Here is a 57,259-nt window from a genome sequence, read left to right on the forward strand (position 1 = left end):
CCGTCCTGCCGGCCGATCGTGCTCATGTCGCCCGGTACGGCCTCGTCCATCCGGTAGTTGAACTTGGTTGCGATCACGTACTCGTCGCGGTGTCCCCGGATCGCCTCGCCGACCAGCGACTCGTTGGTCAGCGGGCCGTACACCTGGGCCGTGTCGAGGAAGGTGACCCCGAGCTCCAGGGCCCGCCGGATGGTCGCGACGCCCTCCTCCTGGTCGGCGGAGCCGTAGAAGGCGGACATGCCCATGCATCCGAGGCCGATGGCCGATACCTGGAGGTCCCGCAGACTGCGCTTCTGCATGTGATGTGCCAGCCTTTCCTGCACACTCGATCGTCGTGGGTACGGCACGGGGCCGAACGTCTGCGACGCTACGAGTTGGAGCGCTCTCGAAGTCAAGGCGAGCTGCTCCGGATGGCGGAGAAGGAGTTCCCCGACTGAGCTGTACAGGAGCCTGTATGGGAGGACGGATCCGAAGGGGTCGAGGTTGCCTCCCGCACCCCGGATTCCGCCGCCGCGCACCTGTGGGCCTTCCCACACCCGTGTGCTTTCGCAATGGATCTTGACGCCCGCCTCCCGGCTCGCTGAACTGTCACCGATCGGGCCTCACCCCCACAGAGGCCCACACGGGGGGAGGGACCGGACGCGTGACCGCAGGCGGGAAGGGCGGCTGAGGCGGGACCGTCGCACTCCGTGCGCAGGGGTGCGGTGGCGGGGCAAGATCCGTACATCTGTACGATGACGTTTCAAACGGGCGGATGACCAAAAAACGCTCTGCGACCGGAATGCCGGGAGCAGGGTTCAAAGGGGGCGATGGACGTGTCGGCGGAGCCGAAGGCGATGGGCTGCCGTGTCTCATGACGACTGAAGGGCGCATCCCATGGTGCCGGCCGCTGCTCGCAAGGCTCGTCCGGTTCACCGGGCGCACCCTCAGGGGCGAGTGGCACTCCATCGTCGTCGACCCGGTGCAACGCCTCATGCACCGCGGACTGTCCGGCCTCCTGCTGGGGTTCGTCGCCGCGTTCGGCGTCGTCTTCTTCCATGACATCGCCCAGCACCCACTGGGCACGAAGTGGGTGACGTGGCTCGGCGGCGTCAGGGCCGATCTGCCGCTGTGGCTCTCCCTGCTGCGTACGCCCGTGTCGCTGTACGTCCCCGCGCTGGACCTGCCCGTGTGGGCGGGCATCACCCAGCTGTTCCTCGCCTTCGCGCTCGCCGAGGTCGTCCTGGGCCGCGCCCGCACCCTGGCGGTTGCCTACGCCACCACCGTGGCCGGCACGCTCACCGCACGCGTGATGATCGCGCTGGGCCCCGGCTGGTGGGGCTTCGGGCTGCCACACGAGTACGGGCAGGTGCTGGACACCGGCCCCTCCGCGGCCGTGGTCGGCCTGTTCACCTATCTCGCGGTGGTCAAACGCGCGCCCGTGGTGTTCTCGCTGACCGGCGGCTCGATGGTGTGGGAGTCCATCGCCGTCCCCAACCTGGCCGGCCGCGAGCATCTGATCGCCGTGGGCTCGGCGATCCTCCTCGGCCTCCTGCACGGCCGCCGCCCAGCCCTCCAGGCGCGCCTGCGGTCCCTGCTGCGCATCCGGGAGCGAGGGTTCGCGTCCACCGTGCCGCCGGTGAGCCCGGCGCCCGCGCCGGAAGAGCCGTCGGTGATCCCCGCTCCCGCGTCCCAGGAGGCGCCCGTGATCCCCGTGCCCGCCGCCGAAGAGCCGTCGGTGATCCCCGCGCCTGCGCCGTCCCCGTCCCTGCCCGCTCAGACGGCCGCCGAGCGTTCCCAGGACGCGGCGATGACGTCCCTGGAACGCTGATTCCACCGCGCGCGCCCGTGTGGCGCCCCCCACCTCGTCAATGTGATGGTTTTCGCACGTCGACACGCGCGGGCACCCCCTAAGGTTGCCGCGAGGTACGGCAGGGCGTGGCTGACACCATGGTGTTCGTCGCCGGCAGGCAGCTGAAGGGAATCCAGGATGTTCCGCAAGGTGCTGGTCGCCAACCGTGGAGAGATCGCGATCCGCGCGTTCCGGGCGGGCTACGAACTCGGCGCGCGCACCGTCGCCGTGTTCCCGCACGAGGACCGCAACTCACTGCACCGGCTGAAGGCCGACGAGGCGTACGAGATCGGGGAGCCGGGGCACCCGGTGCGGGCCTACCTCTCCGTCGAGGAGATCGTGGGCGCCGCCCGCCGGGCCGGTGCCGACGCCGTGTACCCGGGCTACGGCTTCCTGTCCGAGAACCCCGAACTGGCCCGCGCCTGCGAGGAGGCGGGCATCACCTTCGTCGGCCCGAGCGCCGCCACCCTGGAACTGACCGGCAACAAGGCCCGCGCGGTCGCCGCCGCCCGCGCCGCCGGTGTACCCGTGCTCGGCTCCTCCCAGCCCTCCACCGACGTGGACGAACTCGTGGGCGCCGCCGAGGAGATCGGCTTCCCCGTCTTCGTCAAGGCCGTCGCGGGCGGCGGCGGGCGCGGTATGCGCCGCGTGGAGGAACCCGCCCAGCTGCGCGAGTCCATCGAGGCCGCCTCCCGTGAGGCCGCCTCCGCGTTCGGCGACCCGACCGTCTTCCTGGAGAAGGCCGTCGTCGACCCACGCCACATCGAGGTGCAGATCCTCGCCGACGGCGAGGGCAACGTCATCCACCTCTACGAGCGTGACTGCTCGCTCCAGCGCCGCCACCAGAAGGTCATCGAACTGGCCCCCGCGCCCAACCTCGACCCCGGGGTGCGGGAGCGGATCTGCGACGACGCCGTACGCTTCGCCCGCGAGATCGGCTACCGCAACGCGGGCACCGTCGAGTTCCTCCTCGACCGCGACGGCAACCACGTCTTCATCGAGATGAACCCCCGCATCCAGGTCGAGCACACCGTGACCGAGGAAGTCACGGACGTCGACCTGGTCCAGGCCCAGCTGCGGATCGCCTCCGGGGAGACCCTCACCGACCTCGGCCTCGCCCAGGACACCATCACCCTGCGCGGCGCCGCCCTCCAGTGCCGTATCACCACCGAGGACCCCGCCAACGGCTTCCGCCCGGACACCGGCCGGATCAGCGCCTACCGTTCCCCGGGCGGCTCCGGCATCCGCCTGGACGGCGGCACCACCCACGCCGGTACGGAGATCAGCGCGCACTTCGACTCGATGCTGGTCAAACTCACCTGCCGCGGCCGGGACTTCAGGGCCGCCGTCGGCCGCGCCCGGCGTGCCGTGGCCGAGTTCCGCATCCGCGGCGTGGCCACCAACATCCCGTTCCTGCAGGCCGTCCTGGACGACCCCGACTTCCAGGCGGGCCGGGTCACCACCTCCTTCATCGAGCAGCGCCCGCACCTGCTGACCGCCCGCTCCTCCGCCGACCGCGGCACCAAGCTGCTCACCTTCCTCGCCGACGTGACGGTCAACAAGCCGCACGGCGAACGCCCCGACCTGCTCGACCCCGTCACCAAGCTGCCGCCGCTGCCGGCCGGCGAGCCCGCCGCCGGCTCCCGCCAGCTGCTGGTCGGCCTCGGCCCCGAGGGCTTCGCCCGGCAGCTGCGCGAGTCGCCGACCATCGGCGTCACCGACACCACCTTCCGCGACGCCCACCAGTCCCTGCTCGCCACCCGCGTGCGCACCAAGGACCTCCTCGCCGTCGCCCCAGTCGTCGCCCGCACCCTGCCGCAGCTGCTGTCCCTGGAGTGCTGGGGCGGCGCGACGTACGACGTGGCGCTGCGCTTCCTCGCCGAGGACCCCTGGGAGCGGCTGGCCGCCCTGCGCGAGGCCGTGCCCAACATCTGTCTCCAGATGCTGCTGCGCGGCCGTAACACCGTGGGCTACACCCCGTACCCGACCGAGGTGACCGACGCCTTCGTCCAGGAGGCCGCCGCCACCGGCATCGACATCTTCCGCATCTTCGACGCCCTCAACGACGTCGGCCAGATGCGCCCCGCCATCGAGGCCGTACGCGAGACCGGCACCGCGGTCGCCGAGGTCGCCCTCTGCTACACCGCCGACCTCAACGACCCGAACGAGCGCCTGTACACCCTCGACTACTACCTGCGCCTCGCCGAGCAGATCGTAGAGGCCGGCGCCCATGTCCTCGCGGTCAAGGACATGGCCGGACTGCTGCGCGCCCCGGCCGCCGCCAAGCTCGTCTCCGCGCTGCGCCGCGAGTTCGACCTGCCCGTGCACCTGCACACGCACGACACGGCCGGCGGCCAGCTCGCCACCTACCTCGCCGCGATCCAGGCGGGCGCGGACGCGGTGGACGGCGCGGTCGCCTCCATGGCCGGTACGACCTCGCAGCCGTCGCTGTCGGCGCTCGTCGCCGCCACCGACCACTCCGACCGCCCCACCGGGCTCGATCTGCAGGCGGTCGGCGACCTGGAGCCGTACTGGGAGGGTGTCCGCAGGATCTACGCCCCGTTCGAGGCGGGCCTCGCCTCCCCGACCGGCCGGGTCTACCACCACGAGATCCCCGGCGGCCAGCTGTCCAACCTGCGCACCCAGGCTGTCGCGCTCGGCCTCGGCGACCGCTTCGAGGACATCGAGGCGATGTACGCGGCCGCCGACCGCATCCTCGGCCGCCTGGTCAAGGTCACCCCGTCCTCGAAGGTGGTCGGTGACCTGGCCCTGCACCTGGTCGGTGCCGGAGTCTCCCCGGAGCACTTCGAGGCGACCCCCGACAGGTTCGACATCCCGGACTCGGTCATCGGCTTCCTGCGCGGCGAACTCGGCACCCCGCCCGGCGGCTGGCCCGAGCCGTTCCGCACCAAGGCGCTCCAGGGCCGGGCCGCGGCCAAGCCCGCGCCCGAACTGTCCGCCGAGGACCGTGAGGGACTGGCGAAGGACCGCCGGGCCACCCTCAACCGGCTGCTGTTCCCCGCCCCGACACGGGAGTTCGACACCCACCGGCAGGCCTTCGGCGACACCAGCGTCCTGGACAGCAAGGCCTTCTTCTACGGCCTGCGCCCGGCCAAGGAGTACGCCGTCGACCTGGAGCCCGGCGTCCGGCTGCTCATCGAACTGCAGGCGGTCGGCGAGGCGGACGAACGCGGTATGCGCACCGTGATGTCCACGCTCAACGGCCAACTGCGCCCCATCCAGGTCCGCGACCGCGCCGCGGCCTCGGACGTACCGGTGACGGAGAAGGCCGACCGCACCAACTCCGGCCATGTGGCGGCGCCGTTCGCCGGCGTGGTGACCCTCGCCGTGACGGAGGGCGACGAGGTGGCGGCCGGTGCCACCGTAGCCACCATCGAGGCGATGAAGATGGAGGCCGCCATCACCGCCCCCAAGGCAGGCCGAATCTCCCGCCTGGCCATCAACCGCATCCAGCAGGTGGAGGGCGGCGACCTACTGGTCGAACTGGCCTGATTGGCTGCGCGACCAGCCACAACGCTCCCGCGGACGGCCGACGGCACATCACGGCAGACGCCGACCCGCACGGCCCTGCGAGCGGAGCGCCAACCCAGCGACGAGCAGATTCGGATCCCGTTGCCTGAAGTACGCCGCCCCCGGCACGGTCGTCCCGTGACCGGTGAAGGCGAAGTCGTCGACGCCGTCGAGACCGCGTGCCCGCGTCCACCGCGTGCCCGCGCCTCGACGGGTCCGGCGGAGCCGTTCTCGCGGACCGGGATGCGCAGCAGCGTGCCGCGGTCATACGGCGTCGTCGTGGATCTTGACGCCGTTGACTCCGAAGCCGGGGCGGGCGCGGGGAGCGGAGCGAGGGCCGTGCCGGTCGCCCAGGCCGTGGCCGGGCCGCCCTGCTGCGGGACGAGCCATACCGTGCCGCGTACCGAGTCGGTGGCGTACAGCATCCCGCGCTGCTCGTCGAGAACCAGGCCGTCGGGGAATCCGTTCGGCGGCAACTCGGTCATCTGCGGATGCCGGTCCGTCTGGTGCCGGTGGCGAAACCGGCGTACAGCGTGCCGTCGTGCGCGCGGGCGAGTCCGGTGACGAGGGCGCTGTGGACCACGGGAGTGGCCGGTTGGGGCACGTTCGGCAGGGTCGCGCGGATCCGGGTGGTGCCGTCCGGTTCGAGCGCGATGTTCTCGGGGTCTGGCCGGCGGCAAGAACGAAGTGGGTGACGATGCGCGTACCGGTGATCAGGGGCTCGTCGCCGACGGCCGGGGCCGCCGCGGTCAGGCCGAGCGCGAGCACGGCCGTGGCGGCGCCGGCCAGGCGAGGGAGTCAGGGCATCTGACCTCTCTTCGGACGCCGCACGGGGCGCCGCGGACAAGGTCACACGGACATGACGGCGAAGATCGCCGGTCGCACGGGACACGCCGGAGGCGGGAGCCGGGGCGTCAGTCCCAGAGCGGGTAGATCATGACCTGCTTGAAGCCGTCCGGCCGGGCACCGGTGTAGGTCAGGCTCATCAGCGTGTAGTGCTGCACCTGCGGCTGCTTCTTCCAGGGCCTCGGGTCGTCGAGCCGTACGGTCACCGGGTAGGAGTGGAAGTGGCCGGCCGCGCAGTACGGCTTGCAGTCATTGACCATGTTCACACCTGTGGCCGTCGCTCCGTGCGGGCCCCACTGCGACCAGTGGAGCCCGTTGAGGCGGCTGTTGCCGTCGCCGCAGGCCAGGATGAAGTCGGTGGGGCGGACGTTCTTGTGCCAGGTGCAGTCGACGAGGACGGGACGCGGGCGCTGGGCCTTGGCTGCCAGGGACGCCGTGGTGGTGGGCGGACTCGCCGAAGCCGGTGCCGTTGTCATGGCCGCCGTCACAAGGGCCCCTGCCGCGAGGATGACTGCTGTTCCTGTCACTGATCCGCGCATGGTCGCTCCCACCCGTCGTGCTGTGTCCGACCTCACACGACGCTACGGCGCTACGGCCGATTCCACCAGTCGCGCAGGTCGGGCCGCGTGTCAGCCATGTTTGACGGTCAGGCCGTAGAACGCGACACGGGCGCCGTTGGTGGTGCTGTCCGAGGAGGACTGGTTGTAGGAACCGGCCTTGAAGTACTGCTTGTACTGGTTGAACGGCGAAGGAATGGCGTAGTGGGTGGTGGTGCCGTTGACCGTCAGGTCGATGGTGTTCCCACCCGAGACGGCGATGGTGTAGTTCCAGGTAGTGCCGATCGGCACATGTCCCACGGTGTGCGGAGTCTGCCCGCCGGACGGCGAGTTCTCCGTACCGAGGACGATGTCACCGTTGGAGTGGTAGTAGAGCTCCAGCAGCGGCTTGGTGGAGGAGCCGCCACTGCCGAGGTGGATCTGGCCGACGCACACGTTCTTCGTCACGGACACCACGCGCAGGGTCGCGGTCATCTTGTGCGAACCGGACAGCGTCCAGTCGGCGGGGCTGCCGTCGCGGTTCATCTCGCGCAGCTCGGAGCGGGCGTAGTTGGAGTTCGGCGTGGTGACGCCCTTCTCGGGCGCCCAGAAGGTCATCGCCCCGTCATGGGTGTCGGTGTAGAAGTACGCGTCCTGGTAGCCGTTCGCGCCCTGGAGCCGGGACGACGGGATGGTGGTCGGGCTGCCGGGGGAGCCTACGGGCTCCTGCAGCTCCCAGACCGACAGGTCGAAGTTGCCGCCGGGTGCGACATGGGGGTCGGCGGCTACGGCGCTGGGGCTGCCGAGCAGGAAGAGGGTGAGGGCGAGGCCCGCGGTGGTCGGCGCCGCGAGGAGCCGGGATCGGGTCATGGGGGGTCCCTTCGTCGGACCGGATGTCGAACCGAAGGATGCGTTCAGCATTCTGAACGCTGAACGCATCCTTGGTCGCCGGTGACCCGAGAAGCTAGAGGTCTGAACCAGACCCGTCAAGAGGTTCAGCAGGCGCCCTCGTCCTGCCACGGCCCCCATTGCGAGGCGCCGGGCACCTCGTTCTGGGTCCACCACTTGGCCTTCCAGTTGTGGTTCCCGTACGAGACCTCGTTGCCGGCCGTGTACACCGCCGAAGCGCTCCAGGCGGTCTTGCAGGAGGTGGGAGTGGGTGTCGGCGTGGGGGTCGGGGTGGTGCTCGGCGGGGTGGCTCCCGCGAACTTCACCGAGTACTTGGCGAAGTCCCAGTCGCTCTGTGCCACGCTGGAGCAGGTGCCCGACGTGCGACCGCCGTTGTCCGGCGGGCTGCACTGCCGGTCGCGGTTCAGGGACCAGAACGTGAACCGGTCCATGTTGTGGCTCGTCGCGTAGTCCAGCACGGTCTGGAAGTCGGCCTGGGTGAAGATCTCGCCCGTGTCGCTGCGGCCGTTCATGCCCGAGAAGCCCTCGTGGGCGTAGGCGGTGGCCTGGTCCCAGCCGAAGGTGGACTGCAGGATCGAGTTGAAGTTGGTCAGCGCACTGGTCTGGCTCGCGGCCCCGTTGAAGCCGCCGTCGAACGGCATGATGGAGAAGTTGTTCGGGGTGAAGCCCTGGGACTTGGCCTCCAGCAGCATCTGCTTGCCGAACCAGCCGGTGCCGTCCGCGGTTCCGGCCGTCGTCACCGAGACGTACAGCCCCGGGTTGTTCTGCTGGAGGATCTTGGCGGCGCCGATCTCGTTGTGGATCGCGGCCGTGTTCTCGTACTCCGGCTCCTCCAGGTCGAAGTCGATCGCGTGCAGGCCGTACTTGGTGATGACCTGCTGGTACGCCGCCGCCGTGGACGCCGGGTCGGCGCAGGCCTGGCCGAGCTTCGTCCCGCCGTAGCCACCGATGGATATGGACACGTCTCCGCCCTTGGCGCGGATCGTGTTGATCGTCGACTGCACGGCCGTGTCCGAGGACACGGGCGCGGTGCCGCCCCAAGTGGGCGAGCAGCCGCCGCCGTTGGGGGCGAGGATGAAGGCCAGCTGGAAGGCCTTGAGGCCGGTGGCGTCCATGATGGCGCCCGGGTCCGGCGGGTCGTTGTCCAGCGGCATCAGATAGGGGGCGGCGGCGTACCACCGGTTGCTGAGCGCGGTGGTCGCGCCCGAGGCGTTGCTCGCGACGAGCGCGGTGGTGCCCGCGGCGGCCAGTGTGACGGCCGCCGCCGCGCCCAGACATGCCCGAAGACGTCTCACTGCGTGCCTCCAGAGGGTGGGGGTGGGGAGGTCCCCAGAGCAGGGGAGCCCCACCCTCCGGGAGCTGTTGCGGTCACGTCAATAAGTTGGACTAGACCAGCGCACTCTTTGGACTAGACCATACGATTCCTTTACTGCTCGTCGACCAGGCGCACAGTGAAGGTCCGCTCCAGTGACAGACTCGGTGTGGTGACGGTCGTGACATGTGTGCCGGAGTCGTACGACCAGGCGGAGGCGGGCAGTTGGCGGCCGTCGAGCAGGACCCGCCGGGGCGCCGAGTCGCCGTGCACGGTGAACCGGTAGGCGCGGGCGTCCACCTTGCCGGCGTAGTCACCCTTGCTCGCGCCCACCGAGACGGTCGTCCCGTGGCCGTCGGTGTGCACGGACACCTGCTGGCCGGCGGCCGCGCCCCTGGCGAAGTCGCGGGTCACCCCGTCGTCCTCGTACAGGGTGTAGCGGCTCGTGCCGTGGGCCGCCGGATACAGGTCCCAGTCCAGCTCGTGCCGGTCCCGGGTCTGCCAGCTCGTCGTCCCCTTCGGCCACATCGGTACGATCGCGCCCTCGCGCACGAACAGCGGAAGCGTGTCGAGCGGGGCGTGATAGCCGTTGACCGTGGTCGGGCCCTGGTAGGTGCGCCCGGTCCAGTAGTCGGTCCAGGTGCCCTTCGGCAGATAGATGCCGTCCCTGGTGTCGGAGTCCTGGTAGACGGGGGCGACAAGGAAGTCGCGCCCGGACAGGAACTCGTACTTCGCCTGGTCCGACAGGGTGCCCGGGTCGTCCGGGTACTCCAGCCACAGCGGACGCACCGCGCCCACCCCGGTCTTCGCGGCCTCGGCCGACAGTGTGTACATGTACGGCAGCAACTGCTCCTTCAGCTGCAGGTACTTGCGGTTGATCGAGGTGTACGGCTCTCCGTCCAGCCAGGGCTGCTGGTCGGCGGGCTTCTTGGTGGTGAGGTCGGTCGCCCAGCCGTCCATGGTCATGATGGCCGGCAGGAACGCCTTCCACTGCAGGTCACGGGCGTACATCTTCGCGTCGTGACGGAAGATGCTGCCCACGTCACCGGTGTTGTAGGCGATACCGGACATGGTCGCCCCGGCGTACGTCGGGATCTGCCAGCGGATGTAGTCCCAGGACAGCTTCTGATCGCCGCTCCACAGCACACCGCAGCGCTGGGCGCCGGCCCAGGACACCGGCAGCCAGACGAAACCGCGTGCGTCGCTGTTGTCCTCGATGCCCTTCTTCGCCGCGTCGCACGCGTCGAGCGCGAACTTGTAGCCGTTGCCGACCCAGGCCACGTCCAGCTTGGCCACCCGCTGACCCGCCTTGACCTGGTCGGCGAGCTTGTCGATGCCGTCCTGGGTCCACAGGCCGAGCTGGGCGTGGTGGTCCTGCAGGCCCTTGGCCGTCTGCTCCAGGTTCTCGTACCCGCAGCCGTAGCCGTCGTTGACCAGCATCCAGCCGAGCGGCATCTGGTGCTCGGTGTACCCCTCGGCGATCTTCAGCGCGTCCAGGGTGTGCCGCTCGCTGCGGTTGGCGTTGTGCAGATAGCAGTCGGAGTCGCCGGGTTCGAGGCCGTACACCGGCGGCATGAACGGCTTGCCAACCAACTGCGTGTACTTGCTGATCACGTGCTTGGCGTCACCGAGGAAGTAGTAGGCGTCCAGGCGCCGTTCCTGCTGTCCAGTGGTGACCGGCGAGCCGAAGGTGTACACGCCCGGGGCGAAGGTGTTGCGGAAGGCGCCGTAGCCCGCGCTGGAGAGATAGAAGGGCTGGGAGTTGTTGTAGCCGCCCTCGTCCCAGTTGAAGCTGTTGGACACGTACATGGTCTGCCCGCGGTGCGAGAAACTGCCGTTCTGCTCTCCGCCGCCGAAGAACTGCTCGTCCGCGCCTCGCGTGAGGCTCTGCCGCATCCCGCCGGTCGACCAGCGCAGCGGCTTGTCCTCCTGCCAGATCCGGGTTCGGTTGTCGGGTCTGTACAGCCCGAAGCGCAGCGGCTTCTTGTACACGCGCAGCACGGCCTGCGGGGAGCGGATGCCGTAGTAGTCACCCGTGTCGAAGGACGAGGTGCGCCGCTCCACTGCGGGCTGTGTGCGCACGATCGCGGTGCCCGCCGGATCGCTCAGCGAACCTGACGGGTCGGCCTGCAGGCGTAGTTGACCGTCTGTCAGGAAATCTGCCCTCGCGGTGAGCTGCCCCGCCTTGACGGTGTAGCTGCCTTCGCCGCCGGAGAACGACGTGAGATCGCCGGCGTCCGTGGTGGCGGGCAGATACGCCGTGCCCGTGAAGGAGCTGCCGTGCACGTCGTACGGCACGACCAGTACGTGGTACGTCCCCGACGCCCGCGGGATCACCGTGGCCTCCGGGTCGGCGGTACCCGCGCTGGACGCCACCTGCTTGCCGTGGTCGTCGTACACATACAGGTCGAAGTCGTCGGAGGGCTTCTCCCACCTGATCGACAGCGGGACGCCGCCCTCGGGGTTGTCGTCCCAGTAGCCGTCCGGCACCGAGACCGTCAGGTCGAAGCGGTCGCAGACCTTGTTGCCGGGGTCGGCGGCCGCGTCGGGACAGCTCTCGGTGCCCCCGCCGGTGCCTTTGGCGTAGGCCGGGCTCTGCCAGCTGACACTGCCGTGAGCGGGGTCGAGCACGGCGCCGGAGGCGGTGGCGGCGTGGGCGGGTGCCGGGGCGGCGAGCACGGTGGCCGCCAGGGCGGTCGCCAGCCCCAGCGGTGCCCAGGCCGGCCACGGCACACGGTGGCGCAGTCTTCGTGGTCTTTGCACGGCGGAACAACTCCCCTCGCAGCACTGCGGACTGACTGTTCTTGCGGGCTGTTGCTCGGACACGCTTGAAAAGAGCTTCAATCGAGCAACTTCACGCACGAAGACTCGGGGTTAATGCAGGTTCATGTCAAGAGTGCGGGCCGGGGGCGGGCATGCGGCCGGGGAGCCGTGGCGGGCGTGAAGAAGGCCGGTCCCCATGAGGGCGGGGACCGGCCTTCGGGCGTGGGTCGTTCAGCCGGCGTTCTTCCGGAGCACGATCTGGGTCTGCGTGGTCTGGCCGACCAGCCGGTCCCGGTCGTCCCGCAGATCCGTCTGCACCACGATGAGTGTGCCGCCGAGGTGCAGCGGCCGGGCGGTGGCATGCACGTGCCCGGCGGTGACCGCCCGCAGGAAGTTGGTCTTCGACTCCACCGTCGACGTACCGGCCGCCCCCTCGGGCAGGTTGAGGTACGCGCAGACCGCCCCGACGCTGTCGGCGAGCGCCATCAGCGCCCCGCCGTGCAGGGCACCCCCGGCCGTACACGCCTCTGGGGACCAGGCCAGCGAGCCGACGGTGCGCTCGGCGGTGGCCTCCTTCAGTTCGACACCCAGGCCGGCCGCGAACGGCATGGCGGCCAGCAGATCGGCGGGCCGAGGGAGGCCGTGCGGGGCGGGGGAGGACGAGGAGGGCATGGGCTGCCGCCTTTCGGGCTTTCGTGCTCGCGTGCGGGACGGATCGCGCCGGTCGGTCGTCAATCCTCGGGCGTCGGCCGGAGCTTGGCCAGGGTCAGCACACCGCCGCCGATGCTCCAGCCGCCGTCGGTGACCTCCTCGACCAGGACCATCGTGGTGGCGCGGGCCCGCTCGCCGTAGATCTCGATGTACAACTCGGTGGTACGGGTGACGATGAGCTCCTTCTGCTGCTCGTCCAGGCTTCCTGCGGGGATCTTGAAGTTCGCGAACGGCATGGCTTTGCTCCTTTGTCGAGTGTGTGTCAGAGGGTCAGACCAGGCCGCCGTTGGCGCGCACGACCTGGCCGTTGATCCAGTGGCCGGCCGGGGAGGCGAGGAACGCCACCACCTCGGCGATGTCCGCGGGCGTGCCGAGGCGCTGCAACGGGGGCTGCGCCGCCAGCCGCGCGACGGTCTCCTCGTCCTTGCCGTCCAGGAACAGATCGGTGGCCGTCGGCCCTGGGGCCACGGTGTTCACGGTGACGTCCCGGCCGCGCAGTTCCCGGGCCAGCACCAGGGTGAGGGCCTCGACCGCGCCCTTGCTCGCGGAGTAGGCGCCGTACCGCGGGAACGCCAGGCTCACCACGGAGCTGGAGAAGGCGACGAACGAGCCGCCCCGGCGCAGCGTGCGTGCCGCTTCCCGCGCGACCACGAACGTGCCGCGGACGTTGGTGCGATGCAGCGCGTCCAGCTCATCGAGGTCCAGTTCGGCGATCGGCGCGAGATACATCCGGCCCGCCGCGTGGATCACGATGTCCACGCCGCCGAACCGCGTGGCTGCCGTCCCGAACAATTCGGCGACCTGCTGTTCGTCGGCGACGTCGGCGCGCACGGCGACCGCCCGGCCGCCGGCCGCGGTGACCTCCTTGACGGCGGCCTCGGCCAGGTCGCGGTTGCCCGCGTACCCGAGCACGACGGCGTGGTCGTCGGCGGCGAGCCGGCTCACGGTCGCCCGGCCGAGGCCGCGCGAACCTCCGGTGACGACGGCGACGCGGGGCGCCGAGGGGGCGGTTGCTCCGGTGGTCATGAGATCTCCAGTCGCTGGGGCCGGGCCCTGGGCAGGTGATCCCACCCTGGGCCTCCGTACCGGCGGCAGCCACGGCTGCGCTCACCCTGGGGTCGGCAACCCCTGGCTACGGCCGCCCCGGGGCGGGACGATGGACGGCGTGAACCATGCCGAGCTGGCCGCCTTCCTGAAGTCCCGGCGCGACCGGGTCCGCCCCACCGACGTCGGCCTGCCGACGGGCCCCCGCCGCCGGGTGCCGGGCCTGCGCCGCGAGGAGGTGGCCCAGCTGGCCGGGCTGTCCGCCGACTACTACACCGAGCTGGAGCGGGGCCGCGGCGCCCAGCCCTCCGCGCAGGTGCTGGCCGCCCTCGCCCGCGCCCTGCGGCTCGGCGGCGACGAACGCGACCATCTCTTCCATCTCGCCGAACGCCCGCTACCGCCCGCCGCGAGCGGACCGACGGCGCTCGTCCAGCCCGCTCTGCTCGGCCTGCTGGACCGGCTCACCACGACCCCCGCCCAGGTCATCACCGACCTGCACGAGCCCCTCGCGCAGAACCCGCTCGCCGTGGCGCTGCTCGGTGCGATGCCGAGCGGACGCGGGCCGCACCGGAGCTTCGTCCACCGCTGGTTCACCGACCCCGCCGCCCGGGGCCTGTACCCGGCCGAGGACCATCCGCACCACTCACGCGTGTTCACCGCCGACCTACAGGCGGTCGCGGCCCGGCGCGCCAAGGACGCCGACGTCACGCGGCTCGTGGCCGCGCTGCGCCGGCGCAGCGCGGAGTTCGCCGAGCTGTGGGAGCAGCGCGAGGTGGCCCTGCGCCGCACCGACCACAAGCGGATCGTCCACCCCGCGCTCGGCGTCATCGAGCTGGACTGCCACAGCCTCTTCAGCGAGGACGGCCGTCAGCGGCTGCTGTGGTTCAGCGCTCCGCCGGGTACCGAGGGAGCCGCCCGGCTCGAACTGCTGTCGGTGATCGGCACACAGGATCTGAGCACCACGGCCGGTGAGCCGGGGCACCGGCCCCGCTGAGGAATCCCTTTACAAAGGGTTGGCCCCGATGTCCGCAGACCCGTGGCGGATCATCCGTCGCCTGAGGCACCCTTGACGGAGTGCGTACTGTTTCGCGAGCTTTGAGCAGTCGCGCACGGAGGGGATTTCCGCGCACATCGGAACCAGTGGCAGGACGCGCCCGGCGCGTCATGGGGGGAGCGGTCGCCCATGCGATCCATGAGCCATGATCCACACGCCTCACCGGCCCGTGCCGTCTCCGGCACACCGCTTACAGGGCCTGCGGAAGGGCGGTCGAACTGAGGTGGAGATCAGCATCCACAGACCCGGCGAGCTGACACCCGAACTGCGCGGGGCCTGGCACCGCGCGATGGACGAGTCGCCCGAGTACGCCAACCCCTTCCTCGCCCCGGAGTTCGCGATCGGCGTCGGCCGGTACCGGGCCGGGGCGCGGGTGGCGGTCCTGCGCGAGGGCGGGACGCCCGCCGGCTTCTTTCCGTACGAGCGGGGGCCGTTCGGCACTGGACGCGCCATCGGGCTCGGACTGTCCGACTGCCAGGCCCTGGTGCACCGGCCCGGAGTCACCTGGGACGCCGGGGAACTGCTGCGGGCCTGCGGGCTCAGCATCTTCGAGTTCGACCATCTCGTCCACGAACAGCGGCCGTTCGCGCCACATGTCACCGGCACCTTCGCCTCACCGGTGATCGATGTGAAGCCCGGCGACGGCGGCTATCCGGAGTGGCTGCGCGGCACCTATCCGGGGCTGGCCAAGACGACCCTGAAGAAGGAACGGCGGCTCGGCCGGGACATCGGAGAGGTGCGGTTCGTGTTCGACGAGCGCGACCCGGACGTCCTGTGCACGCTCATGCGGTGGAAGTCCGCGCAATACCGCAGGACGGGCCGTATGGACCGGTTCGCCCGGCCGTGGATCGTCGGTCTGGTCGACCATCTCTTCCGGGTCCGCGAGGAGCACTTCACCGGGGTGCTGTCCGTGCTCTACGCGGGCGACCGGCCGGTCGCGGCCCACTTCGGCCCCCGGTCGAGCACGGTGCTGGCGGCCTGGTTCACCGCCTACGACCCCGAACTGCACTACTACTCACCGGGGTTGATGATGCATCTGCGTACCGCCGAGGCGGCCGCCCGGGCCGGGGTGACCCTGGTGGACCTGGGCCGCGGTGACAAGGAGTACAAGGACTGGCTCAAGACCCGCGAACTGCAGGTCGCCGAGGGCTTCGCCGCCCGTGCCCATCCAGTGGCGCTGGCTCAGCGGCTGTGGCGACGGCCGGTCCGCGGGCTGCGCAACACCGTGCTGGCCCACCCCGGGCTGCGTGAGCAGGCCGACCAACTGCTGAAAACGGTGGGCAGGTTCCGCACCCAGGGTGCGGCGGCCTCGCCGGCCGCCCGGAAGAACCGTCTCCCGGACCGTAGCTACTGACAGGTTCTCGTCAAAATTTGGCCAAACGGCGGATGTTTTCGGGCCAGAGTGGTCGGGTCTCCTGCGTCGGCAGCGTCGATGCATCCCGGGAGGCCCCTGGTGTCCGTACCAACCCGCAGAAGACGGTGGTTCACGCTCTGTGCGCTCACCGCGTCCGCCGCACTCGTCGCGATACCCCCGTCCGCCGCCTCCGGGCGCTCGGTGAGTCCCTTCGGTGTCCGCGTCCTCGGTCAACTGGCCAAGGAACGCGAGCAGTCGGTGGGTGCCAGTTCCCCGCACCTGGCGGCGGGCGGTGACCACGGCGACGAAGCGGACGAGATCGCCGAGGGCGCGGACCAGTACGCCGAGGCCCGCACCTCACCCGGTGTGGTCGCACCGGGCGCGTACGGCGCCGCCTGGCACGACCTCACCAGCCTCAGGAGCACGGGCGGCAGTTGGCGCAACATCACCGACCTGCCGTACGACTCCGACGATCCGCGCTACCGCGACATCGACTCCAACTCCAGTGGCGGCGGCGGAGACGTCACGGGCCGGATGGCGGCGATCGCGGCCGACGACGACGGCTACGTGTACGCGGGCAGCGCCGGCGGCGGAGTCTGGCGCTCGCGCACCGGGGGCGGCCACTGGCAGCCCATCAGTGACGGGCTGCCCGCCCAGTCCACCGGCGCCCTCGCCCTCGACGGCGCGGGCCGGCTGTGGCTGGGCACCGGTGAGGCCACCACCAACGCCGACGCCTATCCCGGCAGCGGCGTCTACGTCCTCACCCACCCGCACCACGGCACCTTCACCGCGCGCAGCCGGGTCGGCGGCGACGAGCTGGAGAGCACCACCATCCACGAGCTGCGCTTCGGCGGCGACACGGTGTGGGCGGCCACCGGCAAGGGCGTGTGGAGCCACTCCACCAAGCAGCTGGGCGGTCCCTGGAAGCTGGAGTTCGCGCCCAACCCCGACTATCTGCCGGGCGGTTCGAAGGCGAACGACCCGAGCGCCCCGTACAAGAACATCGCCAACGACATCGCCGTCGACCCCAAGGACCCCACCAAGGTGGTCCTCGCCGTCGGCTGGCGCAGCGGCGACGACTACAACGGCTTCTACACCAGGGCGGGCGGCGCCTGGACCCGGATCACCAGCGGCCTCGGTGACCTCCCGGCGGACGCGGCCAACGTCGGCAACGTCACCTTCGCCCGCTCCGCCGACGGCTCCCGCTACTACGCCATCGACCAGTCCCCGCAGCAGCTGAACACCAACCCGGACAGCGGCCTGGAGGGCATCTACGTCTCCAAGTCCGGCTCACCGACCGGCCCATGGACGCAGATCGCCGGCTACAAGGGCCTCGCCGCCGACAACTCCGCACTGACCACGGCCGGTTACATGCCCGGCGTCCAGGCCTGGTACAACCAGTTCCTCGCCGTCGACCCGAGCGACGCGCAGCACGTGTACGCCGGCCTGGAAGAGGTCTACGAGACCAACGACGGCGGCGGCACCTGGTCCACCGTCGGCCCGTACTGGAACTTCCCCTTCTCCTGCTGGAGCATCGACCCGTCCCGGCAGAGCGGCTCCTGCAGCCAGACCACCCACTCCGACCAGCACGGCGTCGCCATCGGCCGCTACGACGGCAAGAGCTTCGTGTACGTCGGCAACGACGGCGGTGTCTACAAGCGGCCGGTGAGCGGTGCCCAGGACGCCTCCGGACACGCCACCGACTGGACGTCCCTCAACGACGGCACCATCGACACCCTGCAGTACTACTCCGTCGGCATCGGCAAGGACCTCGACCACGGCGGCCTCGCCGTCACCGGCGGCCTCCAGGACAACGGCCAGTCCATCCTGCGCGGCAACGACACGGTCATGGGCTCCAACTTCGGCGGCGACGGCGGCGACACGCTCACCGATCCGGCCAACGGCTGCGACATCGCCCAGGAGTACGTCTACCTCGCCGTCCAGGTCACCCAGAACTGCGCCGTGAACGACGGCAGTTGGACCACGGACGCGACCAAGGCCACCTCGTACGCCGTCGCCCCGCCCGACAACGCCACCAGCGAGGCCCGCTTCATCGCCCCGCTCGCGGCGGACATGAAGAACGGTGACACCTGGATCGCCGGCGGTCGCCACATCTGGGTCCAGACCCATGGCTACGCCATCCGCAGCGGCTCCGAGTGGACCAGCGTGCACGACTTCGGCGCCGGCCGCACCGCGACCGCCGTCGCCGCGTCCGGCGGCAGGATCTACGCCGCCTGGTGCGGCCCCTGCAACAACCAGGGCTTCGCCCGCGGTATCGCCGTCGGCAACGCGGACGGCACCGGCTGGCACGACATCAGCCTGCCCGTCGACGGGACCGTGCCCAACCGCTACCTGAGCGGCTTCGCCGTCGACCCGAAGAACGCCGACCATGTCTTCCTCACCGTCAACGGCTTCTCCCGGCACTGGACCGAGGGCCCCGGCGCGGGCGTCGGCCATGTCTTCGAGTCCACCGACGGCGGCACCACCTGGAAGGACATCTCGGCCAACCTGCCCGACGTGCCCACCGACTCCGCCCTGGTCATGGCGGACGGCGGCCTCGCCGTCGCCACCGACCTCGGCGTCGTCCACCGCGCGCCGGGCCGCACCACCTGGCAGCGCGTCGGCAGCCTGCCGGCCGTGGCGGTACTCCAGCTGAAGACGAGCCCGGACGGCGGCACGCTGTACGCCGCGACGCACGGCCGGGGCATCTACACCGTGAAGGTGTGCGACCTCCGCTGACCGCTGGAACGCACCGGAGGGGTGGCCCCTGAGCAGCAGGGGTCACCCCTCCCGCGCGAACCGGGCGGCGCGGGGCCGGGTCCGGCATGCGGCTACCGCCGGAATGGGGCCCCCGAGGTTCGAGCGAAGCCGAGAACTCGGGGAAGCGAGCAGCCACGTCGAGTCCGCAGACGACCGACGGCACCTCCTGGCACTCGCTCACCCCGGCCCTCCCGGCGGAGCGCCCCGCACCGCCCGTCCCACCTCCGTGCGCAGCGCCACGAAACCCGGCAGGCTCCGTGTGGTGATCTGGTCGCGTTCACCCGGCAGGTCGACCGGCAGGTCCCGGACAATACGAGAGCCGGGACCGGGGGAGAGGACGACGACGCGGTCGCCGACGTACACGCTCTCGTCGATGTCGTGGGTGACGAACACGATCGTCGTGCCGTCGGCGCGATGGACCTCCAGGAGCAGGTCCTCCAGGTCCTCCCGGGTGCCGGCGTCCAGCGAGCCGAACGGCTCGTCCATGAGCATCAGGGAGGGCCGGCAGACCAGGGCACGGGCGATGGCGACCCGCTGCTGCATGCCGCCGGACAACTCGCGCGGACGGCGCCGGGCGACCCCGTGCAGCCCGACCCGTTCCAGGATCGTCTCGGCCTCGGAACGGCGGGCGGAGCGCCCGAGGCCCCGCCGGCGCAGCGGCAGGGCCACGTTGTCGCGGACGGTGAGCCAGGGCAGCAGAGAGCGGCCGTACTCCTGGAAGACGACCGCGAGCCGCTCCGGTACCCCGGTCACCGGTGTCCCGTCGACCGTCACCGTGCCCTCCTGCGCGGACAGGAGCCCGGCGATGGTGCGCAACAGCGTGGACTTGCCGCAGCCGGAGGGCCCGACCACGCTGAGGAGTTGCCCGTCGGGCACGGTGAGGCTGATGCCGTCCAGGACATGCTGGTCGCCGAAGTGCCGGCTGACGGAGTCGAGGCGCAGCATCCCTCACCCGGCCCAGGGTTCGTACAGGGTGCCCGCGCCGCCGGTGACCCGCAGGTGCAGCAGGAAGGGGCCCGCGTCGTCGCCGCGGCCGAGGGCGTGCTCCAGCGCGGCCGGCAACTCCTCGGGGTGTTCGGCTCGGGCCGCCGGGCAGCCGAAGGACTCCGCGAGCGCCGCGAAGTCGATCCCGGTGATGTCCGTACCGGGTATGGACGGGATGCCGATCCGGCGTCCCAGCGCGCGGACGGCCGCGTAACCGCCGTTGTCCAGCAGGACGTAGGTGACCGGAGCCGCGTGCTGAGCCGCGCTCCACAGCGCCTGCACCGAGTACAGCGCCGAACCGTCGCCGACCACGCACACCACCCGGCGCCGGTCGGCGAGCGCCCTGCCGACCGCCAGCGGCAGGCCCCAGCCGAGCGCCCCGCTGCCCGTGGTCAGGAAGCCTCCGCCCAGCTCGATGGGCACGCGCGCGTGCAGCGTGTCACGGTGACTCGGCGCTTCCTCGACGAGGACCCGGTCGTGCGGCAGCCGGGCGCGCAGCAGATCGAAGAACAGCTCCGGCGTGATGGGCCCCTCCACGCGGGCCGGGACGGGAGCCGGCCGGGGCGGCGGCGGATCGCGGTCGGGTTCCTTGAGCAGCTCGGTGAGCCGGGCCAGCGCTGGCCGCAGGGTGGTGACGAGGCTGGTCCCGGTGGGCAGCCAGGCGGCCTGGCCGGGGTCGCAGTCCAGGTGGAACAGCTCGGTGCCGGGCGCGAGCGGAGGTCCGTCGTCCGCCACGTGATAGGTGAACACCGGTGCGCCGAGGGCGACCACCACGTCGTACGGGGCGAGCCGCGCGGCCAGTTGACGGGCGACCGGCGGCAGGAATCCCTGGAACAGCGGGTGGGACTCCGGGAAGCCGGAGCGGCCGGAGAGCGGGCTGATCCACACCCCGGCCCGGATGCGCTCGGCCAGCGCCCGCACCTGTTCCAGCGCGTCCTCGTCGTCCACGCCCGGGCCCACCACCAGTGCCGGGCGCGCACAAGAGGCCAGCCGGCCGGCGAGCGCGGCGAGGGCGTCGGGGTCGGCCGTGAACGCCGAGTGCACCGCGCGCGGTGCGACGGGCACGGCGGGCCGGTCCCAGTCGTCCTCGGGCACGGACACGAACACGGGGCCGCGCGGATGCGTCATCGCGATCCGGTACGCCTCGGCGAGCACGGCCGGTACGTCCTCGGCCCGCTCCGGCTGCCGGGCGGACTTCACGTAAGGGCGCGGGAACACGGCCGGTTCGTCGGCGCCCAGGAACGGCCGCAGCTGGATCAGCGAGCGCGCCTGCTGTCCCGCCACGATCACCAGCGGCACCCGGTCGCGAAAGGCGTTGAACACCGCGCCGAGCGCGTGCCCCACCCCGCCCGCCGAGTGCAGGCAGACGAAGGCGGCCCGCCGGGTGCCGAGGGCGTGTCCGGCCGCCATGCCGACGGCGACCGACTCCTGCAGGCCCAGCACATAGGTGAAGTCGTCCGGCCAGTCACGGAACATCCGCAGCTCCGTGGAGCCCGGATTGCCGAAGACCGTGGTCATACCGGTCTCGCGCAGCAGCCGTACGACCGCGCCCCGGACCGTGGTCGTCGTCATGCCGTCCTCCCTCGGGACGTCCCTGGGCCGACGAGCCGTCTCTCGACCGCCAGCAGACCGGTGTTGAGGAGATACCCGAGCGCGCCGAGCAGCAGCAGTGCCGACCACACGGTGAGCAGGTCGGAGCGGGTCTGGGCGTCGGTGAGCGTGAAGCCGATACCGTTGTCGCTGCCCGGCAGGAGCTCCGAGAACACCATCAGGATCAGGGACAGCGACAGACTGAGCCGGAGCCCCGCGAAGATCCGGGGCAGCGCCGAGGGCAGGATCAAGAACCACAGCCGTTCGGGCGCCGTCAGCCGCAGCACGGCCGCCACCTCAAGTCGCAGCGGGTCGGTCGCCCGGGCGCCCTCGGCCGAGTTGACCAGCACCGGCCATACGGCGCTGAACGCGATCGACGCCACCTGCATGGGCGTGCCGAAGTCGAAGACGACGACGAACACCGGCACCAGCGCGGGCGGCGGCACGGCCCGCGCGAACTGCAGCACCGGGTCGCACAGCGCGTACGCCGCCCGGGAGCGGCCCATGGCGATCCCCAGAGTGATCCCGGCGACGGCGGCGAACGCGAACCCGGCCGCCATCCGGCCCAGGCTCGGCAGGATGGTCTCGACGGCGGCCGAGGTGAGGAACAGATGGCCGACGGGCCCCGAGAACCACAGGTCGCGGGCGTGCCGGGCGATGCGCAGTGGCGGCGGGAAGTAGACGCTGCCCTGCGCACGGGCGGCCAGCTCCCAAAAGCCGGCGGCGACGAGCAGCACCGACCAGCGCAGCAGGAAGGGGACGGCGGTGGCGCGGGGTGCTCCGGGCCGCCCGTCGCCCTGTGTCTCGGTCATGGCCGGCCCCGATCCGGCTTCCCGGTCTCCGTGCGTGGCTCCTGCGCCCAGGCGAACAACCGCCGCTCCACGCCGACCAGTACGCCGTTGATCACCAGCCCGAGAGTGCCCGCCCACACCACCCCGGCCAGCACGTCCCGCGTACCGTCGGTCGCCGTCTCGGACTGGGCGATGAAGATGCCGAGGCCCTGGCCGAAGCCGGAGAGCAGCTCTGTCGCGACGGCGAGGATCAGGGCGACCGCGGCCGATATCCGCACCCCGGCGGCGATGAACGGGGCGGTGGCCGGCAACTCCACCCGCAGCAGCACCGCGAGCCGCCCGAATCCGAAGGCGCGCAGGGTCTCCTTGGCCAGCGGGTCGGTCTCGCCGAGGCCGTAGACGGTGTTGAACAGCACCGGCCAGAGCGAGGCGTAGGCGACCAGCGTCACCTCCGTCTCCGTGCCGGAGCCGAGCAGCAACGACACCAGCGGGATCAGCGCGACGGACGGCAGCGGCCGCAGAAACTCGATCACCGCGCGTACGGCGGCCTCCACGACCGGTACCGCGCCCAGCAGCAGCCCCAGCGGTACGGCGATCGCGCAGGCGAGCCCGAGGCCCAGTGCCCACGCCCGCAGCGTCACCCCGATCCCGTCGAGAAAGGCGGGGTCACCTGCCAACCGGGCGGCGCGGGCGAGGACTTCGGAGGCGGGCGGCAGATAGCCGCGCCGCACGATCCCGGCCCGGGAGACCGCCTCGCAGACCCCGAAGGCCACCGCGGCGCCCAGCAGGCCGAGCGCCGAATTCTGCCGCCGTGTCATGTCCACCGGGTCATGTCAGCCCCGTCACCGCACCAGCAGGGGCGTCGGATCGAAGTCCTTCTTCAGGAGCCCCTGGGCGCGCATGAGCCGGATGAGCCGGCGCAGGGCGGCCGGGTCGGCGGTCGTGGGATAGGTCGGCAGGTGGATCGAGGTGGCCTGGTCCGCGGTCACCTTGGCGTACTTCGGCAGCTCCGTGCGTACCGCTCCCGGATCCCCCGCGGCGAGCTTGGAGGCCGCCTCGACGGCGCGCCGGAAGCCCTCGGCGGCCTTCGGGTGCTTCTTCACGAAGTCGGCCGTGGTGACGTAACCGCTGGCCGGCAGGCCCAGTGCCGGTCCCGACCCGCCGTCCAGCAGCACCCGCGCGCCCAACTCGCCCTGGATCGCGGTGTCGAAGGGCTCGACCGCGTGGGCGGCGTCCACCTGGCCCTTCTCCAGGGCGGGGCCCATCTGCGGGAACAGGATCTGCCGGTAGACGGGCCGCCCGGCGCCCTGGGCGTCCAGGATCGCGTTCAGGGTCAGGGACTGGATGTTGTTGAGGACGGCGACGGCGACCTTCTTGCCCGCGAGGTCCGACGGCGACTTGAGGGCGGAGTCCCCGGGCACGAGGACGTCCATCATGTGCGGCGCGATCCGGACGCCCTCGGCGAGGATGCGCAGGTCCAGGGTGCCCTTCTCGTACGCCTGGAGGTAGGTGACGTAGTTCGCGCTCGCGATCACGCTCACCTGGCCCTTGAGCAGCGCGGGCAGCGCCTGGATGCTCTGCTGCACGGGCTGGATGCGCACATCCAGGCCCTCCTTGGCGAACAGCCCGCGGTCCCGGGCCAGATAGAGGGCGGCCGAGTCGGTGAGCGGCAGCGCCGCGACGGTCAGCTGCTCGCGCCCGTCGCCGGAGGACGACGTGCCTCCGCTGTCGCAGCCCACGAGGACCAGCGCCGCCGCGGCCACGAGCGCGGCGAGCCGTTTCGTTCCCGAACGTGATCGACGTAATGCCATACCGGCATGACTACCCTGTCATTGTCATGATCGCTACAGAACGGTTCGGGATTTCGAGGCCTTTGGAGAAATACGCACGGGAAGCTTCGGGAAGCTCGGACGTCGTACGACCGAGGAGGCACACAGGCCGAGTTAGGGTCGCCGGTATGGGACGGCGAGACGCGGGGGATGCGGGGGACGTGGGGATCGTGCACCCCGGGGCGATGGGCGCGCGGGTGGCGGCGCAGGCGGTGGCCGCGGGGGCGAGGGTGTGGTGGGTGCCGCAAGGACGCTGGCCGGCACCCGGGAGCGGGCCACCGAGGCCGGACTGCGCGCCGCCGCGGACCTGACGGAACTGGCGGAGCGCTGCGCGATCGTCCTCAGCGTGTGCCCGCCGGCTGCCGCGCCCGATGTCGCGGCGAGCGTGGCGGCCGCCGGATTCCGGGGCGTGTACGTCGACGCCAACGCCGTCAGTCCCCAACGGATGGGTGAGATCGGCGTGTTGTTCACGGGCGTGCCGGTGACGCTCGTGGACGGGGGCATCACCGGCCCGCCGCCCCGGACGAGAGGGACCACCCGCCTGTACTTGTCGGGCGAGCCGGAGGCGGTCGCGTCCGTGTCCGCCCTCTTCGACGGCACCCTGCTCACCCCGCACCCTCACGCCGTGACTGCGTCCGGTCGGTGCGGGGCGGGCGATCACCGTCGATCTCCGGCGGGCCCCGTGCCGTGACCGGAGCGCGATGGTGAGCGGCGTTCGGCTCGCCGCGGATCTGGGCAGGACCCCGTCACCCCAGCGACAGATCAGGCCAGTGGGCCGGCGATACGGAGAGGCGCCGTGGAGTTCGGTGGGGCGGCGTCGGTGGGATCCGTGACGTCCGTCCACCAGGCCGCGCCGTCCTCGATGTAGCGCAGTAGCACGCCCTCGCGGATCGCCCATGGACAGACGACGGCCCCGCGCAGCCCCATGAGCTTCAGCGCCGTGTGGCCGACGACCGCTCCGGCCAGGCTCTGCGCGGCGCGCGGCGCGGAGATGCCGGGCAGTTGGGCGCGCTCGGCGGCGGGCAGCGCGGCGAGGGTGCGGACCGCCTCATGCAGCTCCCGGCAGCGCAACTCCCGCTGCACGAACGGGCCGTAGCGCCCGGGCGCCGCCCCGCACAACCGGGCCAGCTGCTGGAACGTACGGGAGCTGAGCGCGGCGGTGCGCGGCCGCTCCCAGCGGATCCGCGAAGCCACGTCCCGCAGCTCATGGCGGATCCGTCGGCGCAGTTCCTTCAGTTCCTCGGGCCCCGGGGGGTCCTGGACGCCGAGGTACTCCCGGGTGAGCCGGCTCGCGCCGAGCGGCAGCGAGGCGGCGAAGTCGGGCAGCCGGCCCCGGCCGAAGGCCACGTCCAGCGAGCCGCCGCCGATGTCGAGCACCGCGAGCGGACCGGCCTGCCAGCCGAGCCAGCGCCGGGCCGCGAGGAAGGTCAGCTCCGCCTCGGTCTCCCCCGGCAGGGTGCACATATGGACACCAGTCCCGGCCGCCACCCGGCGCAGCACCTCCTGCCGGTTCGGCGCTCCGCGCACCACCGCGGTCGCGAAGGCCAGCGGCCCCGGTGCCTGCCACCGCCGGGCCGTCGCCCCGGCCGCGCCCACCGCCTTCACCAACTCCTCCACCGCCTCGTCGGCGATGGTGCCGTCCGCACCGACGTGTTCGGACAGGCGCAGCTTCCACTTGACGGTGTGCACCGGCAACGGAACACCGTCCTCCACATCCGCGATCACCAACCGAACCGTGTTCGAACCCGCATCCACCACACTCACCCGCATGGCCGGGACGTACCCACTCCACCGACAAAAACCCGTCAGACAGGCGTCACTTCCGCGCACGGCGCGGGCCGGCGGGCCGCTCAGTCCTTCGGGTCACTCGCTGTCCGGATCCCGGCCCCGAGCCACCCGTCAGCCCGCCACCTGCCCTTAGATGGTCACCACCACTGTCGGCGCGAGGAGTGGCACTTGAGCGGGACCGATGTGACGAGGGTACTGGTCATCGGCGGCGGGATCGCGGGGACCGCGGTGGCGCTCGGGCTGCGGAAAGCCGGATTCGACGTCGCCGTGTACGAGGCACACCCGGACACGGCCGAGGACATGGGGGCGTTCCTGACCCTGGCGAGCAACGGCATGCGCGCCCTGGCCCAGCTCGGCGCGACGGACGCCGTCACGGCGGTCGGTTTTCCGCTGACTTCGCTGCGGCTGCTCGACCACGAGGGCACCGAGCTGACGCACGCACCGCTCGGCGAGGTGGCCGAGCCCGCGCTGCGCTACCGATGTCTGCGCCGCGGCGAGCTGAACGCGGCCCTGCAGGGCGAGGCGGACCGGCGCGGCATCCGCCTGCGCCACGGCGCCCGGCTGGTCGCCGTCACGGACGGCCCGCGCGGCGTCACCGCCCGGTTCGCCGACGGCAGCGTGACCCACGCGGAGCTCGTCGTCGGCGCCGACGGGCTGAACTCCACCGTGCGCCGCCTCCTCACCCCCGGGGTGCGGCCCTCGTACGCGGGTCAGCGGGTCTTCTACGGCTACTCCGGCACCGCCACCGGCGCGGACGGCACCGGTGTGATCACCATGATCCGGGGCAGCGAGACAGCGTTCGGGTACGCGGTGTCGCCGGCCGGGCGGACGTACTGGTTCGCCCGGGTGACCACGGAACCCCTGCCCGCGCACCGTTCCGCGCACCGCGCCCCGTGGCGCGAGGAACTGCTGCCGCTGCTGCGCAAGGACTCCACACCCGCCGCGGACATCGTGGCCGCCTCCGAGGGCCCCGTCATGGTCACCAACGCCTGGGAGATGCCGCTCGGCACGGTGTGGCAGCGGGGCCGGGTCGTACTCATCGGCGACGCGGCCCACGCGGCCTCCCCGGCGACCGGCCAGGGCGCTTCGATGGCCCTGGAGGACGCCGTCGTCCTCGCCAAGGCGCTGCGCGACCTGCCCGACCCACCGGCCGCGTTCACCGCCTTCGAACGGCACCGCCGTCGCCGGGTGGAACACAACATCACCGTCAGCGGCGGCATCTCCCGCGGCAGCCGCAACCCGTCCCGCCCGGGCCGCGTCATGGCCCGTCCGATGGAGCCGGACGCGGCCCTGATCCGCCAACTGGCCTGGGACAGCCCGCTGTCCGCCGCCCCGCCCGAGGAGCCCTGACCGGCGCCCACGAGCGCACGCACGCGTCAGCGCCGCACGAGCGGTCGTACGCGCGCGAAAGTGCAAGAGGCGGAGCACCGGAGTCCATTGCCGGGGAAACCGCCGGAGCCGGATCGTTCCGTGCAACCGGCCCTTCGGCAACAAGGAGCACAGTTGCGACTCTTGAGCAGAGCAGGCGGCGCCGTGGCGGTGTTTTCCACGACGGCCGCCCTGGTCCTGAGCGGCGCCCTCGCGTCCCCGGCGCCGGCCGCGCCGTCCGCCGACGCCCCCTACACCGTGACCGTCGGGACCCCGGTGCCCTTCACCCACCCCACGGACACCCCCGCCGGCCCCTACCTCGACCGGGACGGCACCTTTCACTACCAGCAGTCCGCCGCCCTGTACGGCGCCAAGGACCCGCGCACCTGGGACTTCTACACAGGCAAGGACTTCGACTCCGCGAGCTTCGACAAGACCCTGAGCAAGTCGGTGAACCCCGCCAACTCCGCCGACCGCAACGACGACACCACCTGGCGCTGCAACAACAGCCCCACCGGCCGGGCGGCGACATACGCCCCGAGCGGCTCCGGCTACGCCCAGAAGAACTACTGCGACCTGTCCGGCGTGTGGGTCGACCCCGACACCGGCTACTGGTACGGCCTGGTGCACAACGAGTTCACCCCGCAGCCCTTCGGTGACGGGCTGCACTACGACGCCATCGACTACGCCGTCTCCACCGACCGGGGCCGCACCTGGACCGTCAAGGACCACGCGATCACATCCCCGTACAGCACCGGGCGCGGGGACACGAGGGCCTTCCCGAACCAGACGTACTCCTACGGCGACGGCGACCAGCGCCTCTTCGTCGACACCGCCTCCGGCTACTTCTACGTCTATTACGGCTCCCGGATCATCGACAAGAGCGGCGGCTGGAGGGCGTTCTACGAGCACGTCGCCCGCGCCCCGATCTCGGCCAAGATGGCCCCCGGCTCCTGGCGCAAGTGGTACGACGGCGCCTGGTCCCAGCCCGGCGCCGGCGGCAAGGAGAGCGACATCGTCCCCGCCGACGCCGCTCACCCCACCGGCTACACCCCCGCCTCCGCCGAGTACGACCCGGCCAACACCGGCACCGCCGCCCAGCAGATCGCGGCCGGCAAGATGCCCCCGACCTCGCCGCTGTTCGTCATGAACATCGCCTACGACGCCTATCTCGGGCTGTACATCGGCGAACCGCAGGCCGTCGACCAGAGCGGGCACTCACCGCAGTACCTCTATGCCACCGACGACCTGACGACCCAGAAGTGGCACCTGATCGGGGACACCGGCAGCTACACCAACGCCTCCTGGTACCGCTGGTTCCTGGACAGCGCCAACCGCACCAGCTCCATGATCGTCGGCAGGTCCTTCCGCTCCTACTGCGCCTTCGGCTGCTCGCACGACGCCTCCGGCGAGTACGTCGACCTCACCATCGACACCACCGCACATGCGGCCGCGCCGATGGACACGAGCCGTGCCTACCGCATCGCGAGCGGCGCGGGCCGGGTCCTCGCCCAGGTTGCCGGCGGCAGCGCCACCACCTCGCTGGCGCGGCCCACCGGATCGGGCCGCGACACCTGGGTCTTCACCCCGACCGGCGACGGCGCCTACACCCTCGCCAACGCAGCGAGCGGCCGGCTGCTCGGCGTCGGCTCCGGCTCGGCGGCGGGCCGCGCCTGGGGCGCCAGGCCAACGGTCACCAGGGCACCGGCCGGCGGGCCGACCGTCGGACAGCAGTGGTTCGTGATCCCGAACGCCTCCGGGGGCGGCTACCGTCTGGTCAACCGTTACAGCGGACTCGTGCTCGGCCTCTCCGGCACCTCCGGCCGGCTCGCCGAGACCACACCGGTGCGCAACTGGACGGACCGCAGCGGAAGTTCCGTGGGTGCGGGGCGCTCCGCTGCGGAACAGAGCCTGTCCCTCACCGTGACCGGATACGCACACCGCTAGTCCCCTCGGTGCGAGCCGGGGCCCAACCCCTCCAGCAGCCACGGAACTTGCGATTATCCTGCGTCCATGTCGATCATCAACGGGGAATCCGACGCCCGCCTGGCGCTGACCGCGGCCCAGGCGGGCGCCGCCGTGGTCCGTGATCTCTACGGCAGCCGGCTCGCACGCTACGACAAGTCCGCCGGCGACTTCGCGACCGAGGCGGACCTCGCCGCCGAGCGGGCCATCCTGGACGTGCTGCGCGCCGCCCGCCCCGACGACGCCGTGACCGGCGAGGAGAGCGGGCGCTCCGGCGCAGCCGACGCCCACCGCCGCTGGCTCGTCGACCCGCTGTGCGGCACCCTCAACTACGCCGTACGGAACATGCTCGTCGGCGTGAACGTCGCCCTTCGTCAGGGGCCCGATGTCATGGCCGCCGCGACCGCCGACCCGTTCAGCGGCGAGGTGTTCTGGACCGACGGCGACACGGCATGGGTCCGGAGAGACGGCGGCGACGAACGACTGATGCCCTGGTCCGGGTCGGCGCTGGTGGACGCCAACCTCGATCCCCTGTTCCCCAACGCCCCCGGATTCCAGGCGGTCCGGCTCCTCGCCGACCCGGGCTTCGCCGCACGGTTCCGCCCCCGGGTGATCTCCAGCACCCTCGCCGTGGCCTGGGTCGCCGCCGGCCGCCGGGCCGCCTACGTCACCGACGGCGACCTGCGCGACAGCGTGCACTTCGCGGCCGGCATCGCCCTGTGCCGGGCAGCAGGCTGCACGGTGACCGGCCTGCGCGGCGAACCCGTACTCACCGGCGCGGACGGGCTCGTCGCCGCGGCCGACGCGGAGACGCACGCCGCCCTGCTGCACCTCATCAAGAAGCAGGCAGCAGAAGGCAGTTGACGGCGATCTCGACGCACAGCGCGCCCGTCTGATGTGATTCCGGCATGACGACGGCCCACGACCTCGCCGCCCGCTTCGGCCCGGCCCTGGACACCCGCCCCGAGACCCTCCAGGAGGCCGCACAGGACTTCGGGCACCTCGTGCGGGCCGAGCCGCTCGGCGTGCTCCGCCCCAAGACCGCCGCCGAGATCAAGGACCTGCTGCAGTTCGCCGGTCCCCGGGGCATCCCGGTGAGCGCGCGCGGCGGCGGACACTCGATGTACGGCCAGGGCCAGGCCGGCGGCGGGATCGTACTGGACCTGCGGGCGCTGAACCGGGTCGGTCCCGTGACGGACGGCCGAGTGACCGTACAGGCGGGCGCGTTGTGGCGGGACGTGCTGGCAGCCACCCTGCCGCAGGGCCGCACCCCGCCGGTCCTCACCGACTACCTCGGCGCGGGCGTCGGGGGCGTCCTCTCCGCGGGCGGACTCGGCGGCGCCAGCCACCGGCACGGCCTGGTCGCGGACCAGGTCCTGGAGCTGGAGGTGGTGACCGGGGCCGGGGAGCACCGGGTCTGCTCACCCGACCGGGACCCCGAGCTGTTCCACGTCGTGCTCGCCGGCCTCGGCCAGTGCGCCGTCATCGTGACCGCCACCCTGCGGCTGGTCCCCGCCCCCGACCGGGTCCGCCGCTACTGCCTGTACTACGCCGACCTCCCCCGCTACCTCGCCGACCAGCGGCGGCTCGCCGAGGAGCAGCGCTTCACCTATCTGGAGGGCCAGGCCCGGCCGGCGGGCGAGCACGGCTGGCAGTACATGATCGAGGCCGTGGCCCCGCACACCGGCTCGTGCCCGCCCGACGACACCGCCCTGCTCGACGGACTCGCACACGACCCCGCCGCCACGGAGATCGAGGACCTCGGGTACGGCGAGTTCGCCCAGCGCGTGGACACCGACGAGGAGGTTCTGCGGGCGACGGGGGAGTGGCTGTATCCGCACCCGTGGCTCAACCTGCTGCTCCCGCACGACAGCGCCGAGCCCGTGGTCCGTGCCGTCCTCACCGAGGCGGCCTTCGCCGATCTGCGCGAAACCGGCCTCGTCCTGCTGTACCCGCTGCTCTCCGAGCGGCTACGCGCCCCCCTCTTCCGCCGTCCATCCGGCCAAGTCCTCCATCTCTTCGCCCTGTTGCGCACGGCACCGCCGGGCAGCCCGGAGACGGCGGCCGCGATGGTGGCCGCCAACCGCGCCGCGTACGAACTCGCCCGCGCCTACGGCGCCGTCGCCTACCCCGTCAACGCACTGCCCCTGTCGGATGCCGACTGGCCGGGCCACTACGGCAGCCGCTGGCCGGCCCTCGCCGACGCCAAACGGCGCCACGACCCCCATCTCGTCCTGGCCCGGGGACACGGCATGCGGTTCTGAGGATTGTGGCTTCCGAAGGCTTGCCGCCCGCTTGCCTCATCACTTAAATCAAAACATGAACTAATCCGGGGTCGGCCTCTTGATCCCGCTTCCGTACGGAGAACGCGGCCGTACCGTCTTCTTCCAGAACGACAAGGCGTACGACGCCCCGAACGCCTGGGTCCTGGGCAGCTACTGCAACTACAAGGCCGATCCCAAGATCGTCCAGGCCCACGGCTTACAGGTCCCGCAGACCAGCGGCATCAAGATGGGCGCACCCCGCTGGCCGGGGTCGGGGGCAGCGCCCAGGGTGGCGGGAGCGGCTGCCAACCGGGGCGGCGGAACAGGGCCGTCCACAGGAAATCCTCTCCGAACAGCGCCGACTCCACCGGCTGCGGCCGCATGGCGCGCAGTTCGATCTCCTCCAGGCCGGAGAAGATCCGGCGCAGGGACTCGGGTGTGTAGGCGAGGCCGCCGTGCAGTCCGGGCTCGCGGTAGAAGGCCGCGTCGGGGAGTTCGGATCCCATCCGGCCGGCGGCGAAGCAGGTGAGCGCGAAGTGCCCGCCGGGCGCCAGCACCCGATCCAGCAGTGCGAGATGGCTGACGCGGCGGTGCGGTGGCAGGTGGTGGAAGCAGCCGGAGTCGTAGACCAGGTCGTACGGGCCGCACAGCTCGTCCGTGGTCGCTCCCGCCCTCGTGGTCAGGACGAAGGCGTCACCGCAGTGGAACCGGACGTCGGCTTCCGTGGGGCCCGTCCCTGTCCCTGTCTCTCGGGCACGCTCCCGCGCCCAGGCGATCGCGGTGGGTGAGAGATCGACGGCGTCCACCTGGAAACCGCTTGCGGCGAGGTGCAGCGCGTTGCGGCCGGGGCCGCAGCCCAGGTCGAGGGCCCGGCCCGGCGCGATCAGGCCGCGGTCCAGGTAGGACACCAGGTTCTCGTCCGGCTTCGCTGCGAAGAACGGCACCGGTCTGTTCCGGTCCGCGTAGAATCCGTCCCACCACCCGGCCGCCCCCTCCGTCCAGCGGTCGGCCCCCGGCGCGAACAGCCCGTCCAGGAGTCGTAGCACGTCCTCCACCGTGCGGATGTCCCGGTCCATCCGGCCCCCTTTCCCGATGCGCAGAACCTAGGGGCGGGGACGGCGGAGCACCAGGTCGCCGGGCTCGGCTCGAAGGCTTCGCCGGGCGCCTGAGCGGGCGACGGAGGGGAAGCGGGTGCCGCCCCCTCGGCGGGCGTCCGCAGGCCTTCCGGAGCTTATGGCGTCCCGGCGCGAGGCCCTCCGCGAGGGAGCCGAGGGCACTTTTCGCGCTGCCGGCCAGGGTGCTCCGAAAGGTTCGGGAACCGGCTCAGTCCTGTGCCGAGGCCGGTGCCTCGTGAGAGGCCCGGTCCGGATCCTGCCGGGGAGCCGGGCGGCGCAGCGGGCGCAGCAGCAGCCGTCTCGCCGGGCGCTCCACCGCCTCGTACAGGAGCCAGGACAGCCCGAGCGACACGGTGAACGCGGTCGTGGTGATGGCCAGCCCCGCCAGCAGCCCGAAGTGCGGCTTCGTCCCGAGCAGCTCGGTGCCGGCGCGCAGCACCAGCAGATGGATCATGTAGAACGCGAACGACAGTTCACCGAGCCGCACCAGCCGCCGGCGCCGCCACAGCGACGGCAGCCCCTTCACGTCCGCGACCGCCGCGGCCGGGATCAGCAGCCCGAACCCGGCAATGGTGCACACCGTGGCGGAGTAGCCGGGGGTGACCTGCGGGACGAGGAAGTAGCCGATGACGGCCAGGGCCAGCGACGCCTCCAGGCCGGGCCCCCGCCACCGGCCGAGCAGCACCAGCCGCGCGGTGGCCGCGCCGAGGACGAACTCGGGGAGCCGGGCGACGGGCAACGCGTACAGCGTGTAGGTCCACCAGTGGTGGGCGTCCGTCCAGGCCAGCACCAGTACAGCCGCCACCGACAGACCGGCCAGCACGGCCGAACCGCGCACCCCGAGCCGGCGCAGCAGCAGGATCAGCAGCGGGAAGGAGGCATAGAAGAACGCCTCGCAGGCAAGGGACCAGCTCACCGGGTTCAGCGTCTGCCACCAGGGGTGCCACCAGGAATGCAGCAGCAGCACGTTGGAAAGGGCCTGCCGGTGCGACGGCACCGGCTGGTGCGCCAGCGTGTACGCCATGACCAGGGCCACGGCCAGGGTGACCAGATGTACCGGGTAGATCCGTGCGATGCGGCGTCTCCAGAAGGCGAGCGCGCGGTCGCGAGGTCGAGCCGACCAGGTCAGGACGAAGCCGGACAACACGAAGAAGAACGACACTCCGGTGGCACCGGCATTGAAGCCCCAGTAGACGAGGCGGCCACCGGTCCCTCCGAAGTAGCCGAAATTGTTCACATGCAGTCCGAACACCAGCAGCGCCGCCATCCATCGCAACCCCGTCAAAGAGGGCAGCGAGGGCATGACAGCGGCTGGGGAATCCCGAGCGGCCGTATCGCCGGTACGGGCGGGCGGCGTCGTCCGGAGCGTCCGGGTCGTCGCCGTGGTCATCGAATCACCTGCCGCAGAGGGTTGGCGTGGGGCCTAACGGGGAACTTTGCCCGTTTACCCCAGGCCCATCACAGTCACATGGCAAACATCACACTGCTGCCGAACGACAAACCCTGCCATATGCCACGGACGGTCGGGCCGGGTGCACCCGTACGAGTGACACTCCGCTCGCCGCCCTGAACAACCCGCCCCGGCCCGGGGACGGCCTAGGCGGCCAGTTCCTTCGTGATCCGCTCCAGCATGAACGCCGAGGACTCCCGGGCTCGCTCCTCCCAGGCGAACACACAGGCTGTGGCCACGCCGTCGAACTTCAGCTCCCGCAGACTATCGAAGAACGCCTTCCAGTCCACTTCTCCCTGCCCGATGTCCAGGTGCTGGTGGATACGTGCCGGGGTGCCGGGCGGGTTGAGGATGTATCGCAGCCCGGAAGAACCCTTGTGGTTGAACGTGTCCGCGATGTGCGCATGCTGCAGTTTGTCGCCCGCGTAACGCATCATCGCCACGATGTCCGCTCGGGTCCGCCCCGACAGATGGAAGGAGCGCGGGACGCAGTACAGGTAGTTCACCAGGGCTTGTTGATGGCACGGACCAGGTCGACCGCCGGGGTGTTCTCCTCGCAGAAGTCGTCCGGGTGCGCCTCCAGGTTCAGCGCGATACCCTCCCGCTCGAACAGCGGCAGCAGTTCCTCCGGCGAGCGCCGGAACGCGGCCTCGCTCTGCGCCGCACACTCGGGCCGGCCGTTGAACTCCGAGTTCATCAGCGGGCATTCCAGATCGGATGTGATCTCGATCATCCGCTTCCAGTAGCGGACGGCCGCCTGCCGCTCGGCCTCGTCGGGCGAGGACCACTTGTAGAGTGGCAGCACGGAGGAGAGCTGGATCCCGTGGTCGCGCAGGGACTTCTTCAGCTCCTCGATCCGCTCGTCGTCGGCGCGCGGGTGCAGGAAGAACGGCATGAAGTCGTCGCGCGGGGACAACTCGATGTCTTCGTAGCCGAGTTCCGCCGCCGTTCGCACCATCGCGTCGATCGGCAGGGCGCGGAACATGTACGGGTCGAGGGCGATCTTCACGCGGCACCTCCGTGGAACGCGGGGCGGGTTCGAGGCCGGTGGCGACGACGCGGCCCGACTCCAGGGCCTCGACGGTGGCGGCGGTGATGACGGTGGCGGCGTAGCCGTCCCAGGCCGAGGGGCCGGTCGGCTCGTCGCCCGCCGCGAGGTTCGCGATCCGCTCACGGAACTCGGTGTCGAAGGCCTCCGCGAAGCGGCCCACCCAGTCCGTCAGCACCTCGGTGCTGTGCGCTCCGGCGGTGCGGACGCCGACCGCGGCCGGGTCGGGCAGCCGGACCAGCCCCTCCTCGCCGACCGCCTCGCACTGGATGTCGTAGCCGTACTGGCAGTTGACGAAGACCTCCAGGTCGATGCGGACGCCCTTGGCGGTCTCGAAGAGCATGATCTGCGGGTCCTTCAGATGCGGGAAGCGCTTGCTGGTGGCGCGCGGGGTGACCACCTGGGTGGAGACGATCTCGTCGTCCACCAGCCGGCGCAGCACGTCCACCTCGTGCACCGCCGTGTCCAGGGCGGCCATGCCGGAGGTGTACGACTCCGGTACGGCCGGGTTGCGATGGGCGCAGTGCACGATCAGCGGCTCGCCGATCCGGCCGGAGTCGATGACCTGCTTCAGCTGCCGGTAGCCGGCGTCGTAGCGGCGCATGAAGCCGACCTGGACCAGGCGGCGGCCGTGCGCCTGCTCCGCCTCGACGATGTTCAGACAGTCCTCGGCGGTGGTGGCGAGGGGCTTCTCGCAGAACACCGGCATCCCGGCGGCTATCGCGGTCAGCACGTGCTCGGCGTGGGTCGGGGCCCAGGACGTCACGAGGACGGCGTCCACGTCGTCCGTCGCGACCACGGCGGCGCCGTCGGGCAGCACCCGTGCGCCGGTGACGGTGTGGGTGAGGCGCCGGATGTGCTCCTTGCCGATCCAGCCGGCGCCGATGACTCCTGCACGTACGGTCATGGTCAGTCCTTACAAGGGGTTCAGGAGAAGCGCGCCCGGAGTTCGGCTTCCAGGGTTTCGAGGGTGCGGCCCTTGGCCTCGGGGACGTGGAGCTTGACGAAGGCGAGCGAGAACAGTTTCGCCACGACGAAGAGGAAGAAGGTGTTGGAGACCCCGATCCCGGACACCAGGGACGGGAAGACCAGCCCGGTCACGAAGTTGGTCAGCCACAGCACCACCGCCGTGACGCCCATTCCGAAGCCGCGCATCCGCATCGGGAAGATCTCCGACAGCATCAGCCAGGTCACCGGCGAGATCGCGCCCTGCTGGAAGGCGAGGAGTGGTGCCGACCTGACCGGACATCAGCATCGGGCGGCGGTTCACGCGGCCCAGCAGCCAGATGCCGACGAAGGTCGCCAGTACCGAGATGACACCGTTGGCGGTGTTCGCGGTCAGCGCGCTGTCGGCGGCGAAACCGGCGTCGGTGAGGCTCTGGGTGCCGTAGCAAGGGTGTGCGGCAGGCGATGGAGCACCTCGTGGCACTCGGCCACCGCCGGATCGTGCACATCGACGGCGGACGCGGGCCCGGTTCCGCCGAGCGCCGCCGCGCCTACCGTGCCGCCATGCGCCGGCACGGACTACAGGCCGAGCAGCGCGTCATCCCCGGCGACCACACCGAGCGGGGCGGTATCGAGGCGGGCCGCCTCCTGCTCGCCGAGCGGGACGCAGGTGCGCCCCTGCCGACGGCTGTCCTCGCGGGCAACGACCGCAGTGCCATGGGCCTCTTGATGGCGCTGACCCGGGCCGGCGTGGAGGTGCCCCGCGACCTCTCCGTCGTCGGTTACGCCGACAGTCATGTCTCCCATCTGATGCCGATCGGCCTGACGACCGTACGTCAGGATGCCCGGCTGATAGCCGAACACGCCGTCCGCTTCGCCGTGCAGCACCTGGAGAATCCCGAACTGGAGCCCAGGGAGACCGAGTTGGACCCGAAGCCGGTCGTGCGGGGCACGACCGGTCCGCCGCCGGTCTGAGGTTCTCGGGGTTCCGGGACTCGCCGTCCGGTGCCGCGGCCCGGCGGTGGTCGGTGTGGTGGGTCGCGGTCAGTGCCGGTCGGCCAGGAATCCGCGGTACCAGGCGATCGTGTCGTCCAGGGTGGTGTCCAGGGGGACGGGCTTGATGCCGAAGGCGTCCTGGATCGCGGTGGAGTCCATCACCTGCGGTTCGCGGTGCTGGTAGAAGAGCTCGGCGTAGGAGTTCATGAACACCTCGCCGAAGGGGCCGAACGGGCGCGGCTCCGACTTGACGGTGAGGTTCAGCGGCCGACCCGCCTTCTCCTCGATCATCCGGAAGACCTCCCGGGTGGTGCGGGCCGGCGCAGTGGGCAGATGCCATACGCGGCCGTCGCCGTCCGGGTTCTCGCCGAGCGTGGCCAGCCCGGCGGCCACGTTGCGGATGTCGGTGTAGCTGTGCGGCAGGTCGATGTCGCCCAGGCCGAACACCTCGCCGCCGGTCAGCGCACCGGGGAAGACGGCGCCACCGAGGGTGGAGTTGAGCACGCCGGGACCGACGAAGTCGGCCGAGCGGCCCAGCACGACACGGGCCCGGCCGGTGCGGTGCGCGGCCAGGTACTTCTCGTCGAGGGCGGCCCGCATCCTCCCCTTGGCGCTGGTCGCGTTCCACGGGGTGTCCTCGGTCATGACCCGGCCGTGGGTCTCGCCGTAGGGGTACAGGGTGTCGAGGACGACAAGGCGGGCACCCTCGGCCTCGACGGCGCCGAGCACGGCGTCCTGGATGCCGGGCATCACGTCGACCTGCAGGTGATAGGCGACGTTCACACAGTGGTGGACCACGGCCGCGCCCCTGATCGCGGCGCGCGCGCCCTCGACGGTGCTGACGTCGCCCTTGAGGCGGGACACGCCGTCGGGCGTGGTGCCGGTCCCGGAGCGGTCGACCAGACGGACTTCGTGGCCGCGACGGGCCAGCTCTCCGGCCAGGGTCGAGCCGGCCGGGCCGGCGCCGAGGACGACGTGCAGATCGCGTGTGGTGGTGGTCATGTCGGGCTCCGCTTCCGTGTGCGCTGTTTCCGGACCACGCCTCGGCCGCCCGGAACGCGGTGCGCGGCCGAGCGGCAGGCAGTTATAGACTCTAACTCTCGCGATATGTACTCGCAATAGTGGGCATGACTCCCCTTCCGGACGCGGTGCTCATACCGTCGGGCCGCATCGCGCCACACTGAACGCACCGAACCGACCCCAGAGGTGAGAGATGGCAGCCACGCCGGCCGGGCCGCGCGCCCGCTACCGCGCACAGGTCCGCGAGGAGATCAAGTCCGTCGCCCTGCGGCAGCTGGCCGACAGCGGCGTCCAGGGCGTCGCCCTCAACGCCATCGCCCGCGAGATGGGGATGTCCGGTCCGGCCCTGTACCGCTACTTCGCCAGCCGCGACGAACTGCTCCACGAACTGGTCCGCTCCGCGTACGACGACGCCGGGCAGGCGATCAACGCGGTGACCCCGAGTCCCGAACCGCGCACCACCCTGCACGCCCTCGGCCGCGCCTACCACGCCTGGGCGCGCTCCCAGCAGCACCGCTACCTGCTGATCCAGGGCCCGCCGGCCCCCGGCTACACACCCCCGGCCGACATCGTCGCGCGCTCGCGGTACGCGATGGGGCCGTTCGTCGCCGTCTTCGCCCAGGGCGAGGCCACCGAGCCCGTCCAGCCGGTCGTCGACGAGATGGCGGCCTGGCTGCGCACCGATGCCGGCGCCGTCGACTGGCTCCGTGCCCGGACCGACCTGGACCCCGCGGACCCACGCGCACACTGCGCCCTGGGCGGCACCATCCTCGCCTGGTCCCACCTCCACGGCACCGTCAGCCTCGAAGTCACCGGCCAGTACACGGGCATGGGCCACCGGACCACCACGCTCCTCACCACCCAACTCGCCCTGCTCGCCGACGCGTTCCGGCTCCCGTGACTGCCCTGCGGCCCCCTCGGCGAGACGACTTGACCGGGTGCTGGAGATGTGTCCTGCCCAGCCTGGGAGTGGTGGGACCAGGCACCGCGATCCGCGGGCTCTTAGGATCGGGAACATGAGCAGGCCGAACGCGCTCGGGGAGTACCTTCGGGCCCGCCGTGAGCTGACCGACCCGGCGGACGCGGGGCTGCCGGTCGTGGGCGTGCGCCGCACACCCGGGCTGCGCCGTGAGGAGGTCGCCACCCTGGCCGGGATCAGCGCCGACTACTACCTCCGCCTGGAGCAGGGCCGCGACCGTAACCCGTCCCCGCAGGTGCTGGAGGCCCTGGCCCGGGTGTTCCGGCTGGACGCCGCCGCCACGCAGCACTTGCTGAGCCTGTCCACCGCCCGCCCGGCCGCGGCCCGGCGGCCGCGCCCCGAGGTGGTGCCGAGCGGGATCCGGCAACTGCTCGACGTGATCAACCTGCCGGCGTTCGTGGAGAGCCGTATGTTCGACGTGCTCGCCGCGAACCGGCTGGCCACCGCCGTGTCACCCAACATCCGGCCAGGGGTGAACCGGCTGCGTGCGATCTTCCTGGACGCCGCCGAGCAGGACCTCTACCCGGACTGGGAACAGGTGGCAGGCGGCCTGGTCGCCGGGTTCCGCGCATCCGTGGGCGGCGACGTCGACGACCCACGGATCGTCCAGCTGGTCGGCGAACTGTCGCTGGCCAGCGAACCGTTCCGGCGGCTGTGGGCCCGGCACGACGTCTCCGCGCTGGCCGGAGGCCGGATGCGGCTGCGCCACCCACGGGCCGGCATGCTGGAGCTGCGCCGCGAGAAGCTGCCGCTCAGCGATTCCGGCGGCCAGATCCTGGCGATCTATCACGCCGAGCCGGGCTCCGAGACGGCCCGCGCTCTAGAGTCACTCGGTTCACCGGAGGCCACCGAGGTACGCCGTACCTCCGCGCCGACACCGGGAACTGCGTGAGCCCGACGGGGAGATGCCCGCTGCCCGCGTTCGGACGGGGTCCGGTGGCCGGCCCGCCACGGGACGAGCCCAGGCCTCCGCGCGGCCTCCGCCGCTGACACCCGCCACCGAGCCGGCGGACAGTCCCGTTGATCAGCGGCCGGCGCCGGGCGGGGTGCCGTGGGATGAGGGCGGCGCCCGCGACTTTCGGCGCTGGATCCCTGCCTTTCGGCATGGGAATCCCGCCTTTCGGCCCCGCGCTCTGGACCGTCGGTGTACGGCGCCCGTGCGGTCGGGCCCGGCAGGGTGATCGTATGCAGAGGACCAAGGGGATCAAGCGTGCGCAGTTCCTGGCCGGTATGGCGTCTGCGGGGGTGGCCGCCGCGGTGTTGCCGGCGGCTCAGGCCCGTGCCGCGCGGGGCGGTCCGCGCCGGCACGGGGTCGTGTACACCGTGGGTGCGGGGGAGACGCCGGGTACGGCCTTCAGCGCGGCCCGGATGCGCAAGGACATCCGGGCCATCCGTGACGAGCTGTGCGCCGACACCGTCGATGTGACGGGTGACGGCGTGGAACGGCTCACGGCCACCGCCGCCGAAGTGGCCGAACAGGGGCTGCGGGTCTGGCTGCAGCCGACGCTCGGTGACGCGTCCGAACGGGGCATCCTGGAACACCTCGCCGAGACCGGCCGGTTCGCGGAGCGGCTGCGCGTCCACGGCGCTGCTGTGGACCTCAGCGTGGGCTGTGAGTTCTGGCTGTTCGTGCCCGGCATCGTCCCGGGCGCCGACGTCTTCGAACGCATCCGGAACCTGCTCGACGGCAAGGTCGACCCCGTCGCGATGCAGCGCCGCCTGGACCGCTTCACGGCGAAGGCGGCGGCGGTCGGCCGGTCCGTCTTCCACGGCCGGCTGAGCTACGCCGCCGCGCAGGACGACAAGGTCGACTGGCGCCGCTTCGACATCGTGGGCATCGACTACTACTCGTACTTCCCCCACAAGGCCGACCACGTAAGGGAGTTGAGCCGCCATCTGCGGTGGGGCAAGCCGCTGGCCATCACCGAGTTCGGCACCTGCGCGTACGTCGGAGCGCCCCAGACCGCCGGGATGGGCTGGGACATCGTCGACCACGACAGGACGCCCCCGGAGATCAAGGGCCATCCGGTGCGCAGCGAGCGCACCCAGGCGACGTATCTCATGCAACTCCTCGACGCCTTCTCCTCGATGGACCTGTACGCGGCGATGGCCTTCGAGTTCGTGACCCCCGACGCCCCGCACCGCCCGGGCGACCCGCGCCACGACCTCGACCTGGCGAGCTACGCCCTCACCAGGACCATCAAGGACCGCCCGGACGACCCCGCCTCCGGCTGGCACTGGGAACCGAAGGAGGCCTTCCACGCCCTGGCCCACCGCTACCGCTCCGCCCGAACCGGCCATCGCCACGCCCACTGACCCGGCGACGGCCTTCCCTGCCACGGACCGCCGGGCCACGGTGCCCCCGGCTCACCCCTTCGGAGGACCGTTCGGCTTGCCGCGCCGCCGGCGCCGGTCCGGCGCCGGATGATGCGGGCATGTCCCCGACCCACCCTCCGACCCGCCTCCTGGCCCGTCCCTTGCTCCGCCCGCCGACCGACGAGCCGCCCCGACCCGCGACCGCCGCCGGGACCGACCGCCGTACCGCCGGCGCGGCCGACCGCCGTACCGCCGGCGCGGCCGACCGCCGTACCGCCTGTTCCTGCGCCCGTGGTCGCCACGCCCGGCGCGGCCGTCCGAAAGCGGACCTGTACACCCGACGGAGCCATGCGAAGGCAAAGGTGAACGCAAACCCCGGGGCGGACAGGGCGGCGTACGCCGAGGTGGACGGCGGGTGACGGGGCGCGGCCAAAATTGCATCCCTAGTTTTCTTGAATCCCTCGTGTTTATGAGGGTAGGTTCGGCCTCATGACCGCCTCCCCGACCCCGACCACCGCGGAGGAGCTTCGCGGTGCCGGCCTGCGTGTGACGGCGGCCCGCGTCGCGCTGCTGGAGACCGTCCGGGACGGCGACCACCTCGGCGTCGAGGCGATCGCCTCCGGGGTCCGTGCCCGTGTGGGCCACATCTCCCTGCAAGCCGTCTACGAGGCCCTTCACGCCCTCACCGCGGCGGGTCTGGTCCGCCGTATCGAGCCGGCCGGACACCCGGCCCGGTTCGAGGGGCGTGTGGGCGACAACCACCATCACATCGTGTGCCGGTCGTGCGGTGCCGTCGTCGACGTCGACTGCGCCGTCGGCGACGCACCCTGTCTGACCGCCTCCGACGACCGCGGCTTCGCCATCGAGGAAGCCGAGGTCGTCTACTGGGGCACGTGCCCCGACTGTTCCACCGGCCGCAGTTCCTGAGCACCGAGTTCCGCACAGTTCGGAAGGAATGCCATGACTGAGAACAACGACGCGAACGTCGCAGACGCGAAGGCGGAGGGGGGCTGCCCCGTCGCCCATGGCCGCGCCGCGCACCCGACCCAGGGCGGTGGCAACCGCCAGTGGTGGCCGGAGCGGCTCAACCTGAAGATCCTTGCCAAGAACCCGGCCGTGGCCAATCCGCTCGGCGAGGACTTCGACTACCGCGAGGCCTTCAACGCCCTGGACCTCGCCGCGGTGAAGCGTGACATCGCCGAGGTGCTCACCACCACGCAGGACTGGTGGCCCGCCGACTTCGGCAACTACGGCCCGCTCATGATCCGTATGGCCTGGCACAGCGCCGGTACGTACCGCATCAGCGACGGCCGTGGCGGTGCCGGCGGTGGCCAGCAGCGCTTCGCACCGATCAACAGCTGGCCGGACAACGCGAGCCTGGACAAGGCCCGCCGTCTGCTGTGGCCGGTGAAGAAAAAGTACGGCAAGTCCATTTCCTGGGCCGACCTGATGGTCCTCACGGGCAACGTGGCGCTGGAGACGATGGGCTTCAAGACCTTCGGCTTCGCAGGCGGCCGCGTCGACGAGTGGGAGCCCGACGAGGACGTCTACTGGGGTCCCGAGACCGTCTGGCTGGACGACCAGCGCTACACCGGTGACCGTGAGCTGGAGAACCCGCTCGCCGCGGTCCAGATGGGTCTGATCTACGTCAACCCCGAGGGCCCGAACGGCAACCCGGACCCGATCGCCGCCGCCCGCGACATCCGTGAGACCTTCCGCCGTATGGCGATGAACGACGAGGAGACCGTCGCCCTCATCGCCGGTGGCCACACCTTCGGCAAGACCCACGGCGCCGGCCCGGCGGACAACGTCGGCGCCGACCCCGAGGCCGCGCCGCTGGAGCAGATGGGCCTCGGCTGGAAGTCCAGCTACGGCACGGGTGTCGGCAAGGACGCCATCACCTCGGGCCTTGAGGTCATCTGGACCGAGACGCCGACGCGGTGGAGCAACAACTTCTTCAAGAACCTCTTCGAGTACGAGTACGAGCTGACCCAGAGCCCGGCCGGCGCGAACCAGTGGGTGGCCAAGGACGCCGAGGCGATCATCCCGGACGCGTTCGACTCGTCGAAGACACACCGCCCGACGATGCTCACCACCGACCTGTCGCTGCGCTTCGACCCGATCTACGAGCCGATCTCGCGCCGCTTCTACGAGAACCCCGAGGAGTTCGCGGACGCCTTCGCCCGCGCCTGGTACAAGCTGACGCACCGCGACATGGGCCCGGTCGTCCGCTACCTCGGCCCCGAGGTGCCCAGCGAGGAACTGCTGTGGCAGGACCCGCTGCCGCAGCGCACCGGTGAGCCGATCGACGCCGCGGACATCACCTCCCTCAAGGAGGAGATCCTCGGCTCGGGCCTCACCGTCCCGCAGCTGGTCTCCGCCGCGTGGGCGGCTGCCTCCTCCTTCCGCGGCAGCGACAAGCGCGGCGGCGCCAACGGCGGCCGTATCCGTCTGGAGCCGCAGCGCAACTGGGAGGTCAACAACCCGGACGAGCTGGCCCAGGTACTGCGTGCCCTGGAGGGCATCCAGGAGTCCTTCAACGCCAAGGGCGGCAAGCAGGTCTCGCTGGCCGACCTCGTGGTGCTCGCGGGATCCGCGGCCGTCGAGAAGGCGGCCAAGGACGGCGGTGCCGAGATCGAGGTGCCGTTCACGGCGGGCCGTGTCGACGCCTCGCAGGAGCAGACTGACGTCGAGTCGTTCGCCGCGCTGGAGCCGGCCGCCGACGGCTTCCGGAACTACATCGGCAAGGGCAACCGCCTGCCGGCCGAGTTCCTGCTGGTGGACAAGGCGAACCTGCTCCGGCTGAGCGCGCCCGAGATGACCGTCCTCGTCGGTGGTCTGCGTGTCCTCGGCGCCAACCACAACGGCTCCAAGCACGGTGTCCTCACCGACCGGCCGGGCACGCTGACGAACGACTTCTTCGTCAACCTGCTCGACCTGGACACCGAGTGGAAGCCGACCTCCTCCGCGCAGGACGGGTTCGAGGGCCGTGACGCCTCCGGTGCGGTCAAGTGGACCGGCACCCGGGCCGACCTGGTCTTCGGCTCGAACTCCGAGCTGCGGGCCGTCGCCGAGGTGTACGCCAGCGACGACGCGAAGGAGAAGTTCGTGACGGACTTCGTCGCCGCGTGGGTCAAGGTCATGAACGCGGACCGGTACGACCTCGTCTGATCACCGCTTCGAGGGCGTCCGGGCCGACCCGCACAGGTCGGCCCGGACGCCCTTGTCGTTCTCGCTGCTGCGGGCGGACACAGGGTCTCTCCCCCACGGAACCGTCACAGGTGATCCACAACCGTCACAGACGGGCCACAGGGGAAACCCCGGGTCTCCCGGCGCTGTCTCCGTCCGTGAGCACCGGCACGGAGCCGGTCGAACCACGCACACCGGAATCGGGGGACCCCATGCAGCACCGCAACACCATCCGCCTCGCCGCGTCCGCGACCGCAGTGATCGCCGCCGCACTGTCGCTGACGGCGTGCAATCCGGGCGATGACGCCGGGGCGGCCAAGACGTCCTCCCCGGCCTCCACCACCCCCACCCACGCCGCCCCCGGCACCGCGAGCCGCACTCCCACTGCCCCGTCGGCCTCAAGAGCCTCCGGCGGCACGTCGACCACTCCGGGCGCCCCCGCCTCTCCCATATCCGGCACCGCGGCCGGTACGAAGCCGACGTGCCCGGTGTCGGCCGTGAACGCGACGGCCTACCGGGCGGCGAACCGTCCCGACGGCACCGGCACGGGCGCGGCGATCGTCGAGTTCACCAACGTCTCCGGACACGCGTGCGTCCTGCGGGGCCACCCGTCGGTGGCCGGAGCGGGCAACGGTTCCCCCGCACACAACAGCCCGCTGAAGGTGACCCCCACGGGCACCGCGAAGGCCGTGCCACTCGCGCCGGGCGGCAAGGCATGGGTGAAGCTGACCTTCCACCAGGTCCAGGGCGAGGCTGACGGATACTGCGTGTCCGGTGCGAAGCCCGTCGTCTACCCGACGCTCGTGATCGGACTGCCCGGCTCGGGGCAACACCAAGTAGCGCTCTCGGACGGGGAGTTCGCCGAGTGCGACAACATCGTCACCGCGACCGCGGTCTCGGCGGCGAAGCCTTCCTGACCGGCACTCGACCAGCGGGCGGCCCCGGCGAAGACGGCGGCCGGGGCCGCCCGCTCCACCCGTACGATCCAGTCGGGTATCGACATATCGATGGGTCGCCGTCCGAGCGGCCCGCGCCCAGACACCGCAGGGCAGGCGGCACGGTGGGGTCCCGGGCAGGTCAGCGGCCGACTACCGCCGCGCCCGCCTGCGCGTAGCGCTCGTCCAGGTCGCCGGACGGAGCACCCGCCGCCGCGAAGGACGGCCGGCAGGTCTCCGTGGCCGTCGTCGACCGGGGCGGAAATACCCTGGTCACCCTGCGCGGGGAACGGCTCGCCCGTGAGATCCACGACACCCTCGCCCAGGGCCTGTCCAGCCAGCGGATGCTGCTCCAGGCGGCGGACCGGCTGTGGGACACCGCTCCCGGCACCGCCCGGGACCACGTCCGTACGGCGGCCGGGAGCGCCGAGCGCAGCCTGGCCGAGGCCCGCCGCTTCGTGCACGACCTGACCCCGGCCGACCTGGCCGCGGGCGGTGGCCTGCTCCAGGCGCTGCGCGCCGCCGCCGAGCGCGAGACCACACCCACGCTCACGGTCCGCGTCCACGCCGAGGGCACCCCGCCCGACCCGCTGCCCGCGCTGGTCGAGTCGGCCCTGCTCGCATCGCCCAGGGCGCCCTCGCCAACGTCCGCGAGCACGCGGCTGCCACGACCGCGACCCTCAGCCTGACCTGCCTGGACGACCAGATCGTGCTGGACGTCACGGACGACGGCCAGGGCTTCGACCCCCACGCTCTCACCCCACGCCAACGCGACATCCTCGCGCACCTCGCCCAGGGCCTTCCCCCACCACGCCATCGCCCGAGCCCTCTGCATCAGCGAGGCCACCGTCAAGACCCACCTGTGCCGCATCTACGACAAAGCGGGCGTGGACACCCGAGGGGGCGCGGTGGCGGTGGCGAAGGAACAACGCCCGCTGCCCTGACGGGACTTTCGAACCCCGAAGGGGTCAGCACCCTCAAGGGGCGCGCGGAAGCGTGCGAGCGACCACTGCGCACCCCCAGCCACCCGGCGACCCGCACCCCAACGCCGCAGACGCGAACGCCCCTTCACCGACGCAGCACCTCGAACGCCTCCCGCCCCGCCGCCCCGATCGCGAGGTCCACATCCGGCGCGAGCCCCGCGCAGCGGTCCGCGCGGGTCAGCGCGGCGACGGCCACCCGATCCCCGGACTCCGTCTCGACCACGCCGATCTCATGCCGCAGATGCAGGAACGTGCCCGTCTTGCCGCTCCACCGCAGCGTGTCCGCCCGCAGCTCACTCGCCAGCCGCTGCGTGAAGACCTGCAGCCCCATCAGCCGCCGCAGCTCCGCCGTGGCCGACGGGACGGACACCTCGTCGCACCACACCCGCCGCAGCAGTTCGACGAGTGACGCAGCCGAGCCGACGTTGGCGTACGCCGGATCCAGGGTCTCGATGGTGTGCCGGCCCGCCCGCTCGTCCCGCAGAGCCAGTTCCAGCGCGAGCGAGAAGTCGTTGCCGGCGGCACCGGAGGCGCACTCGAACATGTGGTTCATCCGGTGCCGCATCCGGATCCCTCCGCACCCCCAGGCGCGCAACCGCTCGTCCACGTCCGTCACCGGCACCAGATCGAGCAGGGTGTCCGCCGCGGCGTTGTCGCTCACCGACAGCATCATCAGAAGCAGATCGCCGACGGCCACGGTGGCCGGATGGCGGAACGCCGCGAGCCCGGTGGGACCGACGCTGCTGCTCGCCGGGTCGACCGCCACCGGGGTCGCCGGGTCGAGGTCCCCGGCCGCGATCCGGTCCAGTACGACGAGGGCGAGCGGCACCTTCACCACCGACGCAAGCGGCATCAACACCCCGACGTCGAAGCCGAGTTGCTCGCCCGTGTCGAGGTTCCGGGCGAGGAACGAGCCGCGCACGCCGAGGGCCGCCCAGTCCGCTGCGATCGCCTCGGCGACGTCCCGGAGGGCGCCGTCGTCCCCGACGTACACCGGATGGTGCACAGGTGTCGCGCTCATCCGCGTGCCGCCAGCCGCGCCGGTACGTCCTCGGCGCCGGTCCAGGTGCCCGGTGGCGCGGCCGGCTCGCGGGCGGCTCCCACGGCCGACGCCAGCAGCGGCACCAGCCAGTCCGGCACCTCCGCCGCACCGGCCCACTCCGGGGCGGCGTCCACGTCGTACCCGCGGTGAAGTGACCGGTCGCCGAGCGGCGCCCACCGTGCCCCGTGCTGCCGCGCGAACGGCTCGGCGCACAGCAGCAGGGCGCGCCCTGCCAACGTCTCGGCGAGCGCGGTGGCCGCGGGACCGGCCGGCCGGAACCGGCCCGGGGGCAGCCCGGCCCGGGCCGCGGCACGCTCCAGCCGGTCCTCGTGCGCGGGCACATGATCCTCCGGCAGAGTCAACACCGGCAGCGGCGCGGTGGTTTCGGCTCTGCGGCCACGGCGGGGCCGGAGGTCCTCCAGCTGGACCGCACGCCGCGCGCCGCCGAAGGCCGGGACCCGTTCGCCGTCCGCCGACTCCGGCTCGGGCGCGGACGCCAGACCCAGCGGTACCCGGTAGGCGCCCCGCTCCGGCGGAACCCGCACCAGAGCGTAGGCGAGCGAGCCGTCGGCCAGCCCGGAGGCCCTGTCCCGGGGCGGCAGTTCACACATGCCGAGGGTGATCCCGCGCTCGGTGCCGGCGCGGATCGCGCGCGCCAGCGCCACCGGGGCGCAGTGCGCGGGCACCCCGACGGCCCGCAGCCGCGCCAGCCCGGCCGCACCGGCGACCTGCCGCAGCCGCTGCGTCCGGTCCAGCACGTCCCGCGCGTACGGCAGCAGCAGCACCCCCAGCTCCGTGGTCGTGATCTGCCGCCGCGAACGGTCGAACAACGGGCCGCCGAAGTGCTCCTCCAGCGTCTTGATACGACGGCTGAGCAGTGGCTGCGCGATGCCGAGCCGGTCGGCCGCCCGGGAGAAGCTCACTTCGTCGGCCGTCGCGACGTACGCCTCTAGGTGCGCGAGGAGATCCATCCAGCACTCATATCAATAAGGCATGACATGTTCAAACTTCACTCTTGGACATGAGTGGACAGGCGGTGTTTCGCTGTCCGCGTCGAAGATCCAGGAAGCCGCCCGACGGCGGACGACCGGAAGGACTGTGCCCATGACCAGCCCCCACCACCCCACCCCCATGGCCCGGCGCCGCCTGCTCGGGGCGGGCCTCGCCGTCACCACCGCGGCCGTCGCCGCAGGTGCGGTCGCCGCGCCCGCCGCATCGGCGGCTCCGGGCACCGAACGGCTCGGTGCCGAGGCCGAGTTGGCCGATCTGGAGCGGCGGCACGGCGCCCGGCTCGGCGTGTACGGGCGCAATGTCCGCACCGGGCGGACCGTGTCCCACCGGGCGGGGGAGCGGTTCGCGATGTGTTCGACGTTCAAGGCGTTCGCCGCGGCGGCGGTGCTGCGCGATCACGGTGACCGCGCGCCGCTGGACGCGGTGATCCACTACCCGCCGCACGACATCCTGCCCCACTCGCCGCGCACCGAGGAGCACGTGGACACCGGTATGACGGTGGCCGACCTGTGCGCGGCGGCGATCCAGTACAGCGACAACGCGGCGGGCAATCTGCTGCTGCGTCAGATCGGCGGACCCGCCGGACTCACCCGCTTCTTCCGCTCGCTCGGCGACGGAACGAGCCGGCTCGACCGGTGGGAGCCGGAGCTGAACACGGCGCTCCCCGGCGACCGGCGCGACACCACGACTCCCGAGGCCCTCGGCCGCAGCTTCGAGCGGCTGACCCTGGGCCGGGCGCTCGCCCGCGCCGACCGGGCACAGCTCGTCACCTGGCTGAAGGGCAACACCACCAGCGCCGCGCGGTTCGGCGCCGGACTGCCGCGCGACTGGGTGCTGGCGGACAAGACCGGCACCGGCGACTACGGGACCACCAACGACATCGGCGTGGCCTGGACGACCCGGGGGACACCGGTCCTGCTGACCGTGCTGTCGGCCAAGGTCGTCCAGAACGCGGCGGCGGACGACGGGCTCGTGGCGGAGGCGGCCCGGATCGTGGCCCGCGTCCTCGCACCGGGGGAGTGAACACCTCTAATGGTCATTCATCAGAACAGGAATCATGTACGCGCCCATTGACGCGCGCATGCACCACGGCACAGGCCGCGGCGGCCAGCGTGCTGTACGTGTCACCGAGCGGCAGCGACAGCGCGGCCGGGAACACAGTCGGCGCCGACCACGCTCACCTCGGCCATCAGCCGTATCGCCCCGGGCGGGACGATCTACGTGCGCGGCGGGACGTACGCCTGCTCCTCCACGATCACCGTCCCGGCCGGCAGCAACGGCACGTCCGGCGCCCGCACCACCCTCTCCGCCCACCCGGGCGAGAAGCCCGTCCTGAACTTCCCGGGCCAGAGCGAGAGTTCGTCCAACCGCGGGATCCAGCTCAACGCCGACTTCGGGCACCTGTACGGCCTCACCGTCGAACACGCCGGGGACAACGGCATCTACGTCGGCGGCAGCAACAACGTCATCGAGCGGGTGGTGACGGCCTACAACCGGGGCACCGGGCTGCGACTCGGCCGGATCTCCCCCAGCACGCCGAGCAGCCAGTGGCCGTCGAACAACCTCGTCGTCAGCTCGGAGTCGCACGACGACAAGGACTCCACCGGCGAGAACGCCGACGGTTTCGCCTCGAAGCTCACCACGGGCACCGGGAACGTCTTCCGCTGCGACGTCTCCCGCAACAACAGACCGACACGGGCGCCATCGGCCCGGTGACCATCGAGTACTCCCTGTCGTACGGCAACGGCACGCTCACCGACGGCACCACGAACGTCAACGGCGACCGCAACGGCTACAAGCTCGGCGGCGACGACCTCGCGGTCAACCACATCGTCCGGCACGACATCGCGTACAAGAACGGCCACCACGGGTTCACGTACAACAGCAACCCGGGCACGATGACCATCTCCAACAACGCGAGCATCGACAACACCGAGCGCAACTTCGCCTTCGACAAGGGCACTTCGGTGTTCCGCCGCAACACCTCGTGCCGTTTCGCCGCCAGCGGCTCGACCGACAAGACCGCCGGCGACGCCGACAGCTCCAGCCAGTTCTGGACCGGCACCAACGGCTCCCGCTGCTCGGCGTACTCCTTCGGCGGCACGGCCGTGACGCCATAGCTCCGCACGGCCCCGTCGTACGGCGTCCCGCCCGTGCGCGCCGCTAGCTCCTCGGGTGCGGTGCGCCCTGCTCCAGGGCCGAGAGCTTGTCGGGGTTGGTGACGAGATAGATCTCGTGGACCTGTTCGCCGTCCGGGGCGAGGTCCATGACCATCACCGAGTGCGGGGAGCCGTCCTCGAACACCAACACGGCCGCGTCGCCGTTGACGTGCCGGTGCCGGATCTCCAGCCCGGTCGCCGAGCGCGCGGCGAAGCCGGTCAGGGCCCGGGCCACCTTGTCCCGGCCGTGGATCGGCCGCTGTGCCGCCTGCGCCTTGCCGCCGCCGTCCGTCCAGAGCGTGGCCTCCGGCGCCAGGATCTCCAGCAGCGCCCCGAGGTCCCCGCCGAGGGCCGCGGCCACGAATCGTTCCGTCGCCTGTCGCCGGACCCGGGGATGCGCCTCGTAGCGGGGGCGCCGGGCACGCACATGGGCGCGGGCGCGGTGCGCGAGCTGCCGTACGGCCGCGGGACTGCGGCCGACGATGTCCGCGGTCTCGGTGTGCGCGTAGCCGAACACCTCGTGCAGGACGAACACCGCCCGCTCCAGCGGGGTCAGGGTCTCCAGGACGACCAGCAGGGCGAGGGACACGGAGTCGGAGCGCAGGGCGTGCGCGGAGGCGTCCTCGCCGGCCGCCGGGTCGGCGGGGCCGTCCGTGAGCAGCGGTTCGGGCAGCCACGGTCCGATGTATGTCTCGCGCCGCCGGGCGATCCGTGCCCGCCGCGCGAGTGCGTGCCGCACGGTGATCCGCACCAGATAGGCCCGCGGATGGTCGATCTCCGGCGCCTGCCCCGCGTCCCCCGCCCGCGTCCGGCCCGCCCAGGACAGCCAGGTCTCCTGCAGCACGTCCTCGGTGTCGGTGACGGTGCCCAGCATGTTGTACGCCACCGCGAACAGCAGCTCACGATGGTCGAGAAACGCCTGTGTGGCGCTGTCCGTGTCCATGGGCGTCCGGTTGTCGGCCATCGCGTCTCCTCACGACGTCTCGCCACCCAGAGGGGCCGGAGCCCCCGAGTGTGACATCGGGGGCGGCTGTGTGCCGTAGATCTCATCCTGCGCCGACGCTGTCACAACCGCGGCCGTCCGCACCCTCTGGGTCCACGGCAGCAGCACCACGCAGCGAAGGAGAAGCCCATGCGACTCGTCGTCTTCGGAGCGAACGGCCCGACCGGACGGCAGGTCACCGAGCAGGCGACCGCCGCCGGTCACACCGTCACGGCCGTGACCCGCCACCCCGACGCCTTCCCGCTCGGCGGGCCCGGGCTGCGGATCGAGGCGGCCGACGTCCTTGACGCGACGGCGGTGGAACGCGTCGTCGCCGGTCACGACGCCGTGATTTCCGTGCTGGGCGTCCCGTACGGCCGGGCCCCGGTGACGGTGTACTCGACGGGCGTCACCCATGTCACCCGGGCCATGACCCGGCACGGTGTGCGACGCCTGGTGTGTGTGACCTCCACCGTGCTGTTCGACGTGCCGGCACCCGGTGAGGGAGTCCTCTTCCGCAAGGCGGTCGAGCCCTTCTTCACGCATGTCGTCGGGCGCACGGTCTACGAGGACATGCGCCGCATGGAGGAGATCGTCCGCGTGAGCGGCCTCGACTGGACGGTGCTCCGGCCCGCCGGCCTGTTCGACACGAGCGAGGTGAGCGACTACCGGCTGGCCCCGCACCGGCTGCCCGGACGGTTCACCGCACGGGCCGACCTCGCGCACGCGCTCGTGCGCGAGGCCGGAAGCGTGGAGCATGTGCGCACCTGTCTCGACGTACGCACCGCCGAGGGCACCCCGCGCCTCCTCGGTGTGATCAGAAAGGAGGCGTTCGGCAGGTGAGGAGTGGGCCGGTCACGACGGCCAGCCGCCGTAGGGGACCGTGAGCAACTCCATGGCGTGGCCCGCCGGGTCCAGGAAGTACACGCCGCGGCCGCCGTCGTTGTGGTTGATCGTGCCGGGCTGCTTCTGGTACGGGTCCGCCCAGTGCTCCATGCCACGTTCGACGATCCGCTTGTACGCGGCGTCGAACTCTTCCTCGGAGACCAGGAACGCGTAGTGCTGTGGTGTGATCCGGTCCTCGGGGGCGGTGGCGTAGTCGAGCGTGACCCCGTTGCTGAGGGTGACCGCGACGAACGGGCCCCACTCCCTGGCGGTCTCGAGACCGAGCAGTTCGGTGAAGAAGTCGGCGGACTCCCGGTTGTTCAGGGCGTGGACGATGGTGTGGTTCAACTCGACTGACAAGGAATCCTCCCAGTCATGTCCTGGCACCTCCATGCCTCACCCGGCCGGTGACCGACACGCGATGCCATCTTCGATCTTAGCCCGGGGTACCCCGGACAGCTCAGCCGACCGTGGCATCTTCGGCCACGCGGAGAGCCACCAGCTCCGCAGCCGCGCGCAGCTCGGCGATCAGCTCCGCGGACCCTCCCGCATACGTGCTGGTCAGATCGCTGCCACCGCCCAGGCGCCAGGCAGTGTGCCCGGCCGCGCGGGCCGGGCCCGGTCCACAGTCGTAGAGCGGAGAGGGCAGGATTCGAACCTGCGTGGGCCCCGTTGGGGCCCGACCGTGAGCCGAGCTCGCTGGTCCCCGATCAACCACTCCGGGCACCTCTCCCTGTGACCGGTCCGGTGTTCCCTGCCGGTCACAGGAAGAACAGTGGCAGAAGCCGCTGACCCGCCGCTGACGCGGGCCGTCAGCCACCCCGGTGCACCACGTGCCCGCCGGTCACCGTCAACGCCACCGGCGACTCGGCGAGTTCGTCGACGGGTGCGTGCACGGGGTCCACGGCCGGCGCCGTGAGGTCGGCCCGGCAGCCCGGTGCGACCCGGCCGGCGATGCCGGACTCACCTGGGGCGGCAGCCGCGTGGCTGGTGCAGCCCTCCAGCGCCCGCAACGGCGTCAGGCCCGGCCGGTGGGCCGTGGCGCCCTTCGGCCGGCGGGCCGTCGCCAGTACGGCCCGGACGTCGTAGTGCGCGATGGGCCATTCCGAGCCGAGGACGAGCGCGGCGCCCGCCTCCCGCAGATCGCGCATCCGCCAGGCGCCGGCGGCCCGGTCGCCGCCCAGTCGGCGGGACCACTCGTCGGTCCGTCGTCGCGGGTGTACCCGGTGTGCGGTGGCTGCGCCGAGGCCGCGACCTCCAACTCCGCGAACCGCGGCAGGAGTTCGTCCGGGGCGGTCTCGATGCGCTCGATCCGGTGGGCGCCGTGCCCGTTCGGCCCGAGCGAGGTGACGGTGTCCAGGACGTGCCGTACGGCCGCGTCCCCGATGGCATGCGTGGCGGTGCGGACGCCGGCCGCGTGCAGGGCACGGACGGCCTTGGCGTAGGCGTGCGGGTCCGGCCGGAACGCGGTGGTGCCCTGACCGTGGCAGTCGGGGTGATCCAGCCAGGCCGTACCGCCCTCGACGGTGCCGTCCATGAAGAACCTGACCCCGCCGACCTTCCGGTGCCGCCTGCCCCTGCCCTGCAGCCGCACCAGCTCCCGCAGCGCCTCCTGGTCGGCGCCCGGCATGCGCCAGGGCTCGAACCGCAGCCGTACCGGCGGCACCGTCTCCTGCGCCACCGCCGCCACCAGATCGAGGTCGCCGCCGTCCATCACATGGGCCCCGGTGAGGCCCGTCGTGGCCATGGCGGACAGCAACTCCGCCAGCCGGTCGCGCCGTCGGGCGTACGACGGCCGGGGTACGACGCCCGCCAGCAGGTTCATCGCGCGTGCTCGACCGGATGACCGGTGGGCCGCTCTGAGGCGTCGCACACCGCCTCCGCGTGCTGGGCGAAGGCGCGCGGCCCGGTCACCCCGGCCGCCGCCAGCGCGGCGGAGCCGGCCAGGGCACCGCTCCTCGACCGCGAGCGCATCACCACGACCGTGCTCCATCTGGTCGACGAGACCGGCGACTTCAGCGTCCCGCGGATCGCCCGGCGGCTCGGTGTGCAGACCGTTCCGTGTACCACCATGTGGACGCCCGCGACGGCATGGTGGAACAGCTGTGCGAGCGTGTCGCCGCGGCGATCGACCCGGGCACTCTCGAACTGGCCCGTGGGGCACGGCCCTTGAGGCCTGGGCCCGCTACTGTCGCGGCGCCGCGTTCGCCGCGCACCCCCGGACGATCCCGCTGCTCATGACCTCGCCGGTCCGCGCACCCCGGGTCCTGGAACAGTACGAAGGCGCCCTCGACCTGGCCGCACCCGAGAGGATGTGGGAGCTGACGGACCGCACGGCCACCCCGCGCCTCGCGCCTTCATGAACCACGCTCGGGCGCTTCTCGGTTAAGCGGACACTTTCTGACCTACATCGAATCTACGGTGGAGCCATGGTCACTTCACCGGAGAATCACGCGTCCCTGCCGTCCGGCGAGTCCGCCGAGCTGCTCCAAGCCCTCGCCGAACAGCGGGAGTTGCTGCTCATCACCGTGCGCGGCCTGACCGACGCCGAGGCCGCCCGCCGGACCACGGTGAGCGAGCTGACGCTGGGCGGGATCGTCAAACACCTGGGGCGCGGCGAGCGGGTGTGGGCGCAGATCATGGCGAAGGGCGACGGCGAGGTGCCGGAGGGCATGCTCGACCTCGGCCAGTACCGCATGGCGGACGGCGACACGCTCGCCGGGCTGCTGGAGGAGTACGCGGCGGGGACCCGCGCGATCGAGGCGGCCGTCGCGGCCGCGCCCGGCCTGGACCGGACCGTACCGCTGCCGAGGACCCCCTGGTCCCCGCCCGAGACCGTGTACTGGTCCGCCCGGCGCATCCTGCTGCATCTGATCCGCGAGACGGCCCAGCACGCCGGGCACGCGGACATCGTCCGGGAGGCGCTGGACGGGGCGAACACCACGGCGCAGCGGTGAGGGACGAAACGGGTTTCCCAGTACCGCCAGTAACATGATCACCTTGGCTCCGGGTGTACCAGTCAGTCAACTAGGCGCTGTCCCAGGACGCGCCCTGCCCGGAGATGTCTCAGATGTCCATGTATTCTCTCGGCGACGCGTTGGAAAACGCGCGCCTCACCTATGAGCAGCACGTCCGGACGTGCCGTCAGTGCCACGCCGACGGCGCGGCCTGCCCCGTGGCCAAGCATCTCCTGCGGATCTACAACAACGCACGCAGGGACCATATGCGCTCGGGAGGGCAGCACACCACGACGGACGGGCAGGGCTGACTTCGCGTCAAGTCCCATACACCGCAGTCACATTGGCGCGTGGCGACGGGGCGTGCCGGGCCGCGGGCCCCTTCGCGAACGTGCGCAGCAGGTTCTCGGTGGTGCGGGTGACGAAGGCGCGGGTGCGGGCGTCCATGCCGTGGTCGCGCCCCAGCGTGTCCGTCCCGGCCACCAGGCCCTCCACCCAGCGCATGGTGCCGGTCGCGAACACACCCGCGCCGCCGGAAGCCGTGTAGTACGCCGAGTCGCTGTGGCTCGGCCGGCCGCCGCAGACCAGCGGGGAGTGCGCGATGATCTCCAGCGGTCCCGGGGCGGGGGCGCCGGGGGTGATCCGGTCGTATTCGACGCCGACGAGATGGGCGAAGGCGTCGCCGGAGCGTGCGCCGGTGCCGTCGTACAGCCAGTGATCGGCGGCCCGGACGACATAGGGGGCATCGACCGGATAGCCCTCGTAGAGCACGCCGGTCAGCGATGATTCCGGATCCGGCGCGGGCGCCAGACGGTAATCGGTGGTGACCAGTGCGGGGTGGGAGTCGTAGCAGGGGTCGGCGCGGTAGGAGCTCTTGTAGCAGACCACCGTACGGTCGTCCGCGGCCTCTCCGGCTTCGAGCCGGACCCGGCGGAAGCACGTGTTCGCGCCGAGGAAGGCGATGTTCGCCCCGGCGTCCCGGGCGGCCGTCACATGGGCGCGCTGCTCCGGCGTCCAGTACTCGTCGTGGCCCAGACAGACGACGGCGTGCGCGTCGCGCAGCACCCCGGGATCGCGGTGGACGTCGACGCCGGTGGTGTAGGCGAGCGGTATGCCGAGGCGCTCGGCCAGCACCACCAGCGCCCGCTCGTACACCAGGAACTTCTCGGCGCCCGTGCCGTCGTAGGGGCGGTCGAAGCTGACCGCGAGGGAGCGGGTGGCGTAGGCGCCGGACGCGCCGTTGTAGAGGCTGCTGCCGCCCCAGCGGTTGTACGCCTGCCAGGTGGCCGGGGCGTGCAGCAGGACCGTACGGCCCGCGCCCGTCGTGGAGCGGACGATCAGCGGAACGTAGCGCTGGTGACCGCTGTCCGCCTCCAGCCGCAGCAGATAGGCGCCCTCGGGCCAGCCGGCGGTGTCCACCGGCAGTGTCACCGGCCAGTCGGCGCGCACGGTGCGGGTGGCGGGCAACAGCCGCGGAGCCGGCCGGGCGTGGCCGGGTATGCGGCCGGACGCCCAGATCCGGCGGGCCTGACGCCCGCCGTACCAGCCGATCCGGAACGCGGACACCCGGAACGCCGCTGCGGTGGTGGACACATGCAGCCCGAACTCCTCGCCCGGAGTCACGCTCACCCGGTCCGTGTAGCCGGCCACCGCGTCCGGCGAGCCGGTGGAGGCGAGACGCCAGTCCGCGGTGCCCGGCGCGTCCTGCTCCGCCTCGGGCCGCAGCCGCCCGTCACGGGCCGTGGTGGAGTGCGGATGCGGAGGTGCCGCCGTGCACGCGGCCGCCGTGCCGAGGCCGACGCCTGCGCACAGGGTGAGGAAGTGCCGGCGGCCGAGGCCGTCCGACGGCGTGGTGTCGTGTGCCGGAGCCACTTCACCTCCCGGGGTGTGTCGGCTCCAGCGTCACGACGCCCACGCGACAGGCGCAACCCGCGGAGCCGGGCGAAGGCCGGTGAGAGGGCGGCGTCGGCGCGCCTGACCGGGTCATCGGCGGTACGGCCGAACGGGTGACGTGGCC

At 71.7% G+C, this 57,259-nt stretch carries 46 protein-coding genes and 9 pseudogenes (1 of these 55 only partly in view); 25 read left to right on the forward strand and 30 right to left on the reverse strand.

Annotated features, from left to right (window positions below; genetic code table 11):
* Positions 1-299, reverse strand: partial view of an aldo/keto reductase gene (locus AV521_RS02965; RefSeq protein ID WP_076082824.1) — the start only. 691 nt of this gene lie to the left of the window's left edge; the window shows 299 of its 990 coding nt (coding positions 1-299); its start codon is at positions 297-299; its stop codon lies beyond the left edge, outside the window.
* A 554-nt stretch (positions 300-853) separates the two neighbouring features.
* On the opposite strand from AV521_RS02965, the gene AV521_RS02970 reads away from it, so the two are divergent.
* Positions 854-1,810, forward strand: coding sequence for a hypothetical protein (locus tag AV521_RS02970; RefSeq protein WP_256725395.1), 957 nt, complete (start codon positions 854-856; stop codon positions 1,808-1,810).
* 159 nt (positions 1,811-1,969) lie between these two features.
* A complete protein-coding gene (locus tag AV521_RS02975; protein ID WP_076082827.1) occupies positions 1,970-5,344 on the forward strand; it encodes a pyruvate carboxylase in 3,375 nt (1,124 codons plus the stop codon).
* A 282-nt stretch (positions 5,345-5,626) separates the two neighbouring features.
* Here the strand turns inward: AV521_RS02975 and AV521_RS50390 are convergent, their stop codons facing one another.
* The 9 genes from AV521_RS50390 to AV521_RS03010 form a co-directional block, all read right to left on the reverse strand.
* Positions 5,627-5,752: a hypothetical protein gene (locus AV521_RS50390; RefSeq protein ID WP_256725396.1), complete on the reverse strand. Its 126-nt coding sequence runs from the start codon at positions 5,750-5,752 to the stop codon at positions 5,627-5,629.
* Positions 5,753-5,843: 91 nt separating this feature from the next.
* Complete coding sequence (locus tag AV521_RS50395; RefSeq protein ID WP_256725397.1) at positions 5,844-5,966, reverse strand: hypothetical protein; 123 nt, start codon at positions 5,964-5,966, stop codon at positions 5,844-5,846.
* Positions 5,967-6,276: 310 nt separating this feature from the next.
* Positions 6,277-6,747, reverse strand: coding sequence for a hypothetical protein (locus AV521_RS02980; protein ID WP_076082829.1), 471 nt, complete (start codon positions 6,745-6,747; stop codon positions 6,277-6,279).
* A 90-nt stretch (positions 6,748-6,837) separates the two neighbouring features.
* Positions 6,838-7,614, reverse strand: a complete 777-nt coding sequence (locus AV521_RS02985; protein ID WP_076082832.1) for a polysaccharide lyase family 7 protein — start codon at positions 7,612-7,614, stop codon at positions 6,838-6,840.
* A gap of 125 nt (positions 7,615-7,739) precedes the next feature.
* Entirely contained in the window at positions 7,740-8,948 is a 1,209-nt protein-coding gene (locus tag AV521_RS02990) for a chitinase (protein ID WP_076082835.1), read from the reverse strand.
* A 131-nt stretch (positions 8,949-9,079) separates the two neighbouring features.
* Entirely contained in the window at positions 9,080-11,251 is a 2,172-nt protein-coding gene (locus AV521_RS02995) for a TIM-barrel domain-containing protein (RefSeq protein WP_371916995.1), read from the reverse strand.
* Positions 11,252-11,959: 708 nt separating this feature from the next.
* The gene (locus tag AV521_RS03000) at positions 11,960-12,400 is read right to left on the reverse strand and encodes a PaaI family thioesterase (protein ID WP_076082841.1); all 441 of its coding nucleotides are present in this window, start codon (positions 12,398-12,400) and stop codon (positions 11,960-11,962) included.
* Positions 12,401-12,459: 59 nt separating this feature from the next.
* Positions 12,460-12,675, reverse strand: coding sequence for a tautomerase family protein (locus tag AV521_RS03005; RefSeq protein ID WP_076082844.1), 216 nt, complete (start codon positions 12,673-12,675; stop codon positions 12,460-12,462).
* Between the two features lie 34 nt (positions 12,676-12,709).
* Positions 12,710-13,465: an SDR family oxidoreductase gene (locus tag AV521_RS03010; protein WP_076082847.1), complete on the reverse strand. Its 756-nt coding sequence runs from the start codon at positions 13,463-13,465 to the stop codon at positions 12,710-12,712.
* A gap of 139 nt (positions 13,466-13,604) precedes the next feature.
* On the opposite strand from AV521_RS03010, the gene AV521_RS03015 reads away from it, so the two are divergent.
* The 3 genes from AV521_RS03015 to AV521_RS03025 all read left to right on the forward strand — a co-directional run bounded on the left by AV521_RS03015 (position 13,605) and on the right by AV521_RS03025 (position 18,630).
* On the forward strand, positions 13,605-14,477 hold the full coding sequence (locus AV521_RS03015) for a helix-turn-helix transcriptional regulator (RefSeq protein WP_076083514.1): 873 nt from the start codon (positions 13,605-13,607) through the stop codon (positions 14,475-14,477).
* 283 nt (positions 14,478-14,760) lie between these two features.
* Positions 14,761-15,891 (forward strand): GNAT family N-acetyltransferase, encoded by a 1,131-nt coding sequence (locus tag AV521_RS03020; protein WP_256725399.1) that lies wholly within the window; start codon positions 14,761-14,763, stop codon positions 15,889-15,891.
* 99 nt (positions 15,892-15,990) lie between these two features.
* Positions 15,991-18,630 (forward strand): glycosyl hydrolase, encoded by a 2,640-nt coding sequence (locus tag AV521_RS03025; RefSeq protein ID WP_076082851.1) that lies wholly within the window; start codon positions 15,991-15,993, stop codon positions 18,628-18,630.
* 198 nt (positions 18,631-18,828) lie between these two features.
* Here the strand turns inward: AV521_RS03025 and AV521_RS03030 are convergent, their stop codons facing one another.
* Genes AV521_RS03030 through AV521_RS03050 form a run of 5 tightly spaced genes read right to left on the reverse strand, consistent with a single transcriptional unit; the run spans position 18,829 to position 23,827 of the window.
* On the reverse strand, positions 18,829-19,596 hold the full coding sequence (locus AV521_RS03030) for an ABC transporter ATP-binding protein (protein ID WP_076082854.1): 768 nt from the start codon (positions 19,594-19,596) through the stop codon (positions 18,829-18,831).
* 3 nt (positions 19,597-19,599) lie between these two features.
* Positions 19,600-21,207: a benzoylformate decarboxylase gene (gene mdlC / locus AV521_RS03035; protein WP_076082857.1), complete on the reverse strand. Its 1,608-nt coding sequence runs from the start codon at positions 21,205-21,207 to the stop codon at positions 19,600-19,602.
* Positions 21,204-22,037: an ABC transporter permease gene (locus AV521_RS03040; protein ID WP_076082860.1), complete on the reverse strand. Its 834-nt coding sequence runs from the start codon at positions 22,035-22,037 to the stop codon at positions 21,204-21,206. Before AV521_RS03040 ends, mdlC begins: the two co-directional genes overlap by 4 nt.
* Entirely contained in the window at positions 22,034-22,834 is an 801-nt protein-coding gene (locus tag AV521_RS03045) for an ABC transporter permease (RefSeq protein ID WP_076082863.1), read from the reverse strand. Before AV521_RS03045 ends, AV521_RS03040 begins: the two co-directional genes overlap by 4 nt.
* Before the next feature lie 24 nt (positions 22,835-22,858).
* Positions 22,859-23,827: an ABC transporter substrate-binding protein gene (locus tag AV521_RS03050; RefSeq protein WP_076082865.1), complete on the reverse strand. Its 969-nt coding sequence runs from the start codon at positions 23,825-23,827 to the stop codon at positions 22,859-22,861.
* Positions 23,828-24,080: 253 nt separating this feature from the next.
* On the opposite strand from AV521_RS03050, the gene AV521_RS03055 reads away from it, so the two are divergent.
* Positions 24,081-24,536 (forward strand): hypothetical protein, encoded by a 456-nt coding sequence (locus AV521_RS03055; protein WP_076082868.1) that lies wholly within the window; start codon positions 24,081-24,083, stop codon positions 24,534-24,536.
* 71 nt (positions 24,537-24,607) lie between these two features.
* On the opposite strand, the gene AV521_RS03060 is transcribed toward AV521_RS03055, so the two are convergent.
* Positions 24,608-25,615, reverse strand: coding sequence for a hypothetical protein (locus AV521_RS03060; RefSeq protein WP_076082870.1), 1,008 nt, complete (start codon positions 25,613-25,615; stop codon positions 24,608-24,610).
* A gap of 201 nt (positions 25,616-25,816) precedes the next feature.
* Between AV521_RS03060 and AV521_RS03065 the strand changes: the two genes are divergently transcribed.
* From AV521_RS03065 to AV521_RS03080, 4 genes are all read left to right on the forward strand, one after another.
* Positions 25,817-26,983, forward strand: coding sequence for an NAD(P)/FAD-dependent oxidoreductase (locus AV521_RS03065; protein ID WP_076082873.1), 1,167 nt, complete (start codon positions 25,817-25,819; stop codon positions 26,981-26,983).
* 162 nt (positions 26,984-27,145) lie between these two features.
* Complete coding sequence (locus AV521_RS03070) at positions 27,146-28,948, forward strand: RICIN domain-containing protein (protein ID WP_256725400.1); 1,803 nt, start codon at positions 27,146-27,148, stop codon at positions 28,946-28,948.
* A 66-nt stretch (positions 28,949-29,014) separates the two neighbouring features.
* Positions 29,015-29,830 carry an inositol monophosphatase family protein gene (locus tag AV521_RS03075; RefSeq protein ID WP_076082876.1) on the forward strand — a complete coding sequence of 272 codons (816 nt, stop codon included), beginning with the start codon at positions 29,015-29,017 and terminating at the stop codon, positions 29,828-29,830.
* 44 nt (positions 29,831-29,874) lie between these two features.
* Positions 29,875-31,230 (forward strand): FAD-binding protein, encoded by a 1,356-nt coding sequence (locus AV521_RS03080; RefSeq protein WP_076082878.1) that lies wholly within the window; start codon positions 29,875-29,877, stop codon positions 31,228-31,230.
* A gap of 242 nt (positions 31,231-31,472) precedes the next feature.
* Here AV521_RS03080 and AV521_RS03085 read toward each other — a convergent pair whose 3' ends face one another.
* The 5 genes and pseudogenes from AV521_RS03085 to AV521_RS03105 all read right to left on the reverse strand — a co-directional run.
* Positions 31,473-32,306 carry a class I SAM-dependent methyltransferase gene (locus tag AV521_RS03085; protein ID WP_079249089.1) on the reverse strand — a complete coding sequence of 278 codons (834 nt, stop codon included), beginning with the start codon at positions 32,304-32,306 and terminating at the stop codon, positions 31,473-31,475.
* A 247-nt stretch (positions 32,307-32,553) separates the two neighbouring features.
* Positions 32,554-33,735 carry an acyltransferase gene (locus AV521_RS03090; protein ID WP_076082880.1) on the reverse strand — a complete coding sequence of 394 codons (1,182 nt, stop codon included), beginning with the start codon at positions 33,733-33,735 and terminating at the stop codon, positions 32,554-32,556.
* Between the two features lie 206 nt (positions 33,736-33,941).
* Positions 33,942-34,804 (reverse strand): annotated as a pseudogene (locus AV521_RS03095) (sugar phosphate isomerase/epimerase family protein).
* Positions 34,801-35,750 (reverse strand): annotated as a pseudogene (locus AV521_RS03100) (Gfo/Idh/MocA family oxidoreductase). Before AV521_RS03100 ends, AV521_RS03095 begins: the two co-directional pseudogenes overlap by 4 nt.
* A gap of 20 nt (positions 35,751-35,770) precedes the next feature.
* Positions 35,771-36,233, reverse strand: a pseudogene (locus tag AV521_RS03105) (MFS transporter); the annotation flags it as partial.
* Positions 36,234-36,235: 2 nt separating this feature from the next.
* Between AV521_RS03105 and AV521_RS03110 the strand changes: the two are divergent.
* Positions 36,236-36,763, forward strand: a pseudogene (locus tag AV521_RS03110) (LacI family DNA-binding transcriptional regulator); the annotation flags it as partial.
* 69 nt (positions 36,764-36,832) lie between these two features.
* Here AV521_RS03110 and AV521_RS03115 read toward each other — a convergent pair.
* Entirely contained in the window at positions 36,833-37,786 is a 954-nt protein-coding gene (locus AV521_RS03115; RefSeq protein WP_076082883.1) for an NAD-dependent epimerase/dehydratase family protein, read from the reverse strand.
* Positions 37,787-37,997: 211 nt separating this feature from the next.
* Between AV521_RS03115 and AV521_RS03120 the strand changes: the two genes are divergently transcribed.
* The 6 genes from AV521_RS03120 (at position 37,998) to AV521_RS03150 (ending at position 45,205) form a co-directional block, all read left to right on the forward strand.
* A complete protein-coding gene (locus AV521_RS03120; protein ID WP_076082885.1) occupies positions 37,998-38,705 on the forward strand; it encodes a TetR/AcrR family transcriptional regulator in 708 nt (235 codons plus the stop codon).
* A 115-nt stretch (positions 38,706-38,820) separates the two neighbouring features.
* Positions 38,821-39,675, forward strand: a complete 855-nt coding sequence (locus AV521_RS03125; RefSeq protein WP_076082888.1) for a helix-turn-helix transcriptional regulator — start codon at positions 38,821-38,823, stop codon at positions 39,673-39,675.
* Between the two features lie 293 nt (positions 39,676-39,968).
* Complete coding sequence (locus AV521_RS03130; protein WP_076082890.1) at positions 39,969-41,099, forward strand: abortive phage infection protein; 1,131 nt, start codon at positions 39,969-39,971, stop codon at positions 41,097-41,099.
* Between the two features lie 489 nt (positions 41,100-41,588).
* Positions 41,589-42,026, forward strand: coding sequence for a Fur family transcriptional regulator (locus AV521_RS03140; RefSeq protein ID WP_076082895.1), 438 nt, complete (start codon positions 41,589-41,591; stop codon positions 42,024-42,026).
* Positions 42,027-42,059: 33 nt separating this feature from the next.
* Positions 42,060-44,270, forward strand: coding sequence for a catalase/peroxidase HPI (katG, locus tag AV521_RS03145; protein WP_076082898.1), 2,211 nt, complete (start codon positions 42,060-42,062; stop codon positions 44,268-44,270).
* A 230-nt stretch (positions 44,271-44,500) separates the two neighbouring features.
* The gene (locus tag AV521_RS03150; RefSeq protein ID WP_076082900.1) at positions 44,501-45,205 is read left to right on the forward strand and encodes a DUF4232 domain-containing protein; all 705 of its coding nucleotides are present in this window, start codon (positions 44,501-44,503) and stop codon (positions 45,203-45,205) included.
* Between the two features lie 160 nt (positions 45,206-45,365).
* Here the strand turns inward: AV521_RS03150 and AV521_RS50400 are convergent, their stop codons facing one another.
* Positions 45,366-45,500: a hypothetical protein gene (locus AV521_RS50400; RefSeq protein ID WP_256725401.1), complete on the reverse strand. Its 135-nt coding sequence runs from the start codon at positions 45,498-45,500 to the stop codon at positions 45,366-45,368.
* Between AV521_RS50400 and AV521_RS03155 the strand changes: the two are divergent.
* Both AV521_RS03155 and AV521_RS47460 read left to right on the forward strand, forming a co-directional pair.
* Positions 45,463-46,043 (forward strand): annotated as a pseudogene (locus tag AV521_RS03155) (sensor histidine kinase); the annotation flags it as partial. The gene AV521_RS50400 and the pseudogene AV521_RS03155 sit on opposite strands and share 38 nt — an antisense overlap.
* A 40-nt stretch (positions 46,044-46,083) precedes the next feature.
* Positions 46,084-46,167 (forward strand): hypothetical protein, encoded by an 84-nt coding sequence (locus tag AV521_RS47460; protein ID WP_305965141.1) that lies wholly within the window; start codon positions 46,084-46,086, stop codon positions 46,165-46,167.
* Positions 46,168-46,291: 124 nt separating this feature from the next.
* Here AV521_RS47460 and AV521_RS03160 read toward each other — a convergent pair whose 3' ends face one another.
* Positions 46,292-47,227 (reverse strand): serine hydrolase, encoded by a 936-nt coding sequence (locus AV521_RS03160; protein ID WP_076082903.1) that lies wholly within the window; start codon positions 47,225-47,227, stop codon positions 46,292-46,294.
* Positions 47,224-48,219, reverse strand: coding sequence for a LysR family transcriptional regulator (locus tag AV521_RS03165; RefSeq protein ID WP_076082905.1), 996 nt, complete (start codon positions 48,217-48,219; stop codon positions 47,224-47,226). The genes AV521_RS03160 and AV521_RS03165 overlap by 4 nt, the downstream gene beginning before the upstream one ends.
* A 160-nt stretch (positions 48,220-48,379) precedes the next feature.
* On the opposite strand from AV521_RS03165, the gene bla reads away from it, so the two are divergent.
* Positions 48,380-49,282 carry a class A beta-lactamase gene (gene bla / locus AV521_RS03170; protein WP_371916996.1) on the forward strand — a complete coding sequence of 301 codons (903 nt, stop codon included), beginning with the start codon at positions 48,380-48,382 and terminating at the stop codon, positions 49,280-49,282.
* A gap of 80 nt (positions 49,283-49,362) precedes the next feature.
* A pseudogene (locus AV521_RS03175) lies at positions 49,363-50,379 on the forward strand (right-handed parallel beta-helix repeat-containing protein); the annotation flags it as partial.
* Between the two features lie 43 nt (positions 50,380-50,422).
* On the opposite strand, the gene sigJ reads toward AV521_RS03175, so the two are convergent.
* Positions 50,423-51,382 carry an RNA polymerase sigma factor SigJ gene (gene sigJ, locus AV521_RS03180; RefSeq protein WP_076082911.1) on the reverse strand — a complete coding sequence of 320 codons (960 nt, stop codon included), beginning with the start codon at positions 51,380-51,382 and terminating at the stop codon, positions 50,423-50,425.
* A gap of 168 nt (positions 51,383-51,550) precedes the next feature.
* On the opposite strand from sigJ, the gene AV521_RS03185 reads away from it, so the two are divergent.
* On the forward strand, positions 51,551-52,243 hold the full coding sequence (locus AV521_RS03185; protein WP_076082914.1) for an NAD(P)-dependent oxidoreductase: 693 nt from the start codon (positions 51,551-51,553) through the stop codon (positions 52,241-52,243).
* A 12-nt stretch (positions 52,244-52,255) separates the two neighbouring features.
* Here AV521_RS03185 and AV521_RS03190 read toward each other — a convergent pair whose 3' ends face one another.
* The 3 genes and pseudogenes from AV521_RS03190 to AV521_RS52535 form a co-directional block, all read right to left on the reverse strand.
* Positions 52,256-52,645 (reverse strand): VOC family protein, encoded by a 390-nt coding sequence (locus AV521_RS03190; protein ID WP_076082917.1) that lies wholly within the window; start codon positions 52,643-52,645, stop codon positions 52,256-52,258.
* A gap of 277 nt (positions 52,646-52,922) precedes the next feature.
* A pseudogene (locus AV521_RS49045) lies at positions 52,923-53,018 on the reverse strand.
* Positions 53,019-53,097: 79 nt separating this feature from the next.
* Positions 53,098-54,238 (reverse strand): annotated as a pseudogene (locus tag AV521_RS52535) (amidohydrolase family protein); the annotation flags it as partial.
* Positions 54,239-54,257: 19 nt separating this feature from the next.
* Here AV521_RS52535 and AV521_RS46360 point away from each other — a divergent pair.
* From AV521_RS46360 to AV521_RS03210, 3 genes and pseudogenes are all read left to right on the forward strand, one after another.
* Positions 54,258-54,639 (forward strand): annotated as a pseudogene (locus tag AV521_RS46360) (TetR/AcrR family transcriptional regulator); the annotation flags it as partial.
* A gap of 75 nt (positions 54,640-54,714) precedes the next feature.
* Positions 54,715-55,242, forward strand: a complete 528-nt coding sequence (locus tag AV521_RS03205) for a DinB family protein (RefSeq protein WP_076082923.1) — start codon at positions 54,715-54,717, stop codon at positions 55,240-55,242.
* A gap of 113 nt (positions 55,243-55,355) precedes the next feature.
* Positions 55,356-55,553: a hypothetical protein gene (locus AV521_RS03210; protein WP_305965136.1), complete on the forward strand. Its 198-nt coding sequence runs from the start codon at positions 55,356-55,358 to the stop codon at positions 55,551-55,553.
* 7 nt (positions 55,554-55,560) lie between these two features.
* On the opposite strand, the gene AV521_RS03215 is transcribed toward AV521_RS03210, so the two are convergent.
* A complete protein-coding gene (locus AV521_RS03215) occupies positions 55,561-57,114 on the reverse strand; it encodes a N,N-dimethylformamidase beta subunit family domain-containing protein (RefSeq protein ID WP_371916991.1) in 1,554 nt (517 codons plus the stop codon).
* Positions 57,115-57,259 lie beyond the last annotated feature (145 nt).

Origin of the sequence: Streptomyces sp. IMTB 2501 (assembly GCF_001953885.1) — a bacterium.
Lineage (GTDB): Bacteria > Actinomycetota > Actinomycetes > Streptomycetales > Streptomycetaceae > Streptomyces.

Coding starts and splice junctions, on each gene's coding strand:
- mdlC (WP_076082857.1), bottom strand. CDS start 21,207: ATGACGACGACCACGGTCCGGGGCGCGGTCGTACGGCTGCTGCGCGAG.
- AV521_RS03085 (WP_079249089.1), bottom strand. CDS start 32,306: ATGGACCGGGACATCCGCACGGTGGAGGACGTGCTACGACTCCTGGAC.
- AV521_RS03090 (WP_076082880.1), bottom strand. CDS start 33,735: ATGACCACGGCGACGACCCGGACGCTCCGGACGACGCCGCCCGCCCGT.
- AV521_RS03010 (WP_076082847.1), bottom strand. CDS start 13,465: ATGACCACCGGAGCAACCGCCCCCTCGGCGCCCCGCGTCGCCGTCGTC.
- AV521_RS03160 (WP_076082903.1), bottom strand. CDS start 47,227: ATGAGCGCGACACCTGTGCACCATCCGGTGTACGTCGGGGACGACGGC.
- AV521_RS03005 (WP_076082844.1), bottom strand. CDS start 12,675: ATGCCGTTCGCGAACTTCAAGATCCCCGCAGGAAGCCTGGACGAGCAG.
- AV521_RS03030 (WP_076082854.1), bottom strand. CDS start 19,596: ATGCTGCGCCTCGACTCCGTCAGCCGGCACTTCGGCGACCAGCATGTC.
- AV521_RS03120 (WP_076082885.1), top strand. CDS start 37,998: ATGGCAGCCACGCCGGCCGGGCCGCGCGCCCGCTACCGCGCACAGGTC.
- sigJ (WP_076082911.1), bottom strand. CDS start 51,382: ATGGCCGACAACCGGACGCCCATGGACACGGACAGCGCCACACAGGCG.
- AV521_RS03045 (WP_076082863.1), bottom strand. CDS start 22,834: ATGACACGGCGGCAGAATTCGGCGCTCGGCCTGCTGGGCGCCGCGGTG.
- AV521_RS03000 (WP_076082841.1), bottom strand. CDS start 12,400: ATGCCCTCCTCGTCCTCCCCCGCCCCGCACGGCCTCCCTCGGCCCGCC.
- AV521_RS02985 (WP_076082832.1), bottom strand. CDS start 7,614: ATGACCCGATCCCGGCTCCTCGCGGCGCCGACCACCGCGGGCCTCGCC.
- AV521_RS02980 (WP_076082829.1), bottom strand. CDS start 6,747: ATGCGCGGATCAGTGACAGGAACAGCAGTCATCCTCGCGGCAGGGGCC.
- AV521_RS03115 (WP_076082883.1), bottom strand. CDS start 37,786: ATGACCACCACCACACGCGATCTGCACGTCGTCCTCGGCGCCGGCCCG.
- AV521_RS03040 (WP_076082860.1), bottom strand. CDS start 22,037: ATGACCGAGACACAGGGCGACGGGCGGCCCGGAGCACCCCGCGCCACC.
- AV521_RS50390 (WP_256725396.1), bottom strand. CDS start 5,752: ATGGCTCGTCCCGCAGCAGGGCGGCCCGGCCACGGCCTGGGCGACCGG.
- AV521_RS03125 (WP_076082888.1), top strand. CDS start 38,821: ATGAGCAGGCCGAACGCGCTCGGGGAGTACCTTCGGGCCCGCCGTGAG.
- AV521_RS03080 (WP_076082878.1), top strand. CDS start 29,875: ATGACGACGGCCCACGACCTCGCCGCCCGCTTCGGCCCGGCCCTGGAC.
- AV521_RS03140 (WP_076082895.1), top strand. CDS start 41,589: ATGACCGCCTCCCCGACCCCGACCACCGCGGAGGAGCTTCGCGGTGCC.
- AV521_RS03075 (WP_076082876.1), top strand. CDS start 29,015: ATGTCGATCATCAACGGGGAATCCGACGCCCGCCTGGCGCTGACCGCG.
- AV521_RS03130 (WP_076082890.1), top strand. CDS start 39,969: ATGCAGAGGACCAAGGGGATCAAGCGTGCGCAGTTCCTGGCCGGTATG.
- AV521_RS03050 (WP_076082865.1), bottom strand. CDS start 23,827: ATGGCATTACGTCGATCACGTTCGGGAACGAAACGGCTCGCCGCGCTC.
- AV521_RS03210 (WP_305965136.1), top strand. CDS start 55,356: ATGTCCATGTATTCTCTCGGCGACGCGTTGGAAAACGCGCGCCTCACC.
- AV521_RS03150 (WP_076082900.1), top strand. CDS start 44,501: ATGCAGCACCGCAACACCATCCGCCTCGCCGCGTCCGCGACCGCAGTG.
- AV521_RS03165 (WP_076082905.1), bottom strand. CDS start 48,219: ATGGATCTCCTCGCGCACCTAGAGGCGTACGTCGCGACGGCCGACGAA.
- AV521_RS03060 (WP_076082870.1), bottom strand. CDS start 25,615: ATGCGGGTGAGTGTGGTGGATGCGGGTTCGAACACGGTTCGGTTGGTG.
- bla (WP_371916996.1), top strand. CDS start 48,380: ATGGCCCGGCGCCGCCTGCTCGGGGCGGGCCTCGCCGTCACCACCGCG.
- katG (WP_076082898.1), top strand. CDS start 42,060: ATGACTGAGAACAACGACGCGAACGTCGCAGACGCGAAGGCGGAGGGG.
- AV521_RS02970 (WP_256725395.1), top strand. CDS start 854: ATGACGACTGAAGGGCGCATCCCATGGTGCCGGCCGCTGCTCGCAAGG.
- AV521_RS02975 (WP_076082827.1), top strand. CDS start 1,970: ATGTTCCGCAAGGTGCTGGTCGCCAACCGTGGAGAGATCGCGATCCGC.
- AV521_RS03185 (WP_076082914.1), top strand. CDS start 51,551: ATGCGACTCGTCGTCTTCGGAGCGAACGGCCCGACCGGACGGCAGGTC.
- AV521_RS03205 (WP_076082923.1), top strand. CDS start 54,715: ATGGTCACTTCACCGGAGAATCACGCGTCCCTGCCGTCCGGCGAGTCC.